Here is a 57,671-nt window from a genome sequence, read left to right as displayed (position 1 = left end):
GGATGATGTTCAGGAAAAAATCCTGCGATTTGCCAAGGCCGGATTGGCCTTGTCTCAAATGAAAGGTAAATCGTATTTGTCTATTGGTTACAGTTCCATGGGGATTGCCGGGTCAATGGTCGATTCCAATTTCTTTCAGGAGTATCTGGGCATTCGCACCGAATTTGTTGAATCAGTGGAGATACTCCGGAGAATTGATAAAGGCATTTTTGATCACGAAGAATTTGAGAAAGCACTGGCCTGGACCAAAGAGCATTGTAAAGAGGGCTTCGATTGTAATAAGCCGAAAAATAAAGCCGATGCCGCTCGTAAACAATATGAGTGGGAAATAGTGGTGAAGATGACTCTGATTTGTCGTGATATGATGATTGGAAATCCGAAGTTGGTGGACAGAGGATTTCGCGAAGAAGGCCTGGGCCGGAATGCTATTTTAGGTGGCTTTCAGGGGCAACGTCAATGGACCGACTATCAGCCTAATGCCGATTTTACCGAGGCCATGTTAAACTCTTCGTTTGATTGGAATGGCATTCGTGAAGCTTTTGTACTGGCTACCGAAAACGACAGTTTAAATGGGGTGGCCATGTTATTTGGACATTTGCTGTCAAACACCGCCCAAATTTTTTCTGACGTGAGAACTTACTGGAGCCCGGCGGCTGTTAAAAGAGTTACAGGTAAAGAACTGACCGGAAAAGCTAAAGGCGGGATTATTCACCTGATCAATTCCGGTTCTACCACTTTGGATGCAACAGCACAGCAGCGCGATGCCGATGAAAAACCGGCTATGAAACCTTTCTGGGAAATTACCGGGGAGGAAGTGAGCCGATGTCTGGAGAACACACAATGGCCTCAGGCTGATCGTGAATATTTTAGGGGTGGTGGCTTTTCTTCTCAATTTGTAACTAAAGGTGAAATGCCAGTGACCATGAGTCGTGTGAACATCGTAAAAGGTCTTGGTCCGGTTTTGCAGATCGCCGAAGGATGGACGGTTGAATTGCCCGATGATGTGCATGCCATTTTGGACCAGCGTACCAATCCTACCTGGCCTACGACCTGGTTTGTGCCCCGTATTAACGGGAAGGGGGCTTTTAAAGATGTTTACAGCGTCATGGCCAATTGGGGTGCGAATCATGGCGCCATTAGTTATGGTCATATTGGGGCCGACCTCATTACGTTGGCTTCTATGTTGAGAATCCCTGTTAACATGCATAATGTCGATGACGCAGAGATATTCAGACCAGGTGCATGGGCCTCTTTTGGTACCGATAAGGAAGGCGCTGATTTTAAGGCTTGTGCTACTTATGGCCCCCTTTATTAGTTTGTTATAAGGTTTCCTATAATATATACTTAAACGGATTGTCATTACTCCCTTATCAGGTGAATAATGACAATCTTAAAAGTAGCACTTTCTGAAAACGCCAGGGGCCGAAAAGTCAACTTCTTTTTTGAGGTTCTTATACGAAATGATTTGCTTTTTGGCAGTCGTATGGACTTTTTATGCCCCCACTTTTACTGGTGTTTATGATTTTTTACAAGTCGTTTCGTTTTTAGACTTGAAAAATGAAAGTTTACTGTCGTAAATGGCCATTTTGGAGTCGAAGTGAACGGAAAAATGGCTTTTTCTTGTAGATGTTATGTGCCTGTAATTATTTATATTGAGAAATTTACAATGATACAAAAAGATGTTGCAATTGTTTTTGATTGCGGCGCCACCAATGTTCGGGTGGTAGCAATGAGTAAAACGGGATGCATTCTTGCTGCTAAATCTTTTTCAAACGAAACCGACGACGATCCTGACTGGCCGGGAGGACGTATTTGGGAAATGGATAAGATGTGGCGTAAACTATGTCAGGCTGCACTGTCAGTAACTTCAGAAATTGACACCCTACGAATTGCCGGTGTTACAGTTTCCACGTTTGGTGTTGACGGGACTTTTGTTGACCGGGATGGGAATATGATTTATCCGGTTATTTCATGGCAATGCCCAAGGTTACAACCTGTGATGGATAAAATTGATAAATATATTTCCCGAAACGATTTATATCACATTAGCGGTGTTTATCCATATCCTTTTAACACAATCAACAAGTTGGTTTGGTTTAAGGAAAATAAACCGGACGTTATTGAAAAGGCACATCGGTTTTTATTCATTACCTCAATATTGATTAATAAATTGACCGGTGCCATTAAAAATGATAGTTCTATGGGAGGAACTTCGATGATGTTTGATTTAAATCACCGGAATTTTTCGACTACAATACACGACAAATTAGGGTTGCCAGTCAGTATCTGGGGACCTTTGGCTGATCCGGGTGATGAAGCCGGTGTAATTCACAAAAAGGCATCCCTGGAAACAGGAATACCTCAAGGTACGCCTGTCTATTTTGCCGGTCACGATACTCAGTTTGCTATTTTTGGCTCTGGTGCTGAGCTTAACCAACCGGTGCTTAGTTCTGGCACCTGGGAAATATTAATGGCGCGAACCAAGCAGTTTAGTTCCACCGAAACTGAATTAATCAACCAACTTACAACCGAAGCCGATGCCAGACCCGGATTGTTTAATATTGGTCAAAACTGGCTTGGGTCCGGCGTGTTGGAATGGTTTGCACGAAATTTTTACCCCGAATTGTCTTCCAATGAGTTATATGATACGATGATTGCCGACGCAGAAAAAATTGAACCCGGAATGCATGGCTTAAATATTGATCCACTTTTTTATAAAAAAGATGAGACGTCTGAAGCGGGTGTTATTAGTGGTCTCACAGTAAATACTTCCCGTTCTCAGATTTATAGAGCATTGCTCGAAAGTCTCTCTTTTCGTTTGTTGGATGGGTTAGATGCATTGCAAAGTGCCGGTAACTTTAAAGCCAATCAGATTATTTGCGTTGGAGGCGGTTCAAAGAATAAACTTTGGAATCAAATTCGTGCCGATGTTTGTAATCTTCCTGTTCAGCTAATCGATCACAAAGAAACAACCGTCCTGGGGGCCGCACTATTTGTATTTGCCGGATGCGGGTTGTTTAATTCACCTGAAGAAGCACGAAGTAACATTGAATATAATCCTGAAATTATCAGGCCTTCTTCAAATTCAAAAAAATACCAAAGTCTTTATCAGGCCTATAAAAACTGGTCGAAAAATAAATAATTTTTACTTATGGAATCTGAAAAAGTTGTCCCTAAAAAGTATTTATTGCCCTTTATTTTGATAACCAGTCTTTTTGCTCTTTGGGGATTTGCAAATGACATTACAAATCCAATGGTGGCTGCCTTTAAAACGGTTATGGAAATTTCTAATGCAAAAGCTTCATTAATTCAGTTTGCATTTTATGGGGGGTATGCCACGATGGCTATTCCTGCGGCTCTTTTTGTTCAGCGGTTTACTTATAAAAAAGGCATCCTGGTGGGGCTCGCTTTATACGCCGTTGGCGCGTTACTGTTTTATCCGGCTGCGAGGTATGAAGAGTTTACTTTTTTTCTCTTATCACTTTACATCCTGACTTTTGGTCTTGCCTTTTTAGAAACCACTGCCAATCCATTTATTTTGTCCCTTGGTAGCGAAAAAACGGCAACCCGAAGGTTGAATCTGGCCCAGGCTTTTAACCCCATGGGGTCGTTGTTGGGTATGTTTGTCGCTTCGCGCGTTGTTTTGGTTGCTCTTGAATCGGACAAAAGGAATGCGGCAGGTGATTTGATTTTTCCAACTCTTGATGAAGCGACTAAGGCCATCATACGAACCAATGATTTGATGATTATCCGAAATCCTTATGTCATTCTTGGGTTAGTCGTCATAGCGATGTTTATTATCATCGCAGCTGTTAAAATACCGGTCACTAATCAATCTGATAAAATTGAACCATGGCAGTCCGCCAAACGACTGTTTTCCAACAGAAATTATCGCGAAGGGGTTATTGCTCAGGTGTTTTATGTAGCTGCTCAGATTATGTGCTGGACTTTTATTATTCAGTATGCCGACAATTTGGGTATCGACAAAGCAACGGCACAGCTGTTTAATATTGTTGCGATGGGCTTGTTTTTGTTTAGCCGTTTTGTGAGTACTCTTTTGATGAAATATGTGAATGCGAGAGTTCTGCTCATCTATTTTGCATTTGGAGGCATTATATCCATCTCAGGCGCTATTTTTATTGAGGGGATGACTGGCCTTTATTGTCTGGTTGCCACGTCAGCGTTTATGTCTTTGATGTTTCCGACCATATACGGGATTGCTTTAAGAGGTGTTGGACAGGATGCCACGTTGGGTGCTGCAGGTCTGGTTATGGCAATTGTTGGCGGTGCTTTAATGCCCCCATTGCAAGGTTTTATTATCGATTTAGGCCAGATTGGTTTTTTGCCTGCTGTAAATGTCTCTTTTGTATTGCCGCTGATTTGTTTTGTTGTTATTGCTGTTTATGGTTACAGGGCTGATAGGCTGTTGAAAAAAGCCGATCTGGTTTGATATGGCTCCTGTAAATGGCGTTATATACACTTTAGAATTATTAAAATAAAAAAAATGTCTGAAAGAAATTTGAACTTGTTACACCCCCGCGATCAAATAATTATGATTATTAATCGTATTTATAAGAAGGGTTTAACGACAACGTCGGGTGGAAATATTTCCATTATGGATAGTAATGGCGATATGTGGGTGACGCCTTCGGGCGTGGATAAAGGATCTCTTAAACCTACCGATATTATGTGTGTTAAGGCCGGTGGCGAAATTGTTGGTCCGCATACCCCCTCGATGGAGTACCCGTTTCATAAAGCAATTTATGCTGCCCGTCCGGATCTTAAATCGGTGGTTCATGCTCATCCGCCAGCATTGGTTGCTTTTAGCATTGTTCGTCAAATTCCAAATACGAATGTTATTCCTCAGGTAAAGAGGGTTTGCGGACCTATTGGGTATGCTAAGTATCACATCCCCGGTAGTTCTAAACTTGGAGACTCTATTTCTGAACAGTTTAAACTTGGATTTGATTCTGTAATTATGGAGAATCATGGCGCTGTGGTAGGTGGTAGCGATGTAATAAAGGCTTATGAACGTTTTGAAACATTGGAATTCTCTTGCCGTACGCTTATCAATGCAAAAAATGTCGGAACTCCTTATTTTCTTACCGAAGAGCAACTCGACTTATTTGAAGCAAAAATTCCGGTAAATTTTTCGCAGATGGAATCTGTTTCGCATCCCTCCGATGAAAAAGAAATTAGGCTATTGATACGGGATATGGTTCGTAGAGCCTGTGATCAGGGATTAATGATGAGCACCTACGGTACGGTTTCGGTGAGATGGAAAGGGAACGATTTTTTGATTACACCTACCGATGCCATTCGATGGGATATTCAGCTGAATGATATTGTTCAGATACAAGATGGGAAATGTGAACCATCAAAAATCCCCAGTCGGTCTACATGGATGCATCAAAAAATTTATGAAATGCACCCTTCCATTAATGCCATAATAATTACACAACCTGAAAATTTAATGGCCTATGGGGTGACTCACCGAAAACTCGATGTTCGTACGATACCTGAAAGTTGGATTTTCTTGCAAGATATGGAGAATGTTGAGTTTGGATCCCAATTTGAAGGGGTTATGACAATTCCAAAAATGGTTTCAAAAGAGAACCCTGGTGTTATTATCGAAAATGATTCGGTTTTAATGACAGGGAACTCATTACTTCAGGCTTTTGATCGACTCGAAGTGGCCGAATTCAGTGCTAAATCATTGGTGATGGGCGCATCTCTGGGCGATTTTGCACCAATGAATGCTGCTGAAATTGAAGAACTGAAAAGAGTCTTTTTTTGACGGAAATGGATTCTTGATGCATACTGATGAATATATTTTTAGCCCGGGATTTATGCCTGGGCTAATTTTTTGATTGTATTTGTGCTCTTGATTCGACTTAGCTGTAATGAGTCTCTGCTTATTAGTTATAATGGGTTGTTTGGCGTACGTTTTCCGATTGAGTTGAGAAAGGGGCTCAACTTTTTTTTCGTTGAAAGGGCCTAAAAGGTGCCTGCCCATAAAGGAGGGTGTTGGGTTCACAAATTTCAAATTCAGGCCTTACGCAGCATGAAAAACATGAATTGACTGGTGTAAATGATCATTTTGAGTGTATGCGTAACAAGCCTATATATCTACAATATGATTGCGAATGGCATACACCACTAAACTTGCAGTATTTTTACAATTGGTTTTGAAAAGGACATTGGCCCTGTGTTTTTCTACCGTTCGCTTGCTGATGAATAGCTTTTCGGCAATTTCGTTATTCGAGAGTCCCTGACATATCTCAATGAGGACTTCCAATTCCCGTTCGGAAAGTTGTTCGTCGTTCAATTCTGATGTCTCAATTTCTTTACGTCCCAAAATAAGGCCTCGTAAAAGTTGTTGAGAAAAATAGTTGCCGCCTTCAGCTACAGAGGTTATGGCGGCTTTTACTTCCTGGATGTCGCTGTCTTTCAAAACAAATCCTTTTACGCCAATTTCGAGCATACGGGTGTAATATTCCTGATCGCCGTACATCGAGAGTGTGATAATTTTTAGGTCGGGGTTCATTTCAAGGGCCAGACGCGACGCTTCAACTCCACCCATCACAGGCATCGAAATGTCCATTAAAACGATATCTGGATTTAATGGTATAAAGCGGTCTAAAAATTCCTGCCCGTTACTGGCTTCTCCAACTACCTTAAACCCCTTAACGGAGTTCAGGAGCATCTTCAAACCATTAATAAAAAGATTGTGGTCGTCGACTAAAAAAATTTTTATCTCTGCTGAATTAACCATTTACCGGTAGTTTAATATATACACTTACCCCTTCATTTTTTTCTGAAGAGATATCTAATTTTCCTTTTAGTGATTTTACCCTGCTAAGCATATTAAAATAGCCAGAACCCTGATCTTTTTCGTTTACAAAGAGTTTTTTTGAGTCAAATCCGATGCCATTATCTTTATAATATATTTCGAGGAGGGTTCCGTCGCTTTGCATCTCAATATTTATTTTGGTTGCCTTGGAGTGCTTAATAGAGTTGTTCAACAGTTCACAAACTGAGCGATATACCACAATTTCGAGACCTGCTTGATAACGGACATCAATGACGTTGGTTTTAAAATTAATTTTTATTGCCTTGGTTTGGTTTATTTTGTTGATGAAATTTCGGATTGCCTTGGCTAACCCAAAGTTGGTTAGTACGTGTGGACTTAGATTGTTGGATATTTCCTGGATGCTTTTAATGGCTTCGCTGATAACCAAATTGGTATTGTGGATAACAGGAAGGCTTTCGGGGTTGGTCTCGACCGAGGCCAGTGATGATACCGACATCTTGATGGTCGAAAGTAAGGGGCCCAGTCCATCATGGATTTCGGTGGCAAATCGTCTGCGTTCTCGTTCTTCTGCTTGTATTATAGCGTTAAGAAGTGCTTTTTCCTGGTTTCGGGTCTTGCGTTCTACCTGCTTTATGTGTTTGAATATTTTTTGTATCAGAAAAACGCCTACCGCAAAAAACAGACTGGTAATGGCTCCTAACCAGGTGTAGAATAACCGAAAATCCTGAGGTTTAAAATCAGTTACAAACGGTAAAAATTCGGCCAGTCGCTGAACGGCCATAAATATAAATCCGAATGATATTAAAATCCAGGAGAGGTTATATTTGGTCACTTTTGTTAGTTTTACCGCTACCGAGGCGGCAAAGAACTGTAGAATAATTGTAATAGCCAGTGTTATAATTAGTGCCATTGATTTGTCCTTTTTATGCTGCTTAAACCAGTACTCTGTGATGGGGCTTTACCCGATTTAGGGCGCGTCGTATTTAGTTAGAGTCTGTCCATAAACTAAGTGTTTAAAATATAAAGTTCAAATTCAAGGCTTGCGAAGTCATAAAAATCAAGGAGTTTACTTTTCGTAAATGACTGTTTTTATGACAAGCGTAACGCAGAAGTTGACTTTATAGACAAACACTAGTTAGGTTTCGTCTGTTCAATGTGTTTCAGCTTATCCTTTATTTCTAATTCTCTATTTTGTTTCTCGAGAGAGAATGACCGGGTTGTAGTTTTGATGAACTGGGTTAGCTTGAGTGATTTTTTGTAACAGTCGGAGCTTGTTTCATAATCTTTGCGGGCCATTGAAAGTTCTGCCTGAACATACATCAGCTCGGCAAGCATCTCCAGATGTCCGTTGGTATAATTATGTTGCTGAAGCAGAATTTCTGTCAGATTTTCTTCGCTGAGGTCATTGAAGTAGCCTGCGTCTTGCTTTAAAAGATCATAATAAAGCCGGTCTATCTTTTGCTCTGCATTTTTAAGTTCCCCTTTTTTTATTAAGTTGAGAATGCCGGCGACCAGTTCGCCCAGCATTTCAATCATCCTCAAAATATAGTCGCGTTGGATCATTATTGATATATTATAAAAGGTAAAGCTATAAAAAATGATTAATAGAAGATAGCCTTTTGTGAATTACAAATGGAAGGATAAGGGCAGATTTGCACCTGCCCATAGAGTCAATGTTTTGGTTTATAGAGTTAAAAATCAATAATTGAGCAGCCCGGAAAACGAGTGTTTACTTGTTTCTATAATTAATTTGAGAGTAAATATAACGTAGAAGTTGGCTTGATAGTCTGATTCGATTTAATATAATTTTAGTCTCTTATTTTGAAAAGATTTAGATAGAGCCTGTTCGAAAAATTAAGAGTCAGATAAGGAAGCTTCATTTTTGAGGCTCTTGAAGCCTGGAGGATGCGTTTTTACTGGTGTAAATGACTATTTCGAAAGCGAGTATCAGCAAAAGAACAGCTTTTTTTTGCTGACGTTTGATATGCCTGATCCTGTAACTTTGTCGTTTTTGTTGCGTTAAACGATCTTATTATCAGATGTTGCTGTTTTTTGTTCTACCCGGGAAGTTGATAGGTTAATTGTTTTTTAGGAATAAAACGGTCTCATTTTTGTGATAATTACCGAATTAATATATTTTTACAAAAAAAAATGGATATGAAGAAGATAGTTCTTTTCGCGGTGGTTTTGTTTACTGTAGCATTGACTTTTTCATCCTGCAAATCAGCCCAACCCTGTCCTGCATACGGTCAGGTTGAAGCTGAAGTGTCGGTGAATGCCTGATCGCTATTGATGCATTTAAAAATTTAACAGGAAGCCTTGAGGTTTCCTTTTTTTATGCCGAAAAACCGCCCTTTCCCCGAGGGTACTGTGTTATTTCTTAAAATGAGTCAATTATAATAGAAAGGCTTTAACTTCATTTCACATTTCAAAGCTCAAATCGGAGGTGGCATTGTTTGACTGTTTGGTTATGATTTTATATTTTTGTAGCGCAAAAAATTATAACAGCCTATGAATTTTCGGGCTTTACTATGCAATAATCACTTAAAACAGAAATAAAATGTCAAAAATTAAAATTGGGATCAACGGTTTCGGCCGTATTGGCCGTTTGGTTTTTCGTGCCGCTCAAAATTTCGACAACGTTCAGGTTGTAGGTATCAATGACCTTATTGACGTTGAGTATATGGCTTATATGTTGAAATACGACTCTACTCATGGTCGGTTCAATGGTACTGTTGAAGTTAAAGATGGTAAATTAGTTGTTAACGGTAACGTTATCCGCGTGACTTCAGAAAGAAATCCTGCTGATTTGAAATGGAATGAAGTGGGTGCTGAATACGTGGTTGAATCAACTGGTTTATTCTTAACCAAAGAAAAAGCCCAAGGTCACGTTGCTGCTGGTGCCAAAAAAGTAATTATGTCTGCACCTTCTAAAGACGATACCCCAATGTTTGTTTGCGGTGTTAACCTCGACAAATATACCAAAGACATGAATTTTGTTTCTAACGCTTCATGTACCACCAACTGTCTGGCTCCTATTGCTAAAGTTTTGAATGATAAATTTGGTATTGTTGAAGGTTTGATGACCACTGTTCATGCTACTACTGCTACTCAAAAAACTGTTGATGGTCCTTCTATGAAAGACTGGAGAGGTGGTCGCGGTGCTGGTCAGAACATTATTCCTTCTTCTACTGGTGCAGCTAAAGCTGTTGGTAAAGTTATTCCTGAATTGAATGGCAAATTAACCGGTATGGCTTTCCGTGTTCCAACCCCCGATGTTTCTGTGGTTGACTTAACTTGTCGTTTGGCTAAGCCCGCTTCTTATGCTGCCGTTTGTGCTGCTATGAAGGAAGCTTCTGAAGGCGAATTAAAAGGCGTTCTTGGATATACCGAAGATGCTGTTGTTTCTAACGATTTTGTTGGCGAAACCAGAACTTCTACTTTTGACGCTGATGCTGGTATTTCCTTGAATGACAACTTTGTAAAAGTTGTTAGCTGGTATGATAACGAAATGGGTTATTCTACTAAAGTGGTTGAATTGATTCAACATATGAATAAAGTTGATCATGCTTAATCATAAGGCATATCTATAATTTAAAAAAAGCCGCTTCTGTTTCAGAAGCGGCTTTTTTAGTCTATCTGAGATTTATGACAGGGTGCCTCCCTTGCTTAATAAATGCTTTGTTATTTTGTGCCTTTGTATTTTGGGTTAGATGTATTGGCTACTTAGGCAGACAAGAGAGGCCCGCAAAGTGAGAGCCTAAGGCAGGTGAGACTTCAATTTTTTTGATTGGGTATGAAAATGATTTGTTATACCCAATTAAAACTGATTTGGTAGACTTTAACATTTTTATCGGTACGAAAAAATCAGATTTTTTATCAGAAAAATTTTAGGACGCCAACTAATTTTGATTTGACTGTCAGAAAAATTTTAAGGCGCAAACTAATTTTGATTTGGCTTCCTAAAAAATTTTAAGACGCCAAATAATTTTGATTTAGCTCTCAGAAAAATTTTAGGACGCTAATTAATTTTGATTTAGCTCTCAGAAAAATTTTAAGATGCCAAATAATTTTGATTTGGCTCTCAGAAAAATTTTAAGATGCCAAACTAATTTTGATTTGGCTTCCAGAAAAATTTTAAGGCGCCAAATTAATTTTGATTTGGATAATACTCCTTTAAATTATAAGCTGTTATTTTTGAGACTGGTAAAATTTGGGAAAGTAGAATTGTTCGGGTGAAATTATTTCTTTCAAAACGAGAGTAACAAAAAAATGTTTTTTTTTTGTTACTACTATAATAGCTATCTTTATTTTGTTGATTAAAAAGATGAAACGAGCCATGATTAAGGAATTTCCATTCCGAAGTATGATCAATTTTGGTGAGTTTCATGTGATTTAAAAATTAAAAAATGAAACTCATGAAACGAGAAGTTCTAATCCTGAAAAATAGTTGGTTTCGGAATTGCTTTTTTTTGGTCTTTTTGTTTCATTCGGTTTTTGTTTTGGCTCAGAATGAATATGAGGCGACTGGTATTGCCTCATATTATGCCGATAAGTTTGATGGCCGTCAAACAGCCAGTGGCGAAATCTATCGACATTCAAAATTAACGGCTGCGCATCGGTCATTACCGTTCGGCACTCTTTTGAAGGTTATAAATACTGCCAATGGAAAGTCAGTGGTTGTCAGGGTTAACGATAGGGGGCCTTTTGTGGATAATCGTATATTGGATTTGTCACAAAGTGCCGCGTTGGAAATTGATGCCGTAAAAGATGGCCTTGTGGAAGTGCGTATTCAACAGGTCGCCGATGAGAGCGGGGCAGACAAGGAAAGACCGACCAACGATTGCTATCGAATAGACGTCTCTTCTGTAACAATTAGTGGGTATGGCGTTCAGATTGGAAGTTTTTCTCAGATGGAAAATTTAATTCGTTTGGCTGATGAAGTTAAGGCTGTCCTTGATAATGATATTTACGTTATGGTGGCCACTGTTAATGGCATGATAGTTAATAGACTGATTGTCGGTCTCGAAAGAGTAAAGCACAAAGCTGAGGGAAACAGAGATCAACTCAGAGCTCAATTTCCCAATTGCTTCGTGGTTCAGCTATAGCATTTCTATTGTTTTTTTTGTCTTTGGCGTGACCCCTTCGGAAGTCATTACGATCCGTTTAATTGTTCCGTCTTCATTATAATATAGGTAGTCTACGCACACAGAACGTCTGAAACTGCCACCGGCGGTGGGAATCGACCCATTATGATATATGAAATAATCATTTCCTTTGAACTCAATTATCGCCTGATGGTTGGTGTTGGAGTTTCCGGCAATTTCGTTTAATATGCCTTTGTATTCCCACGGACCGGTGATGCTTTTGCTCATGGCATAAGCCGTTTTTTCCGGAAATTGGGAAGCATACGAAAGATAATACCAATCTCCTTTTTTATGAATGTAGGGTGCTTCAGTATACATCGGGAGTCCTTCAACTTGTTGAATATCTCCGTCAAGTTCAATCATATTCGCTTTTAATTTTGCATAATAGCAGGCCGTGTTTCCCCAAAATAAGTATGCCTGGCCATCATTATCAATAAACACGGTGGGGTCAATATCGTCCCAGCTAATTTGTGTTTTATTCGTTGTCATATCATTGGTAATAATTGCTGAACCCCTCGCATCTTTAAAGGGGCCGGTGGGTGAATCGCTCATTAAAACACCGATTGATTTTCCATGAATGGTTTTATGTGTGACCGTTACGTACCAATAGAATTTTCCGTTTTTTTCGATGGCTTCTGAGGCCCATGCATCTCCCTGTGCCCAATCGAAGACAGAAGTTACCGGTACTGCGGCTTCTTCTTTCCAGTTTACCATATCATCCGAAGAATATATCAGCCATTCATTCATTATATAACGGTTTTCAGGGGCCGGCGCCTCATCATGTCCTGCGTAGAGGTATACTTTGTTATTATGAACAAGGGCAGCCGGGTCGGCGGTGTATTTTTCTGTTATCACAGGGTTTTGGCCGGTGGTAGTAGCCAGCCAACCAGTCATCAACAATACGGTTAAAAGATTTCTTTTTTGTAGTTTCATAAAAGCGTTATTTGATTTGTGTTGATTTAACTTTGATGATACAATTTTATTAAATAAAATTCAATATTGGTTCAAGGTTTTAAGCCCGACGAATAAATTTCATCAATAGTCCGCAATAAATATTCATTTTTTGCCTCTTTGACGGTTGACAGCATTCATCAATAGTCTGTTTAAATAGATATGTTATTTTCTGATTGGACAAACAAAAGATGGAATATAACTGTTACTATCATGATTTGGCATTTTTTTCTGTATTTTTGAATATCTAAAATGGTGTCTGTCCATGAAGTCAGGCTTTTGGCTGAAGAGTTCAATTCGTGACTTACGAAGTTCGAAAATTGTGAGTTAATATATGTAAGAACATTTTGAGGACAAGCATAACGCTGAAGTTTTTTGTATTCACTAAATAGAAACCTGATATAAAAATTATTTATAATTTATGGCATTCGACATTGACATGATTCGCAGGGTGTATGCCCAATTTGGAGAAAAAGTGGACCAGACACGTAAGTTGCTGAACCGACCACTAACACTCACTGAAAAGATTCTTTACGCCCACCTTTCAGGGCAACTACCTGATCAGCCTTTTGGTCGGGGGAAATCGTATGTGGATTTTGCGCCCGATAGGGTAGCCATGCAAGATGCCACTGCCCAAATGGCGCTATTGCAGTTTATGCAAGCCGGGCGTGACCGGGTGGCCGTTCCTTCAACGGTGCATTGCGATCACCTTATTCAGGCTCGTGATGGTGCTTCTGTTGACTTGAAAAATGCGCTTGATACCAGCAAGGAAGTTTTTGATTTCCTTTCATCTGTATCTAATAAGTATGGCATCGGTTTTTGGAAACCGGGTGCCGGAATCATTCACCAGGTGGTGCTCGAAAATTATGCTTTCCCTGGCGGGATGATGATTGGCACCGATTCGCACACCGTTAATGCCGGAGGCCTTGGTATGATTGCCATTGGTGTTGGAGGGGCCGATGCGGTTGATGTGATGGCCGGAATGCCTTGGGAATTGAAGTTTCCTAAATTAATTGGTGTTAAACTTACTGGAAAATTAAGTGGTTGGACGTCCGCCAAAGATGTCATACTGAAAGTGGCCGGAATACTTACCGTTAAAGGTGGTACCGGAGCCGTTGTTGAATATTTTGGCGAAGGTGCCCGGAATTTGTCTGCTACCGGTAAAGGCACTATTTGTAATATGGGCGCCGAAATTGGTGCTACAACTTCAACATTTGGTTATGATGAAACGATGTCCGAATATCTCATCGGAACCAATCGTGAAGAGATAGCTCATCTGGCCGATGGTATTAAAGATCATCTTACCGGTGACGATGAAGTGTATGCCAACCCTGAAAAGTATTTTGACCAGGTTATTGAAATTAATTTGTCAGAATTGGAACCGCATATTAATGGGCCATTTACTCCCGATCGTGCTACGCCGCTTTCAAAGTTTGCTGAAGAGGTGAAGGCTAATAATTGGCCTGCTAAATTGGAGGTGGGTCTGATTGGGTCCTGTACCAATTCCTCTTATGAAGATATTTCACGCGCGGCTTCTGTGGCTCGCCAGGCGGTGGATAAAAAGCTGAAGGCTAAAGCTGAATTTACCATTACGCCCGGATCGGAACAGGTGCGTTATACTGTTGAACGTGACGGTTTTCTCAACGATTTTGATAAAATAGGAGGGGTCGTTTTGGCTAATGCTTGTGGCCCATGTATTGGTCAGTGGGCACGTCATACCAACGATCCTGCCCGACGGAATTCAATCATCACTTCGTTTAACCGTAACTTTGCCAAACGTAACGATGGAAATCCCAATACGCACGCTTTTGTGGCTTCTCCTGAAATTGTAACGGCATTTGCTATTGCCGGCGATTTGACTTTTAATCCTATGACAGATACTTTGGTGAATGAGTCGGGGCAAGCCGTGAAATTGGATGAGCCTGCCGGTCTGCAAATGCCACCCAAAGGGTTTGATGTTAAGGATGCCGGTTATCAGGCGCCTGCAGCTGATGGTAGCGCTATTGAAGTGTTGGTTGATAAGGCATCGGAGCGTTTGCAGCTACTTGAACCATTTGCGCCGTGGGATGGGAAAAATATCATTGGTCTTAAACTTCTCATCAAGGCTAAGGGCAAATGTACGACCGATCACATTTCAATGGCCGGCCCGTGGTTGCGCTTTCGAGGACATCTTGATAATATATCAAATAATATGCTTACGGGTGCGGTGAATTTCTTTAATGATGCTACCGACAAGGTTAAAAATCAATTGACGGGTGAGTATGATTCTGTCCCTAAAGTACAGCGCGCGTATAAAGCCGCCGGTATTGCTTCTGTTGTTGTGGGTGACCACAATTATGGGGAAGGATCGTCGCGGGAACATGCCGCCATGGAACCCCGTCATCTGGGCGTTAGAGTAGTATTGGTGAAAAGCTTTGCCCGAATCCATGAAACCAACCTGAAAAAGCAGGGGATGCTGGCCTTGACGTTTTTTAATGAGGCTGATTACGATAAAATTCAGGAAGACGATACCATCAATTTGGTGGATTTGGAATCATTTGCGCCTGAAAAGCCTGTGGTGGTTGAGTTGATACATGCTGATGGCAGTAAAGATCATATTAAAACTGTTCATACCTATAATGAACAACAAATTGAATGGTTTAAAGCCGGTTCGGCGTTGAATCTGATTAAGTTGCATAACGCCATGTAGCAGGTTGTTTTAATAATATGTAAATCCCCAAAGCCATTGGTTTTGGGGATTTTTATTTATTAAAATAGTCAGACACTATGAGTTATAAAAAACATCTATTTGACCAGACTGTTTGTTTGTTGTAATTTTAGGGTATGATAATTAATTAAAACAGTCAATAGTGGGTATGTTCGCTAATTTATAAATCAGGGGTTTTGTTTTAGCATACTATGACAAAACATGACTAACAAAAAACAATTAGATATGAAACGAGCCATGGGTATTGATTCACACACAGAAGTATGATTATCCTGGCGAGTTCCATGTGGCAAAAACAAATAAATTATAAAAACATGAAAAAGATAACTGAAATTTTAGGATTAAAAGAGAATGAGTCGGCTGCTGTAGCTTCTAAATTGAATGTATTATTAGCTAGCTACCAGGTGTATTATCAAAATTTGAGAGGCTTCCATTGGAATATCAAAGGAGATAGATTTTTTAGCCTCCATGCAAAATTTGAAGAGTTGTACGGTGATGCTGTTGAAAAGATTGATGAGGTCGCAGAACGTATCCTCACGCTTGGTGCTTCGCCTTTGCACTCATTTGATGATTATATGAAAGTCAGTGCGATAAAAGCAGAGGTCAATAAGAGTGATGCCGTTTCTACAATTTCGGCCACGCTTGATAATGTTTCAACTTTGATTAAAATTGAACGAGAGGTATTACCTTTGGCTGAAGCCGCAAATGACGAAGGTACTTTGGCTTTGATGAGCGACTATATTTCTCAACAGGAAAAATTGGTTTGGATGTTGACTTCTTTTATGAAGTAATTATTTTTAAACAGTTAAACAAAAAAAGAGCAAGGGTTTTAACCTTTGCTCTTTTTTTATTTAAATCAAATGTCAAAAGAACTTAGATATCGTTCGCCGGTGTCAGGTAAAAGAACAACGATTCGTTTGCCTTTATACTCAGGTCGTTTTGCCAACTCGGCGGCGCCCCATATTGCAGCACCTGACGAGTAACCTACCAATAATCCTTCGCGGCTGGCAGCTTCGTGGGATGTGTGAATGGCATCTTCATTTTCAACTTTTATCACTTCATCCACGACTTTCATATCAAGGTTATCGGGTATGAAGCCGGCTCCAATTCCTTGTATTTTATGTGGCCCGGGTTGTCCGCCCGACATGACTGGAGATGCAGATGGCTCTATGGCGATGATTTTAATAGCCGGATTTTTCTCTTTAAGGAAACGTCCCACACCGGTAATGGTGCCTCCGGTTCCTACGCCGGCTACAAAAGCATCCACTTTACCGTCGGTGTCACGCCATATTTCCGGTCCTGTGGTTTGGTAATGGATGTTTGGGTTGGCTACATTTTTAAACTGGTAGGGGACAAAGGATTTTGGATGTGTTTTAGCCAGCTCCAAAGCCTTGTCAATGGCTGATTTCATTCCGCCGGAAGCGGGAGTCAAAACCAGTTCTGCCCCATATTTTTTTAATAATTTGCGTCGTTCAATTGACATACTCTCCGGCATGGTTAAGATTAGGCGATAGCCTCGCACAGCTGCTGCTAAAGCCAATCCAACTCCCATGTTTCCACTGGTTGGTTCCACAATTACCGTGTCTTTGTCAATTTTGCCTTCTTTTTCTGCTGCAACAATCATTGCATAGGCGGGACGATCTTTCACTGATCCGGCCGGATTTTGGGATTCAAGTTTGGCAACAACTTCGGCGCCCCCTGCAGCAACCAGTTTGTTTATTTTTACCAACGGCGTTGAGCCTATTAATTCGGTTACATTTTGTGCTATTTTGCTCATTTTTTAGAAGTTTTAATTGGTGATTTATTGTTTTAGATGTGATACATTATGACATTGTTTTTCCGGTACTCATCAATTAACTGCGATAATGAAATTTGTGAGGCCGTTTCATGAATTTTGCTTTGCGCTTCCTCTAAGAAGTGATTTAATGCCTTTTCTGTTTGTGAAGCATTGCTGTCTCTTCTTTCTACGGAGCGCCATTCTGGTTCTAATGCACTTAAAACATCCAGCAAACTGATTTCCTTTATTTCAAGTGCCAGCCGATACCCACCACCGGAACCCCTTTTTACGTCCACCAATCCTGATTTGCGTAGATCTGAGGCTACGGCTTCAAGAAACTTGTGTGGTGATTGGTTACGTTCTGCTATTTCGGCTACGGTGCCATAGTCCGGCCATCGCAATCCAAGCGCCAGCAAAAAGTCGAGTCCATATTCCAGTCGTTTTGAAATCTTCATTAATCTAAAGTCTATAATTCCTATATGTTTTGTGCAAATATATAACGTTTTTATTATTAATTCAAATAAAATTGCTGTTTTTAATTCCTATAATAAATATATGCTTTATTGCTGTGCTTTGATAATTCTTTTATAGTTTAGTGCTTGCCGGGAATGTAGATGGCGGATAGGAAAGATTTATTTTTGAGGTTTTCGAAATTTGGAAATGGAAGTCTATTGCGGTGAATGATTGATTAGAAGCCAGGTGTAACGTGGCACTGTTTAGCGTTTCTTTTTGCTGCCTGGCGAATTGGTGTGTGCCCGTTTTAGGGGGCAGTTAGGTTGGGGAGTTTTTGTTGTAATTGTGTCTTTCAGACTTGTTTTGCAAAAAAAACAGAGACAACTCAAAATGTGTCTCTGTTTTTAATATTAATGATTTTTTATCATTGGTGCTAGCCCAAAACTCACGTGCCTGGAAAGGAAGTTTCATCTTTAAGGTTTCCCAGCTCAAAAAAGGTTAGTTTGTTGATGTTAAGAACCATTTTGAAAGCAAGCATAACGCAGAAGTTGGGCTTTATAGACAGACTCTAATTAGTGCCTGTCCATAAACTAAGCGTTTGAAATATAAAGTTCAAATACGAGGCTTGTGAAGTCATAAAAATCAAGGAGTTTACTTTTCGTAAATGACTGTTTTTATGACAAGCGTAACGAAGTAGTTGACTTTATAGACAAACACTAATTAAAGTTTAATCTTTGAATAAGAAAAGTGTTCTTCTTTGTGAATCAGGAATACCGATTATGTTATTGATATAATCGTTTATCGCCTTTAATTCGCCTTTTTTCACAAATCCTTGACCATATGGCATACAGGTTTTCCAGGCTCCCGATTGTCGGCATTTATCCCAATTGTCGATTCGCACAATTGTGTGCTGACCAACCGTAATTATGCCATGCTGGTACGATTTTGAATAAGTCAGTATCTGCGCTATGTTTTGGTTGGTAATAGCCAGCATGGTGTCGGCTTGCTGTGATGCAATACGGCTAAAGCTGTGGATGGGTTGGTCTTCTGTAATCTCACTGCCTTCGAAGTTGATTATGCCGGTCAATAAATCTTTTATTTGTTCTACATTGCTTTGTGACTTTGTGTTGGGTAATACTAAAATTATAAATAGTAAGATGATGAATGCTTTTTTCATAAAGTAATGTTTTTATTTTGTATGAAGATTAACTTGTTCTGTATTTTGGGTTTGCTTTAATTTATAACCCTGAGCGGTATTTTTTGTTTTAAGAGCTTTTTTTATCGCGTTTTAATTTATTGAGCACGATGATTATAGATGGCACTTGCCTGTGCCGTAGGCATAAGTTGTAAATCGTTTACATTTACATGGTCGGGACGTGTCACCATAAACCGGATGGCTTCAGCCACATCTAACGCATTTAGGGGGATCAGCCCCTGGTAAACCTTGTCGGCAGCCTTTGTGTCGCCATGATAGCGAACAATTGAGAACTCTGTTTCAACCATACCCGGAGAAACCGATGATACTTTAATGTTATGGGGTAATAAATCAATTCGCATGCCTTTGGTTAGTGCCTGAACGGCGTGTTTTGAGGCGCAATATACGTTTCCGTTGGCATAGACCTCTGAACCTGCAATAGAACTAATGTTTATGATGTGTCCTTTTTTTCGTTTAATCATTCCTGGAATGATCAGTTTGGTTATGTTTAGAAGACCTTTTACATTTGTATCGAACATACGATCCCAGTCCTCTTCGTTTCCGGTTTGAATGGGGTCGGCTCCGGCTGCCAGTCCGGCATTGTTAATCAGAATATCAATGGTTTGCAGGTTTTCAGGCAGGCTTTCCCAGGCTTTAATAGTCGCCGACCTATCCCGTATATCAAAATTCAAAGGGGTGACTTCAACGCCGGTAGGCTCCAGCTCTTTTTTCAACATCTCCAGTCGCACCAATCTGCGTCCTGTTATAATGAGATTATATTTTAAATCGGCCAGCATTTTTGCTGTTTCGCGGCCAATTCCCGAGGTAGCCCCGGTGATTAATGCAGTAGGTAACATGCTTAACTTAATTTATATTTGTAGTTTGTATAATGATCGAATTTTATTACTTTCAGCTAATAATTATAGGGTCTGGAAAAGTTTTGTAAAAGTAGGTATTTTTATCTTTGTTTCGACCCTGAATTTAAACCTGGTAATATGACTAATCCCGAAACGACTATTTATGATGCTGAATCTTTCAACCTTACATCGAAGGAGTTTGAGCAAATTCAGAATATTTTAGGACGGTTACCCAATCGTGTGGAATTGGAATTTTTTTCGATATTGTGGTCTGAACATGCCAGTTATAAGAATTCTTCACACTGGCTTGAGATTCTACCCCGATCGGGAAATGACGTTGTGGTAGAGGCCGGGAAGGAGAGTGCCGGAGCAGTCGATATTGGCGATGGTCTGGTTTGTGTTTTTAAGGTTGAATCACATAATCATCCATGTGCTATTCAGCCCAGACTTGGCGCTTCGACAGGATTGCGCGTGGTAGCCCGCGATGTGTTTACAATGGGGGCCAAACCAAAAGCCTTTCTTAATTCCCTCCGTTTTGGAAATGGACAACGAGATACCGCGCGTTGGCTGTTTGAAGAAGTCGTTAACGGAATTGCCGATTTTGAAAAGGGATTTGGAGTTCCTGTGGTTGGCGGTGAAACGTTTTTTCACGATGGATTTAATTCTGCACCGGTCGTTAACAATATGGTGGTCGGAGTGGCCAAACGGTCAAACCTGGTATCGGCGGTTGCCAGAGGCGCCGGTAATATGGTGGCTGTAATTGGTGTTCCTACAGGCGTTGAGGGGGTTGAAGGCGATGCTTTTGAGATGGATTTTTATGCCGATAAAATGACGAAAATAGCGCCAGTCGGTTATTTGCAGAATGTAGAGGTTGAGAAAACATTGTATAAAATTATTGGGACGTTAATCGAACAGAAACTTGTTATTGGAATTCAGGGGGTTGGTGCGCAGGGAATGGTTGGTGCTGTGGTTGAAATGGCTCGTCGTGGCAAAGCTGGTGTTCGGGTTAGGACCTCTGATATACCCGTTGTTGATAAGGAATTGTCTCCCCGGGATATACTGGTATCTGAAACATGGGGACGTATATTAGTTTGTCTTGAGCCCTCGGCAATCGATAAGGTAAAGACTTTGGTTGAAGAAAAGGCGCTTTCCTTTGGTATTTTGGGCGAGGTAACCAACGATCAACTGTTTACGCTAGTCGAGAATCAGGCAACAATGGCACAGATGTCCGTTGATTATTTGGGGTTTGGTGGAAAGACCCCTGTTTACGAGCCGGTTTTCGAAACAGCTAAAGGTAATTTGATCAGTTATACCAGTGATAAAATTCAGGAGCCAGATCATTATCCAGCTGTCGTTAAAACCATGATGAGCTCTCTTAATCTGGTTTCAAAAAAATGGATCAGCCGAAAATATTCTGCCTCGTTGGGATCTCAGGATTTAAGCACTAAATATCCGTCAGATGCGTCGTTGATCGAAATTGAAAGTGGTGGCAAAGCCCTGACTGCAACGTTGGATGGCAATCCCGAATATATGACAGGTAACCCGTTTATAGGGGCTCAGATTGCCGTGGCCGAAGCAGCACGCAATATTATTTGTGCCGGCGGGAAGCCTCTGGCAGTCTCCGATTGTTTAAATTTTGGTAATCCAAATGACCCAAAAGCTTTTGGCGATTTTGTGGCTGCCGTAAAAGGCGTTGCCAAGGCTTGTCAGTTTTTTGATGTGCCAGTGGTTAGCGGTAATGTGAGCTTTTATAATCAACAATCCGAAGATGGGGTTATTGTTCCGATTATTCCATCGCCAATTATCGGTATGGTTGGGCTTTTAAAAGATGCCAGACGTCATACAACGCTGCCGTTTAGACATAAAGGCGATATGATTTTTATGATCGGTCAATCGCGGGAGGATTTTAATGGTTCTGAATATATTCGTAAAGTGCATGGTGTTAAATCTTCTTTACCGCCTTTTTATGACGCCGAAGAAGAAAAAGATTTACACAGCGTGGTAGCTGGTGTTATTGATGCGCAGTTGGCCCGGTCGGTTCATGATGTCTCTAATGGGGGGGTGTTTTTTACCCTTTTTGAGTGTGCCGAACCGCTTGGGTTTGGTTTTGATATTACCACCGACGCAGAAATACGGAAAGATGCTTTTTTGTTTGGGGAATCGCAAAGCCGGGTCGTTGTTTCTGTGGCGCCTGAGAAACAAGACTTATTTGTGGATTATATGGTTGCCAGTGCGTTTCCTTTCTCAATTCTGGGTCATGTTACTAAAAGTGAAATTCGTATTGATGATGAATCCTTCGGTTTTATTGAAGACTTAAAAAAGATTTTCGATAATGGCCTTAAGCATTGGGTAGATGCCACTGTTTAAGTGTTGTGGCAAAGACAATGTTTTTTGTTTTGTGAATTATTAATTTTGTTTTTGAGGATTGGTCTAATTTTTTTACGGAAATAGATATAGAAATGAGTGTAAAACCTTACGGAAATCAAATTGGGTCAAAAAAGGAGCAGGTAACACAAATGTTTAACCGTATTGCGCCTAAATATGATTTACTTAATCATTTATTGTCTTTTCGAATCGATAAGCTTTGGCGCCGGCGGGTGGTGAAACTTATTAAACCGCTTCGTATGCCCGATGTATTGGATTTGGCTACGGGAACCGGTGATTTGGCTATTGCAATCGGTCGTAAAGTAAAACCCAATGTTATTTATGGGGTTGATATTTCTTCGGGTATGCTGGCTTTGGCTGCAAAAAAAGTATTGAAGCATCAACTTCAGCATAAAATAGTATTGAAGGAGGGCGATTCCGAAAATTTACCTTTCGAAAAACATTCGTTTGATGTGGTTACGGTTGCTTTTGGAGTTCGTAATTTTGAGAATTTACAGGCCGGACTGTCTGAGATGGCACGGGTGCTGCGTCCTGGCGGAATGGTGATCGTTCTCGAATTTTCTAAGCCTTTGTCGTTTCCCATGAAGCAGTTATATCGTCTGTATTTTACGCGTATTTTACCATGGTGGGGCGGACTCATTTCGCGCGATAAAGAAGCTTACTCTTATTTGCCGGCGTCGGTATTACAGTTTCCTGATGGTAAAGATTTTGATGATGAACTGGTAAAAGCCGGGTTAAATCCTGTGCGTCGATGGAAACAAACCTTTGGAATTGCCACCATTTATGTTGCTTTAAAGCCTGAACAATAAAAAACCGGCACATCCGTTTTCCCATTAGAAGATGTGTTATATTGATTTTTTTTATGAAGCTTCGGTTGTTAATTGTTTTTATGGTTGTTACAGGTTGTGTTTTGGCACAGCCCAATAAGCAACGCGTTCCTAATTTGCCGGGTTTCGATGCGAGTCCCATTCATTTTGGGTTTTACATTGGCTTTAATATGATGGATTTTCATGTAACGCATAAGAATCCCGCAATGCTTGGCGATGTTGAACCCCGGTATGCTGAAGTTACAGCGCTTAATCCGGGGATTAATCTTGGAATGGTCTCTTCTTTTCGCATCAATAAGTATTTGAATATTCGTTTGTTACCCGGTATTAGTTTTGGACAACGTGATCTTCTTTTTGTAGATGCTAATGGAGTTCAGGATGAAAAAGCGTTGGCTGTTAAGTCTACCTATTTGGAATGTCCCTTGTTGTTGAAATTCAGCGGGGCACGTATGACTAATGCAAAGCCTTTTTTTATTGCGGGTGTTAATCCCCGTTACGATCTGGCCAAATCGAAGAAGGATGGTATCGTTGTTCGCCCTTTTGATACCTATCTTGAGATTGGGGCCGGGTTTGATTCTTATATGACTTATTTCAGATTTTCTACAGAACTTAAGCTTTCGGTCGGGTTGAGGAACATTCTTGACCCTGATGGGACCGGCGAACCTGAAGATGTTTTGTATACAGAGGTGATGGATAAAATAACTTCGCGTATCTTTGTGCTTACTTTTTATTTCGAATAATCAATTTTGTTTTTTTATTAGTGCTTGCCCGGGAACTCTAATTATCGATAAGAAAGCTTTTTTCTGAGACTTTTTAAGTTAGGGGAAGAGTGCGTTTGCTGGTGTAAATGACTATTCTTAGGCCTGGAATAACGCAAAAGTTGGACTTTTTTTGCAAGCACTAAATAGAAGCCCTTTTTTATATTCAATGAAGACAGACATTGCTCTACGTATTTCTCCGGCCGAAGCTGCCAACGACGCAGTTTTGAAAAAATTGATGGCCGCTACAATTAAAGTTAAGCCGGCTCAAATATCAGCATTTCGAGTTGTTAAACGTTCCATTGATGCCCGACGTAATCCGGTCATGTTACAGCTCACCATAGAAGCATGGGTTGATGAAAAAATGCCGGTATTCCCGGACATTCACTTTGATTATCCTGATGTGTCAGCGGCACCCACAGTTATTGTTGTGGGAGCGGGGCCTGGTGGCTTTTTTGCAGCAATGCGTCTTATTGAGAGAGGTTTACGTCCGGTGGTCCTTGAGCGTGGCAAGTCGGTGAGTGAACGTAAAAAGGATGTTGCCTTATTAAACCGGAATCATCCGGTTAATTCTGAATCCAATTATGCTTTTGGGGAAGGTGGTGCCGGTACCTTTTCTGACGGAAAGCTTTATACCCGTAGTACTAAACGTGGCGATTTTAATCGTTTTCTTGAAATTTTATGTTTCCACGGTGCTGATAAAGATATATTGATTGATGCTCATCCGCACATTGGGACAGATAAGTTACCCGGCATTATGCGAAGCATTCGTGAAACCATTATCAGCAGTGGAGGCGAGGTTCATTTTCAAACACGGGTGGACGATTTTATTTTGGACGGGGATCGTTTAACAGGCGTTATTACTGCCAATGCAGATAAGGTTTATGGCGAGGCTGTGGTTTTAGCCACGGGTCATTCAGCCCGTGACATATATGAATTATTACATCGTAGGGAGGTTTTGATTGAAGCAAAGCCCTGGGCTTTGGGTGTGCGAGTGGAGCATCCGCAGGAGCTTGTCGATCAGATTCAGTACCATACCCCCGAAGGACGGGGGGATTATCTACCGGCAGCTTCGTATAGTTTTTCGTGTCAGGTGGAACAGCGGGGGGTTTATTCTTTTTGTATGTGCCCCGGAGGTTTTATCGTTCCGGCAATGACAGGCCCCGACGAAATGGTGGTGAACGGGATGTCGGCATCTGGACGTAACAGCCCTTTTGCTAACAGTGGAATGGTTGTAGAGGTGCATCCCGAGGATTTGAAAGGTTATGAGCAGTATGGCCCTTTGTCAGGTTTGATGTTTCAGCGCGAGGTGGAAAGGTCTTGTTATATCAATGGAGGTAAAAATAATATTGCACCGGCACAAATGTTAACCGATTTTGTGGATGGCCGTTTGTCTGCCGATTTGCCTGAAACGTCATATCTGCCTGGCGTGATAGCTTCTCCATTGCATTTTATTTTACCCGATATGGTAGCCGGACGCTTACGTCAGGGGTTTGAGCAGTTTGGGAAGTGGGCGCGTGGCTTTTTAACCGACGAAGCGATTGTGTTAGGGGTTGAGTCGCGAACATCTTCACCCGTTCGTATTCCGCGGTTACCTGACACATTAAGTCATCCACAAATTACAAACCTTTATCCTTGTGGGGAAGGGGCTGGCTATGCTGGTGGTATAGCTTCATCGGCTCTTGATGGTGAGCGTTGTGCCGATCGTATTGCGGACAGGTTGACGCGTTAATCGTGATGTGCGTGTCGTCGAAATTCAGCACAGATGATGGCTGTGGCAACACCTACATTTAGCGATTCTGAGGTGATATGTGCGGGTGGAAACGATGGAATTGTGATTTTTTCCGTGATTTGCTTTGCTGTTTCAGGCTTGATGCCATTTCCTTCGTTGCCCATTACTATAATGCCTGTGTTTTGAAGTGGTGAAGAATAAATGTTTTTCCCTTCCAAAAAAGCGCCATATACAGGTGTTTGATTGCAATTGTGGTAATCTTCCAAAAATTGAGACAATGATGAGGTGTAGTGAACATTTACTCTGGCCATTCCGCCCATTGATGCTTGCACAACTTTGGGATTAAACCAGTCTACCGTGTCATCACTACAAATGATATGTTGTATCCCGAACCAGTCGGCCAGCCGGATGATGGTCCCCAGATTTCCCGGATCTTGTATGCCATCCAACGCGAGGGTTAATTCGTCCTTGATGGCATCAATTTTGATGTCAAATGTGGGCTGCTTAAAAAGTGCCAGAACGTTTTGAGGGGTTTTTAATAAAGAAGCGCTGGTGAGCTCTTCTTTGCTGATAAGAACAGGCGTGGTTGAGGTCGTTAATGGACTCGGATATGTCCAGTCTTTAGTGCAGGCAATCAAATGAGGTTGGAAGCCAGTCTTCAATAATTCATTAACTGTTTTTTCGCCTTCGGCTAAGAACAACCCTGTGAGGTTTCGTTGTTTTTTTTGTGCCATTGAGGCAATCAGTCGCTTCTGATTCTTACTTAGCATGATACATTTTTTTACCTTTACCCGCAAAAGTAGTAATATTACCTCATTGTTGGAGTCTGAACAATCGCTTTAACAGGCTTTTGTTGATTATTAATTTTAAAAAAGCAGGAATGCGCACACAGGTTCGTTTTTTTCTTTTGGTTTCTGTCGGAATTGTTTTAATGCTGGCTTTTAATGCTTGTAATTCCACAAAGTATGTTCCTGAAGGAGAACGTTTGCTCAGGCGTGTAAGCATTAAAACTTCTTCTTCTGAAATATCGAAAGAGGATCTGAAATTGTATTTACGTCAGGATGGGAATTTGCGCATTTTGGGTATATGGCGTTTACATCTGGGGGTTTACAATCTTTCTGGCCGTGATGAGTCAAAAGGGTTTAACCGATGGCTTAGACGAATTGGAGAAGCGCCGGTTATTTTTGACTCCACATTGGTTGATCGTTCTGTGGAGCAGATGTCTTTATATATGCGCAATCAGGGCTATTATCTTTCTGAAGTGACGGATACAGTTATTTTTCCATCACGGCGAAAAGCAAGGGTTGTTTATAATATCCAGTCCGGTCCGCAGTATAAAATTAATAACCTTAGTTATCGCATTGAGGATGACAGTCTGGCAACGTTTTTTTATCGCGATACCACACGTACTCTGCTGAGGAAAGGTCGTGGCTTTACGTCTGACATACATGACCGGGAGAGGGACCGTATTACTCGTAATTTGCAAAATAAAGGGTTTTATAATTTTTCGAAAGAGTATATGTACTTTATAGCCGATAGTTCTGTCGGCAATTATCGGATAAATGATACATTGGTTTTGGTGCGTCCTCCTGAAAATGTGGCTGGCCGTAATAAAAATGGGAGTCATACCCGGTATGTAATCGGCGATGTCTATTTTCAGGTGGGAGAAGATTACCAAATGGGCGAAGATTTCTCTTCAGCCTCATCGGCTTTGCCGGATACTGTTTTTCTGTCGGGTTTTTATATCGTATTTAAGGACAAACTTGATTTTAAACCTGATGTTTTGATTAATAGTAGCTACATATATCCAGGCGATTTGTATCAGGCCGATTTGGTTGAAAAAACACAATCGTTGCTAAGTGGCTTACGGATTTTTAAATATATCAACATTCGATTTCGTGAATTACCGGGAGTGATGGATGAGAATGGTAATCACATACTGAACTGTATTGTTCAAGTGGTTCCCGGCCGTTATCAGTCGGTTGCTTTTGAGCTTGAGGGTACCAACTCATCCGGGAATCTTGGTGCAGCAGGGAATGTTAAGTATCAGCATAAAAATGTGTTTAATGGGGCTGAGATGTTTACTTTCAATACCCGGTTGTCCCGTCAAAATCAGTTTGTGACTAAGAGTGGCGCCAGTGAAGACTTTAACACCACCGAAATAGGGGGTGAGGCTTCGGTTGTTTTTCCTTCTTTTATTTTACCGTTTAAAATAGAGAAGTTTCGACAGCGTTACAATCCCAAGACAACCATATCGATGGCTTATAATTATCAGGAGCGTCCCGACTATACCCGGACGATTGCCAATATGAGGTATGGTTATACCTGGAAGGCTCACAGGTATAGCACACACTCTTTCTTTCCCATCGACTTTAATCTGGTTAATATTCCGGTGGTCGATTCTACTTTTCAGGCGGCCATTGAAAATACTTTTCTTAAATATACTTATGAGGATCACTTAATCCTGAATCTTAACTACACTTATCTGTATAATCAGCAGCAGATTGGTCGCAGATTCAATCCTTTCTGGTATTTTAGGTACACTTTTGAATCGGCAGGTAATGCGTTAGATATTTTCAGGCCTTTTTGGGAAAAGTCTTCATCGGGTGATTATAGTACTATTTTGGGCATCAGGTACGCACAATATGTTAAGACTGATTTCGACCTGCGTTATCACCAACCCATAAATAGGGTGACTTCTCTTACTTACAGGCTGTTTGTCGGGGTCGGATTGCCTTATGGTAATCTGGATGTGCTTCCTTTTGAGAAACGTTATTTTTCAGGCGGAGCAAATAGTATCAGGGCCTGGCCGGTTAGAGGACTGGGGCCGGGAACCTACAAGGAGACAACGTCTGCTTTTTATAATCAATCGGCCGATATCAAGCTGGAAATGAATGCTGAATATCGATTCCCTCTATTCTGGCTACTTGAGGGTGCTTTTTTTCTTGATGTTGGTAACATCTGGAGTATTCGTTCCAGTAGCAGTCTTGATGGTGGCTTGTTTGAATGGGATAAATTTTATAAGCAACTGGCTATAGGAACCGGTTTTGGAACTCGTTTTGATTTTAACTATTTTATTTTTCGTATTGATACAGGACTTAAGCTGCATGACCCGGCGGCTGTTGATGGTGAGCAGTGGATTCCTGTATCACGCCGGTTTACCTGGGACGATGTTGCATTTAACTTTGCCATAGGTTATCCTTTCTGATATTAAATAGCAGGGAGTATGGGGTTTTGCTTTTTTGAATTAAGTGATAACGTTTGATGATAAATTGGAATCGGAAGTTTAGCTTTTATCATAAAAAAGAGACTGTCTGAATATAGACAGTCTCTTTTTTATGATGTATATAGTAAGAAGATTAAGCTTTACCAGCTGATCCCAATACATTTTTGTTTTTGTGCATGTAAAGTTCTTTCAAACTATCGCGTGCAGGTCCTAAATATTTCCGTGGGTCAAATTCCTCTGGTTTTTCTGCCATCACTTTTCTGATAGCTGCAGTCATAGCCAAACGCCCGTCAGAGTCGATGTTAATTTTACAAACGGCTGATTTGGCAGCTCTGCGTAATTGTTCTTCAGGTATACCAACAGCTTCTTTCATTGCGCCACCATATTTGTTGATTGTTGCAACATGCTCTTGGGGCACTGACGAAGAACCGTGAAGTACAATTGGGAATCCAGGAATTCTTTTTTCAATTTCTTCCAGAATATCAAATTTCAATGGCGGTGGTACCAAAATACCGTCGGCATTACGGGTACACTGTTCGGGCGTAAATTTGTGTGCGCCATGTGATGTTCCTATTGAAATAGCCAATGAATCAACACCAGTCCGTTTTACGAAATCTTCAACTTCTTCGGGACGTGTGTAAGATGAATGTTCAGCAACAACGTCGTCTTCAACACCGGCCAATACGCCTAGTTCGCCTTCTACGGTTACGTCATGAGCATGTGCGTATTCAACGACTTTTTTAGTTAATGCGATGTTGTCTTCATATGAATGAGATGATCCATCAATCATGACTGATGAGAAACCGTTTTCAATACAGTCTTTACAAAGTTCAAATGTGTCACCATGATCAAGGTGAAGTACGATTGGAATTTCGTAACCTAATTCTTTTGCATATTCAACAGCTCCCTTGGCCATGTTGCGAAGCAAGGTTGCATTGGCATACTTGCGTGCACCAGATGATACCTGAAGAATAACAGGTGATTTGGTTTCAACACATGCCATTACAATGGCTTGCATTTGTTCCAGATTATTGAAGTTATAAGCCGGGATGGCATAACCTCCGGCAACGGCTTTAGCAAAAATTTCTTTGCTGTTCACCAGTCCTAATTCTTTGTAACTAACTGCCATTTTTTATTGTTTTATATTGGTTATATACTTAGTCAGGGACGTTATCGTCCTAAAAGCAAGACAAAAGTAATCAATGATTATTACTTATACAATTATAATTTAATGACCTGGATTAGGTTTACGTTTTATAAGTGTAATTTAACTTTTTACGAGAATTTTATATTTTTGTACTGTTCTTTTCAACATTATTATTTATAATATTGGTTTTTAGTGCTAGCCTGAAAATTTTAGCTTCAGAGTAAGAATGTGTTATTTCTGAGCTGGAAAAATGTGGGTTACTGTCGTAAATAGTCATTTGGAAAGAGTGCGTAGCGAAAAGTGGTGATTTCTTGCTGAGCTGGCACTATTAATAAATAATTGAGCGTAAGAATTAAATGTTTTTTGAGTGGTGTAGGTTATATAAATTAATATTCGTTGTTTAAATAAATTAGGTTGTTGTAAAATTTTAATAATATATGAATCAGGGAAATAGAGATGGGTTTGCCAGCCGGTTTGGCGTAATTGCTGCGGCGGCCGGGTCGGCAGTGGGATTGGGCAATGTTTGGCGGTTTCCTTATGTTGTCGGTGAAAATGGTGGCGGTGCTTTTCTTTTGGTTTATTTAGGTTTTGTTTTGGCCATTGGTGTGCCTGTTATGCTATCTGAATTATTAATTGGCCGCAAGTCACAGCGCAACATTTTTGGCGCATTTCATGTGCTGGCTCCGGGCCGGCCTTGGTTTTTGATTGGCTTAATGGGTGTTGGAGCGGCCTTCATGATACTCTCTTTTTACAGTGTTGTGGCCGGTTGGACCATGGAATATTTGTATTTGGCTTTTACAAATCAGTTAGCAACAGTGTCATCGGTCGAACTTAATCAGATTTTTAGTGAGGTTAAGTCGGGCGCCTGGCGACCGGTGTTTTTTATGGTTGTTTTTATGGCCATGACTGCTTTTATTGTAAAATCGGGTATTAATAAAGGTATTGAGAAATATTCAAAACTTTTGATGCCTGTCCTTTTTGTGATAATAGTGCTGCTGTGCATTCGCTCTGTAACATTGGAGGGTGCCTCTGCCGGACTTGAATTTTTGTTTCGCCCCGATTTCAGCAGGATCACGCCTCATGTTGTGCTGGAAGCTTTGGGACAAGCTTTTTTCTCGTTAAGTCTGGGGATGGGGGTGATGGCGACCTATGGTTCCTATATTAAAAAGGGCGAGTCGCTGGGAAAAACAGCCATATCCGTTTCTCTCACCGATACTGCGATTGCTATATTGTCTGGTATTGCCATTTTTCCTGCGGTCTTTGCTTTTGGTATAGAGCCGGGGGCTGGTCCCGGACTCGTTTTTGTGACTTTGCCCGGAATATTTAGTAAAATGATAGGTGGCTATTTTTTTGCTTTTATCTTTTTTGCGCTTTTGGTTATTGCGGCTTTAACTTCATCAATATCGCTTCTTGAAGTCGTGGTTGCTTATTTTACAGAGGAGCTTAAAATGAGACGGCGGGCGGCCACATGGTTGGCGGCAGGCCTTATGACGCTGCTTGGATTGATTTGTGCTTTTAATTCTACTGTATTTAATTTATTCGATAATACGTCTTCGAACATTTTGTTGCCTTTGGGCGGTTTCTTTATTGTTGTTTTCGTTGGTTGGTTTTTGGGCCATAATATTGTGCGCAGTGAATTAGAGGCCGATGGCCGGGTGGCTCGTTATTTCCATTTGTTTCTTGTAGTCATAAAAATAGTAGCTCCAGTTGCCATCGCTTTGGTGTTTTTAAATCAGTTGGGGTTGATTAATTTTTAGATCGCCTGATCTCTTTTTGTTGATTTTCTGAATTTTTGTTTTTAATTTTTGGACAAAAATGTGGAAAGACTTTTTGTCATTTACCCGTCGGGAACAAAGGGGGCTGATTGTTTTATTTGTAATCATAATTGTGGTAATTGGCCTTAGAATCGTGTGCCCATTGATGATACCACCGGTTGATTTTTCCCAGTATGTGTCTGATGTAACTTCAGTTGAAGAGACCTCAGTCGGGAACTCGGAGGTTGATGAAACGGTTTTATGTTTGCAGCAATCTTTTAACCCCAATACCGTTACCCGTGAAGCGCTTATTTCTTATGGTGTTGGCCGGAAAGTCGCCGATAACTGGGTGGCTTATTTACAAAAGGGCGGTTATTTCAAGAAAAAAGAGGATGTCCGGAAAATTTATGGGTTGAATGAGGACGTTTATCAGCAGCTGAAAGATTTTTTGGATATGGGTGTCGATGAACAAGTCAAACCGAAATCCGAAACTCCTTTGTTTGATAATTGGATTGATCTGAACTCGATAGATCGTTCAGAACTGAAATCGTTGGGCTGCAGAAATGAGATTATTGATAGCTTACTTTTATTAAAAGAAGAGTTTTGGTTTCCATCGCGTGTTCGTGAATCCTTATTATGTCAGTGGAATAATGATTCACTGTTGAAAGTCAAGACAACGTTAAAACCCCGATTCAAAAAATCAAATGATGATTTTTTTGTTATTGGCATGAATTTGTCTGATACAGCTGATTGGGCGGCGTTACCGGGCATTGGTCCGGTGCTGAGCCGTCGGATTGTTGCCTATCGCAATCGTCTTGGGGGTTTTGCTCAGGTTGATCAGCTAATGGAAGTTTATGGAATTTCTCCGCATTTGTTTGATCAATTAAGGCCTTACCTGCGTATTGATAGATTGTCACTGCGAACAATCAATGTTAATACAGCATCTTTAAGTCGACTTCGGAATCATCCGTATCTCGATTATTATAAAGCGAGAGCTATTGTTGAAGGTCGGCGTGCAAAAAAGAGATTTAACCAAATTGACGAATTATTAAATCTGGATGGTTTTGATACAGTCGGATGGCATAAAACGCGTTATTATTTATCTGTCACAGATTAGTTGGGACATCTTTTCGTCCGAAAGTTGTGATGTCATGGTGTTCATTAAGCATTTTAATGGCATTTTTTCAAATGGGTATGACGGATTAAATATTTGTTTTTTAAAAGTATACTGATGTAGTGGCAGCTAATTGGGATATTTCTGCTGCGGGGATAAATTGAATTAATGACAAAATAATTGATTTTTCTTTGACGTTAATGAAAAAAATCTTCAAAAATTTGTAGCTGTAAGGAAACTTCCTTTTCTTTGCAGTCGAAAAAATAAACCTGTTTAATTTTTATGTCTCTAACAGACTGAAAGCAGGATTATTATTTGTAATTTTGCAAGCCAAAAAAAATTAAAACACATAATTATGATAATTGTACCTATTAAAGAAGGCGAAAACATCGAAAGAGCTTTAAAGAAATTTAAAAGAAAATTTGAAAAGACTGGTACTATGCGTGAATTACGTTCACGTCAGGCATTTACCAAGCCTTCTGTTGTTAGCCGTGAGCAAAGAATGAAAGCTATATACGTTCAGCAATTACAGCGCGAGGAAGAATAGGCTTGTTCCGATATTTTTTTTCTTGTGTAGTGTCTTATTTATCTCTCTTTTTTTCGTATATTCGTTGAAAGAGGAGATTGATAAGACATTTTTGTTTATGCGCCATATAGAGAGCTTTTTAGGGTATCTGCAAAATGAAAAACGCAGTTCCCATCATACTCAAGTAGCTTACCAACACGATTTGGAGCAGTTTTTTGCCTTTCTTGGTGGTGACGAAACTGCGTTGTTGGCGTCCGTAAAGCCCAAAACCGTCCGTAACTGGATCGTAGAATTGCATAAAGCAGATATGTCACCGCGTACCATTCATCGTAAGATATCTTCGGTTAGGACTTTTTTTAAATACCTCCAACGATTAGGTATTATAGATGGAAATCCCGCAGCATCAGTTAATCTTCCAAAAACTCCCAAGCGTTTGCCTTTGTTTGTGAAGGAGCAAGAAATGGAGTTATTGCTGGATCACACCGATTTTGGAGACGATTATGAAGGCGTAAGAAATAAGCTGATACTGGAGCTTTTTTATGATACAGGAATGCGACTGTCCGAACTGGTTGAACTGCGCCATAGAGATGTTGATTTGACGGAGAAGATGGTTAAAGTATTAGGTAAAGGTAACAAAGAGCGCATTATTCCGCTGACAAATGAATCAGTTCTGCTGTTCAAAAGGTATAATGATGTTAAAAACGATACTTTTGGAACAACAGTTGAGCCTTGGTTGTTTCTTACTTCAAAGGGTGCAAAGATATACCATAAGTTAGTTTACCGGGTTGTTCATTCTTCTCTTCAGATGGTGACAACCATGCAAAAGAAAAGCCCTCATATTCTGAGGCATACTTTTGCGACCGTTCTGTTGAATCGTGGGGCCGATCTTAATGCGATTAAAGAATTGCTGGGTCACGCCAATTTAAATGCCACGCAAGTATACGCACACAACACTTTTGAGAAATTAAATGCTATTTATAAACAAGCTCATCCACGAGCTGAAAAATAAGGAGGCGAGATTATGAATATTACCATTCAATCTGTTCACTTCGATGCTGCTGAGCGGCTGGAGCAATTTATTCAACAAAAAGTTGGAAAATTGGATCAATTTTTTGAAGGCATCATCAAAGCGGAGGTTATTCTGCGGCTTGACAAGTCCGAGAGTCTTGAGAACAAAGTCACAGAAATAAGCCTTGATATTCCTGGCCAAAAATTGTTTGCTAAGAAACAAAGTAAAACGTTTGAGGAGGCTGTTGATTTATCGTGTGATGCTCTTCGCAAGCAGTTGGAAAAGCGAAAGGAAAAGATTAAAACCAAATAATTTAAAAAAGGATTTATTATTTTGCGTTGTTTGCAAAATTGTTTTACATTTGCACACCAATTTCAGTGTTTAAGCTGGATTTAAAGCTAATTAATAGGCTGGTTATCAATCATGATCAGCCTATTGAACTGAAATAAAGGAGGTATTTTATCCGACGTTTTTGCGGGTGAAAAACAGCCTTTTAGTTCAACGTTGGTAAGAGGAAATGCATCTGAAATTGATGTTTTTCTGATTTTTAATCACTAACTTTGTTAGCTTTAATGATTTGCGGGAGTAGCTCAGTTGATAGAGCATTAGCCTTCCAAGCTAAGGGTCGCGGGTTTGAGTCCCGTTTCCCGCTCTGAGGTTGCCGATGTAGCTCAGGGGTAGAGCGCTTCCTTGGTAAGGAAGAGGTCATGGGTTCAATTCCCATCATTGGCTCAAGTAAGTAAAAATTACGGTTTCAATATTGTTCTAATTGTCTTAAATTATCTAGTACTATGGCTAAAGAAACATTTCAAAGGACGAAGCCTCACGTTAATATCGGTACTATTGGTCACGTCGACCACGGTAAAACTACCCTTACTGCTGCTATCACTACCGTTTTAGCAAAAAAAGGGTTGTCCGAAGTTAAGAGTTTCGATTCTATTGACAACGCTCCAGAAGAAAAAGAGCGTGGTATTACTATTAACACCGCTCACGTTGAGTATTCTACTGAAAAACGTCACTATGCTCACGTAGACTGTCCAGGTCACGCTGACTATGTAAAGAACATGGTTACCGGTGCTGCCCAGATGGACGGAGCTATTCTTGTTTGTGCTGCTACTGATGGTCCTATGCCTCAGACTCGTGAGCACATCCTTTTGGCTCGTCAGGTAAACGTTCCCCGTATTGTCGTATTCCTTAACAAAGTGGATATGGTTGACGATGAGGAATTGTTGGAACTGGTTGAGATGGAAGTTCGTGACCTATTGAATTTTTATTCTTTTGATGGTGACAATACCCCTGTAATTCTTGGTTCAGCTCTTGGTGCTTTGAATGGTGAAGAAAAATGGGAAGATAAAATCATGGAATTGATGAATGCTGTTGATGAATGGATTCCTCTGCCTCCCCGTGATGTTGAAAAACCTTTCTTGATGCCTGTTGAAGACGTATTCTCTATCACTGGTCGTGGTACTGTTGCTACCGGTCGTATTGAAACCGGTATCATTAAAACTGGTGAAGAAATGGAAATCATCGGTTTGGGTTCTGAAGGCAAAAAGACCGTTTGTACAGGTGTTGAGATGTTCCGTAAAATTCTTGATGAAGGTCAGGCTGGTGACAACGTTGGTTTGTTGCTTCGCGGTATCGACAAAAAAGAAATTAAACGTGGTATGGTTTTGGCTAAACCAGGATCAATCACACCTCATACCAAATTTAAAGCTGAGGTTTATGTGTTGAAAAAAGAAGAAGGTGGTCGTCATACCCCTTTCCACAACAAATATCGTCCTCAGTTCTATCTTCGTACCTTGGATATCACTGGTGAAATCACTCTTCCTGAAGGAACTGAAATGGTTATGCCTGGTGATAATGTAACAATGACTGTTGAGTTGATCTACCCTGTAGCTCTCAACGTTGGTTTACGTTTTGCCATCCGCGAAGGCGGCCGTACCGTTGGTGCTGGTCAGGTAACTGAAATTCTTCAATAATTCAATATTAAGAATTAATCATATAAGGTTGAAATCGGTTTCCTGATTTCAACCTTTTATACGGGTGTAGCTCAGTTGGTAGAGCACTGGTCTCCAAAACCAGGTGTCGGGAGTTCGAGTCTCTCCTCCCGTGCTTTGTTTACTAATCCGGTTTAACCGCGCGTTGACATGAAAAAAATTAAAGTTTATTTTCAGGAAGTTTATAACGAGTTAGTTAATAAAACTTCCTGGCCTACATGGGCCGAATTACAAAATAGTGCCATTGTTGTTATGGTTGCTTCTGTAATTATAGCCATGGTTATATTTGTAATGGATTTTTCTTTTGATAATCTGCTTGAGTGGGTATACACTAAGCTGTATTAATAATACGTAGAACAGAATGGCTGATATTGATAAAAAATGGTATGTACTTCGTGCTATCGGAGGAAAGGAAAAGAAAGTAAAGGAGTACATAGAAAGTGAAATCGCCAGCCTGAACCTGCAGGATTATGTAACCCAGGTTTTGATCCCTACCGAAAGAGTGTATCAGATTCGAAATGGGAAAAAAATCAGTAAGGACCGTAATTTTTTCCCGGGCTATGTTATGATTGAAGCAGCTTTGGTTGGTGAGGTTCCTCATGTTTTGAAGAATATCCCTAACGTGATAGGTTTTTTAACGGATCGTAACGATATTCCAACCCCCATGCGCGAAGCTGAGGTGAATCGTATGTTGGGTAAAGTTGATGAACTTTCAGAAACAACCGAAGAACTCAATAATCCTTTCTTTGAAGGTGAAAGTGTTAAGGTTACTGATGGTCCGTTTAATGGTTTTACGGGTGTTATCGAAGAAGTTAACAGTGACAAACGTAAGCTGAAAGTAATGGTCAAAATTTTTGGCCGTAAAACACCGTTAGAATTAAGTTTTTTACAGGTCGTTAAAGAGTAGTTTCTTATTTAGTAGCGGGGCTTCCAGGATGAGTTAAACGACTTATCTCTACAAATGAAGATCTTTCTTACCAACGAACTGATATTTTAATAACCAATATGAATTGCTACAATGGCTAAAGAAGTAGAAACTTTTATTAAGCTTCAAATTAAAGGTGGCGCAGCTAATCCATCACCACCGGTGGGCCCTGCTTTGGGTGCAAAGGGTGTGAACATTATGGAATTTTGTAAGCAGTTCAATGGCCGTACACAGGATAAAGGCGGAAAAGTCTTGCCTGTGGTTATTACCGTTTACAAAGACAAATCATTTGATTTTGTAATTAAAACCCCGCCGGCAGCTGTTCAGCTGTTGGATGTGGCCAAGGTAAAATCAGGCTCAGCTGAACCTAACCGTGTAAAGGTTAGTTCTGTTACCTGGGAACAGGTAAAAGCTATTGCCGAAGATAAAATGGCCGATTTGAATTGTTTTACTGTGGATTCTGCAATGAGGATGATTGCCGGTACCGCCAGAAGTATGGGAATTACCGTTGATGGTGATTTTCCGGGTAACAATTAAAACTTGTTTGCAAAAATGACAAAACTAACAAAGAATAAAAAGTTAGCTTTAGCGAAGGTTGATGCCGATAAGGTTTATACCATTGAGGAGGCTGCCGACCTGGTAAAGGAAATGACTTTTACTAAGTTTGATGCTTCTATTGATATAGATATTCGTTTAGGTGTAGACCCGCGTAAAGCTAATCAAATGGTACGTGGTGTGGTTACTCTGCCTAACGGAACCGGTAAAGAAACCAAAGTTTTGGTTCTTTGTACGCCCGAAAAGGAAGAGGAAGCTAAGGCTGCAGGTGCAGACTTCGTTGGTTTGGACGATTATATCGAAAAAATCAAAGGTGGTTGGACCGACGTTGATGTTATCATTACCATGCCCAGTGTAATGGGTAAAGTAGGTGCCCTTGGACGCGTATTGGGACCACGGGGTTTGATGCCAAACCCTAAAAGTGGTACAGTTACCATGGAAATTGGAAAGGCTGTGAAAGAAGTTAAAGCCGGTAAAATTGACTTTAAAGTCGATCGTTATGGTATTATTCACACCTCTGTGGGTAAAGTATCTTTCAGTCCCGAACAAATTGTGGAAAACGTTAAGGAATTTATCAGTATGGTTAATAAGTTGAAACCCTCTTCTGCTAAAGGAACGTACGTAAAAAGCATATTCCTGTCGAGTACCATGAGTCCTGGAATTCGAATTGAACCCAAGTTTCTTGAGGTTTAATGTTTAATTTAAAGCGAAATTTGGAATCATGAAAAAGACTGAAAAAGCTACTATAATTAATGGTCTGGTCGACATTCTTACCGAGTACAGCCACTTTTATCTGACTGACACAAATGGTTTGAATGCAGGCGCAACCAGTGCACTTCGTCGTCTCTGCTACCAAAAAGACGTGAAAATGTTGGTGGTTAAAAACACCTTGTTTAAAAAAGCGATCGAGCAGAGTGAGAAAAGTATCGAGGGTTTAGATGTTGCTCTCAAAGGAACATCAGCCGTTCTTTTTTGTAATACAGGTAATATGCCTGCTAAGTTGATCAAAGATTTTCGCAAAAAAGAAGCGCTACCTGTTTTTAAAGGTGCTTATGTTGAAGAATCAGTTTATATTGGCGAGAGCCAGTTAGACGCTCTTTCAAACATCAAATCAAAAGAAGAGTTACTGGGCGATGTTATCGCATTGTTGCAATCACCTATCAAGAATGTTGTTTCTGCACTTCAATCAGGTGGAAATACAATTCATGGTGTGCTACAGACTTTAGAGAAGAGAAATTAAAATTTTACTAACAGAAATTTATTAACACTTACAAAAATGGCAGATATTAAAAAACTTGCAGAAGAATTAGTTAATTTAACTGTAAAAGAAGTTAGTGAACTGGCTAACGTATTGAAAGAAGAATATGGTATTGAGCCTGCTGCTGCAGCTGTTGCTGTTGCTGGTGCTGCTGCTGGTGCTGGCGAGGAAGCTGCTGCACAAACTGAGTTCGACCTCATTCTTAAATCTGCAGGTGGCTCTAAATTAGCCATCGTTAAGCTTGTAAAAGAAATGACAGGTGTCGGTTTGAAAGAAGCTAAAGAATTAGTAGACAAAGCACCAGCTGCTATTAAAGAAAAAGTTTCTAAAGAAGAAGCTGAGTCATTAAAAACGCAATTAGAAGAAGCTGGAGCAGAAGTTGAACTTAAGTAATCAGATAACCCTTGTATAAAGGGAGACGGTTTAGGAATCCGCATTGCGGAATCCTAAACCTTTTTATGCTTGTATGTTATTAAGTTCAATTAATTAGTTGATAGATGACTCCAAATACTGCCGAAAGAATTAGCTTTGCTACTATCAAGAATCAATTGTCATATCCTGATTTTCTTGAGATTCAATTAAAGTCTTTCCGTGAATTCTTTCAGTTGGGTTCTACACCCGAAGAGCGGAAGAGTGAAGGGTTGAATCAAGTATTTTTGGAAAATTTTCCGATTACTGATACCCGAAACAATTTTGTACTCGAATTTATCGATTACAATATTGATCCACCGCGGTACACTATTGATGAGTGTATTGAACGTGGGTTATCTTATAGTGTACCTCTTAAAGCTAAACTGAAGCTTTATTGTACCGATCCTGAACATGAAGATTTTGATACCGTGGTTCAGGATGTTTATCTCGGCACGGTACCTTATATGACCGACAAAGGTAGCTTCATTATTAATGGGGCGGAGCGTGTTATCGTTTCTCAGCTGCACCGGTCGCCAGGCGTTTTCTTTGGCCAAAGTATTCATGCCAATGGCACGAAACTTTATTCGGCTCGTATCATCCCCTTAAAAGGATCCTGGATTGAGTTTGCAACAGACATCAATAATGTGATGTATGCCTACATCGATCGTAAGAAGAAATTGCCTGTTACAACACTTTTACGTGCGATTGGTTATGAAGGGGATAAGGATATTCTTGGAATTTTTGACCTGGCCGATGAACTAAAGGTGTCTAAAGCTACGTTGAAAAAAGTCGTGGGACGTCGTCTTGCTGCCCGTGTGCTTAAATCATGGATAGAAGATTTCGTGGACGAAGATACGGGTGAAGTGGTATCTATTGAGCGTAACGAAGTTATTATTGACCGTGAAACGGTATTGGAAAATGAACATATTGACGAAATCGTTGATTCTGGTGTGAAAACCATCCTTTTGCACAAGGAACTTATAAATAGTAACGATTTTGCTCTCATTTATAATACCCTTCAAAAGGATCCTTGTAACTCCGAAAAGGAAGCTGTTGTCCATATTTATCGTCAGTTACGGAATGCCGAGCCACCAGATGAGGCTACGGCTCGTGATGTGATTGATAAACTTTTCTTTTCTGATAAACGATATGATTTAGGCGACGTTGGTCGTTACCGAATCAATAAGAAACTGAATCTGGATGTTGAGCTTGGCACCAAAGTGTTGACTAAAGCCGATATCATTGCTATTATAAAATATCTGATCGAGCTGGTTAATTCTAAAACTGATGTTGATGATATTGACCACTTGAGCAACCGTAGGGTAAGAACTGTGGGTGAACAGTTGTCCAATCAGTTTGGAGTCGGATTGGCGCGTATGGCTCGTACTATTCGTGAGCGTATGAACGTTCGCGATAATGAGGTTTTTACACCTATTGATCTGATTAACAGTAAGACACTTTCTTCTGTCATTAACAGCTTTTTCGGAACCAATGCTTTATCGCAGTTTATGGATCAGACCAACCCGTTGGCCGAGGTTACCCATAAAAGGCGTATGTCTGCTTTGGGTCCTGGTGGTTTGTCGCGTGAGCGTGCCGGCTTTGAAGTTCGTGACGTTCACTATACTCACTATGGCCGTTTGTGTCCGATTGAAACGCCTGAAGGACCTAACATTGGTTTGATATCTTCTCTTTGCGTATTTGCCAAAATTAATGATTTGGGTTTCATCGAAACTCCTTATCGTAAGGTAGATGATAAAAAAGTTGACTTGACCAATGAAGGAGTTGTCTATTTAAGTGCCGAAGAAGAAGAGGCTAAAACAATTGCGCAGGCGAATGCGCCGCTTGATGAAAATGGCGTTTTTGTTAACCAGCGTGTGAAAGCTCGTTTGGAAGGTGACTTCCCGGTTGTTGAACCGGAGGAAGTGGCCTTGATGGACGTTGCACCTAACCAAATTGCTTCGGTGGCTGCATCGCTTATTCCTTTCCTGGAACATGATGATGCAAACCGTGCTTTGATGGGATCTAACATGATGCGGCAGGCTGTTCCGTTGCTTCGTTCTGAATCTCCTATTGTTGGAACAGGCCTGGAAGCACCGCTGGCTCGCGATTCACGTACGCAGGTTGTTGCTGAAGGTGATGGTGTTGTTGAGTATGTCGATGCCGAAGAAATCGTTATTCGTTATGATTTGACTGACGAACAACGTTTTGTTAGTTTCGACCCGGATACAAAACGTTATCCTTTGACGAAATTCCTCAAAACGAACCAAAGCACCAGTATTAATTTACGTCCTATTGTTGAAAAGGAACAACGGGTGGTTAAAGGTCAGATTCTGACGGAAGGTTATGCGACTGAAAAGGGTGAATTGGCACTTGGACGTAATCTTAAGGTGGCTTTCATGCCCTGGAAAGGTTACAACTTTGAGGATGCCATCGTTTTAAATGAACGCATGGTGCGGGAAGACATTTTCACGTCTATCCATATTGATGAATATTCGCTGGAGGTAAGGGATACCAAACGTGGTTTGGAAGAACTTACAGCTGATATTCCCAATGTGAGTGAAGAAGCTACCAAGGATTTGGATGAAAATGGTTTGATTCGCGTTGGTGCTCATGTTAAGCCTGGAGACATATTAATCGGAAAAATTACGCCTAAAGGCGAAAGTGATCCTACACCTGAAGAAAAATTGCTTCGCGCCATTTTTGGCGAAAAAGCAGGTGATGTTAAAGATGCTTCATTAAAAGCATCACCATCTTTAAAGGGTGTTGTTATTCAGAAAAAGCTCTTCTCAAGAATTATTAAGGATAAGAAGTCCCGTTCGTCGGAAAAGCCTGTTTTGGCTAAGATTGATGATGAGTTTAATCGTTCTGTTAATGAGCTAAATAATCGATTGGTTGAGAAGTTATTTTCTTTGATCAATGGAAAAACCAGCCAGGGTGTCAAGGATTATTTGGGTGTGGATGTTATTTCCAAAGGGACTAAGTTCACGCTAAAGGTTCTTCAGGATATTGATTATTTGAGTATTAACCCGAATAAATGGACCACTGACAAAGATAAAAACGAATTAGTTCAACGGGTCATTCATAATTATCGCTTGCGTTATAAAGAATTTGAAGCCCGTGAAAAGCGTCAGAAATACAATGTGACCATTGGTGATGAGTTACCCGCAGGTATTGTTCAGTTGGCAAAAGTTTATATTGCCAAAAAACGTAAGATTACCGTAGGTGATAAAATGGCTGGTCGACATGGAAATAAGGGGATTGTATCACGTATTGTTCGTCAGGAAGATATGCCATTTCTAGCTGATGGAACACCTGTTGATATTGTTTTGAACCCATTGGGTGTGCCTTCGCGTATGAACCTGGGCCAGATTTACGAAACTGTATTGGGCTGGGCCGGAAAAGTTCTGGGGGTTAAGTTTGCAACGCCTATTTTTGATGGTGCTTCCGAAGAAGATCTGGTTAATTACACCAATAAAGCAGGCGTCCCTAATTTCGGTAAGGCTTATCTGTACGATGGTGGAACCGGTGATCGTTTCCACCAACCTGCTACAGTCGGCGTTATTTATATGTTGAAACTGGGTCACATGATTGAGGATAAGATGCATGCCCGTTCTATTGGTCCATACTCATTAATTACTCAGCAACCATTGGGTGGTAAAGCTCAATTTGGTGGTCAGCGTTTTGGTGAGATGGAAGTGTGGGCGCTTGAAGCGTTTGGTGCAGCCAATATTCTTCAGGAGATTCTTACCGTGAAATCTGATGACGTTATAGGTCGTGCTAAAGCTTATGAGGCCATCGTTAAGGGTGACCCCATGCCTGCACCAGGTATTCCTGAATCGCTCAACGTATTGCTACACGAAATGCGTGGCCTTGGTTTGAGTGTGAATCTTGAATAGTCTTCATCCGCGGGTTTCTGTGTGGAAACCCGCTGGATTTTTAATTTAATTATTTAATACTCTACGATATATGGCATTCAGGAGAGAACAGAAAGTCAAGAGTAATTTTACCCAAATCTCTATTGGTTTGGCATCGCCCGAGGAGATTCTGGAAAGATCGAGTGGTGAGGTGTTAAAACCTGAGACGATTAACTACCGTACTTATAAGCCTGAAAGAGACGGATTATTCTGCGAAAGAATTTTTGGTCCCGTGAAGGATTATGAGTGTCATTGTGGAAAATATAAGCGCATACGTTATCGGGGTATTGTATGTGACCGTTGCGGTGTCGAGGTGACCGAGAAAAAGGTCCGTCGTGAGCGCATGGGACACATCTCCTTGGTGGTACCGGTGGCGCATATCTGGTATTTCCGTTCATTGCCAAATAAAATTGGTTATTTGCTCGGATTACCAACGAAAAAGTTGGATGCCATCATTTATTATGAGCGGTATGTGGTTATTAATCCCGGAGTGAAGGAAGTTGACGGGGTTAAAAAAATGGATTTCCTTACCGAAGAAGAGTATCTGGATATGCTGGATAGCCTTCCCAAAGGGAACCAGCAATTGGACGATGCAGATCCCAATAAGTTTATTGCCAAGATGGGAGCTGAGGCTTTGCACATGATTTTATCGCGATTGGATTTGGACGAATTGTCCTACGACTTACGTCACAAAGCCAATACTGAAACGTCACAGCAAAGGAAAAATGAAGCGCTTAAGCGACTTCAGGTCGTGGAGGCTTTTCGTGCTTCCAAAGGGGTGAATCGTCCTGAATGGATGATTGTGAAGGTGGTGCCGGTAACTCCTCCTGAGTTGCGTCCTTTGGTTCCATTGGATGGTGGCCGTTTCGCCACTTCCGACTTGAACGATTTGTATCGTCGTGTGATTATTCGTAATAATCGCTTGAAACGTTTAATTGAAATAAAGGCACCTGAAGTTATTTTACGTAATGAAAAACGTATGCTTCAGGAATCTGTCGACTCATTATTTGATAACTCACGTAAGTCTAACGCTGTTAAGACGGATGCCAATCGACCTTTGAAATCATTGAGCGATAGCTTGAAAGGTAAACAAGGTCGTTTTCGTCAAAACTTGTTAGGTAAACGTGTTGACTATTCCGCTCGTTCGGTTATTGTTATTGGCCCGGAGATGGGATTGCATGAGTGCGGTTTGCCAAAAGATATGGCCGCTGAACTTTACAAACCATTCATCATTCGTAAATTGATTGAACGTGGTATTGTAAAAACGGTTAAATCGGCCAAGAAAATTGTGGATCGTAAAGATCCTGTGGTTTGGGATATTCTGGAGAATGTGCTACGTGGCCATCCTGTATTACTAAACCGTGCACCTACGTTGCACCGTTTGGGTATTCAAGCGTTTCAGCCGCGTTTAATTGAAGGTAAGGCGATTCAGCTTCACCCTTTGGCTTGTGCGGCTTTTAATGCTGACTTCGATGGTGACCAAATGGCTGTTCACCTGCCATTGGGGAATGCCGCTATTTTGGAAGCTCAAATGTTGATGTTGGGTTCTCAGAATATTTTGAATCCTGCAAATGGTGCTCCTATTACTGTTCCTTCTCAGGATATGGTTCTGGGGTTGTATTACATGACTAAGATGCGTCCGGGAGCTCCCGGCGAAGGTTTAGTTTTTTACTCGCCCGAAGAGACCAAGATTGCTTTCAACGAGAAGAAAGTTGAATTGCATACCAAAGTAAAGGTTAAAAGTTATGACCTCAACGAAAAGGGTGAGCGCGAATTAATGTTCATTGAAACCACGGTTGGACGTATCCTTTTTAACGAGGTTGTTCCACCTGAAGTGGGTTATATTAATGAGATTCTGACCAAGAAAGCGTTGCGTGATATCATTGGGAAAATTCATAAAGTTTGTGGCACGCCCGCAACTGCCGACTTCCTTGATGCCATTAAGAATCTTGGATACCGTATGGCTTTCGAAGGTGGGTTATCGTTTAATCTGGAGGATGTAATTATTCCACCGGAGAAAGAAGAGTTGGTTGCGCATGGTTATCAGGAAGTTGAAGAGGTGTTGAATAACTACAATATGGGTTTCATCACCAACAACGAACGATATAATGCCATCATTGATATCTGGACACACGTAAATGCTAAGTTGACAGGCATTTTGATGGATCGTTTAAGTTCTGACCGTCAGGGGTTCAATTCTGTTTATATGATGTTGGATTCAGGAGCCCGGGGTTCTAAAGAACAGATTCGTCAGTTGTCCGGTATGCGTGGTTTGATGGCGAAACCGCAGAAATCAGGCGCCGAAGGGGGACAGATTATTGAGAACCCGATTCTTTCGAATTTTAAAGAAGGTCTTTCTGTTCTTGAGTACTTTATCTCAACGCACGGTGCCCGTAAAGGTTTGGCTGATACGGCCCTTAAAACGGCCGATGCTGGTTATTTAACACGTCGTTTGGTTGATGTTTCTCAGGATGTTATTATTACTGAAGAAGACTGCGGAACGTTGCGTGGTTTAACGGCTACAGCCATCAAAAATAATGAAGAAATTGTTGCTTCTTTATATGAGCGTATTTTAGGTCGTGTATCTGTTCACGATGTTTATAATCCTACTACCGGCGAAATTATTGTTAAGGCGGGAGAAGAGATTACCGAAGAAGAAGCCGAAATAATTAATTCATCTCCTATCGAAAGAGTGGAAATTCGTTCGGTGTTGACTTGTGAGAGTAAAAAGGGTGTTTGTTCCAAGTGTTACGGACGTAACCTGGCTACAGGCCGTATGGTTGAAAGAGGCGAGGCGGTTGGAGTTATAGCTGCTCAGTCAATTGGAGAGCCGGGTACTCAGTTAACTTTGCGTACTTTCCACGTGGGGGGTACTGCCGGTAACGTAACCACTGAGAGTACCATGTTGGCCCGTTACGATGGTATCGTTGAAATTGACGAGCTTCGTACTGTACCTCATACCACCGAAGACGGACGTCATGTTGATGTGGTTATTGGTCGTTTGGCTGAGATGCGTATTGTCGATAAAAACACCAATATTTCATTGACAACGCAGCCTATTCCTTATGGTGCTAAGCTGTTTATCAAAAATGGTACTGAGGTTAAGAAAGGTGATACTATTTGTGAATGGGATCCATGGAATGCTTTGATTATTAGTGAAAAAACCGGTAAGGTTGGTTTTAGCAATCTTATTGATGGTATTACTTATAAGGAAGAATCTGATGAGCAGACCGGTTTCCGCGAAAAGGTTATCATCGAAACCCGTGACAAGACGAAGAACCCTGAATTGGTGATTCTTTCGGGCGACAACGAGGTGCTTAGAACATACAACTTACCGGTGGGAGCTCACATCTCTGTTGATGAGAATGATCAGGTGGTTCAGGGTCAGATTCTGGTTAAAATTCCTCGCGCTATGGGGCGTGCCGGTGATATCACTGGTGGTTTGCCTCGTATTACTGAGTTATTTGAAGCCCGTAATCCATCTAACCCTGCTGTGGTTTCCGAAATTGATGGTGAGGTGGCCTTTGGTAAGATTAAGCGTGGTAATCGTGAGGTAATTATTACCTCCAAAACGGGCGAAGTTAAAAAGTATCTGGTTCCATTGTCTAAACAGATTTTGGTTCAGGAGAATGACTACGTTCGTGCCGGTATTCCGCTTTCTGATGGGGCTACAACGCCTGCTGATATTTTGGCAATTAAAGGGCCAACAGCCGTTCAGGAATATATTGTGAATGAAGTGCAGGATGTGTATCGTTTACAGGGTGTGAAGATTAACGATAAGCATTTTGAGATTATTGTTCGCCAGATGATGCGTAAAGTAGAGATTGTTGATCCGGGTGATACCCGTTTCCTCGAAAAGCAGATGGTGGATAAGATTGACTTCATGGAAGAGAATGATGAAATCTGGGCTAAGATGGTGGTCGAAGACGCCGGCGATTCGCAGGGTCTGAAACCTGGTATGATTATTACAGCCCGCCGTTTGAGAGATGAGAATTCGCAACTTAAACGACGTGACCTCAAGCCGGTAACGGCCAGAGCTGCTGTTCCTGCCACATCTAGTCAGGTTTTACAAGGGATTACACGTGCATCGTTGCAGACCAAGAGTTTTATGTCGGCTGCATCCTTTCAGGAAACAACCAAAGTACTTAATGAAGCTGCTATTCGTGGTAAAATTGATGTTTTGGATGGTCTTAAGGAAAACGTTATTTGTGGTCATCTTATTCCTGCAGGTACCGGCTTACGTTTATACAATAAGCTTGTGGTTGGTTCCAAGGACGAATATGAAAAACTCGTGGGCGGAAAACATACTTCCGAACAGGTTTATCAATAACCAACGGTTTTTATTTACAAAAAAAAGGAAGTCAATTTGGCTTCCTTTTTTTTTGTACGATTTTTGTTGCTTATCCTTTAACTTTTAACACTTTAAATTGATGTGTTATGAAACGAATTCTGTTTGTTTTTTTGTGTCTTATTATGGCTCTGCCGGTTGTTTATGCGCAGAATGGTCGCAGTGAACGAAGATCTCAAAGGCAGGAACGAAGAATGGAAATAGCCACAAAGGTCGATTCTTTGGTTACCGGCCGGATGTTTACTTTTATTGCACGTGAAGCGATTCCCGCTTCTATGCCGATGGTTCATCTGACTTCTGAGTATGATTTAAAGGTTCATGGTGATTCAGTTTCGGTTTTTCTACCTTATTATGGTCGTGCTTATACGGCCGAATATATGTCACGCGAAGGCGGTATTAAAGTGAAAGGTTTGGTGGAGGATTATTATTTGGCTACTGAACCAGGTCAATATCGCATCGATTTTGATATTAAAACGGAGAGCGATACCTATCAGTTTAGACTGTCCGTCTGGAAGTCCGGGTATGCCTCGCTTTATGTTAATTCTTATAATCGACAGTTTATTTCGTTTTCTGGCATTCTGGATGGGGTTGGATTATAATGTTCTTTCGCTTAAGTGACTTCCAAAGTTCTACTAAATCTATATCTTTGTTGTGACACCAAAAAAAACAGATATGGAAGAGAATAAGAATAAACAGCAGATTAAAATTGAGCTTAACGAAGAAATTGGTCAGGGGATTTATTCCAATCTGGCGATTATTAGTCATTCGCCGTCCGAATTCGTATTAGATTTTGTACGTATTATGCCAGGTGTACCTAAGGCTCAGGTGAAATCTCGTATTGTGCTCACGCCTGAACATGCCAAACGGCTGCTAAATGCGTTGAAGGATAATATTGTTCGTTATGAAAAGCAATTCGGGCCCGTCAAGAATATTGAAGAAGGTCAGGGTGGAATCCCCATGACTTTTAGCGGACCGGCAGGAGAGGCTTAATTTATTGTCGTATTATGAATCGAGCATGAGCGTAAACTCTTACAATGGAGGATGATTATTCCAGTGAGTTTCATGTGACCTTAACAAACAAATTATAAACACATGAAACGACCATGATAAAGGAATTAGCTTCGCTGATCTTTGATTCTTACATTGGGGGATGATTATTTTCATGGGAGTTCCATCTGACAACCAAAACAAATTATAATCATATGAAACGAGCCATGAGAAATCGGTTCACACACAGGTGGATGATTAAGCTAGGCGAGTTCCATATGACCACTGAAAGATAAATTGTAATCATATGAAATTGTTGGTTGCATTAATTGCCTTTTCCTTATTGGTTCTGGGTGCCTGTCGGCCGGTTGTTACAAACGGATCGGTACGGGAAAAGCCTGTTACCGTTGATAGCATCCTTGAAACAGGAACGGCATGGGCCGACTCGGTGATGTCGGTGATGTCATGGAAGGAACAAATTGCCCAGTTGTTTTGGCTAACGGTGGAAGAGCCCGATAATGCATCGCATTACAATCGCTTAAAAGAGCTTGTTATAACCAATCAGCCGGGCGGCCTTCTTCTGATGAAGATGTCGTTGCAAAAGGCTGGTGAAGTGATTGATCAGATGCAGGCTGTTTGTAAAGTTCCGTTGATGGTATCCATTGATGGCGAAACAGGCTTGTCTATGCGCATGCCCGAAGTGTTGGCATTTCCCAAATCGATGACGCTGGGTGCCATTCAGGACGATAGCCTTATTTTCAGGATGGGGTTGGAAATTGCGCATCAATTGCGTTCGGCAGGTATTCAGGTTAATATGGCGCCAGTGGCTGATGTGAATAGTAATCCACATAATCCGGTCATTGGAATGCGTTCTTTTGGTGAAGATCCCGACAATGTTGCTCGTAAGGCGGTGGCTTATATGAAAGGATTGCAGGATGGAGGTGTTATGGCTGTGGGGAAGCATTTCCCGGGGCATGGTGATACCAATGCCGATTCTCATTATTCGTTGCCGGTGGTTAATCATTCGTTGGAGACGCTTAATCAGGTCGACTTAAAACCTTTTCGGGCAATGATTAATGCCGGCCTGTGGGCTGTTATGACGGCGCATCTCGAAGTGCCGGCCATTGAACCAAAGAAAGGCGTCCCCACCAGTTTTTCGAAGGCTTCAATAAACGATTTATTGCGGCTTGACATGGGATTTAAAGGTTTGGTAATTACCGATGCCATGAACATGCAGGGCGCTAAGGTGATGGGGCACCCGGGGCGCGTGGATGCGTTGGCTTTGATGGCTGGTAACGATATTGTTGAATTTACAGAGGATTTACCGGGCGCTATTGATGCGGTTATGACGGCTGTTGCTGACAGTATGATGACTGCATCCTATATTCGTGAAAAGGTGCGTCGGGCATTGGCTTTTAAGTATTGGCTAACGCAGGTGCATCGTGATAGCATTGTATCATCCGAAAATATTTTGGCGACAGTTAACCGTTCGGAGGTGGCGCTTTTAAACCGACAGCTTTATGACGCGGCGTTAACAGTCCTGAAGTTTGACACAACCCATCTTTTTGTTGACGATAAGAATACAGCTTATGCGCTGATAGGTGGTGATGACGTCTTTTCTGGTCAATTGAACCAGGCCTTTAAAGGAACTATTATAAATATTCCTCTTAACAATGCCGACAGTTTTGATGCCGCAGTGAAACGGCTGTCTGAATTTAAAAAGCGGGTGTTGATCGTGGCCGATGGTTCATGGGGACGGAAGACTGCGCATTTTGCGCAGAAAGAGCGGCTTAATAAACTGTTAAATCAGGATGCGCTTGTTTTATTTATGAGTAATCCATACTATTTGTCCGACTGGATGGAACTTAATACTGCTGGTGGCGTAATTTTGAGTTATCAAAGTAATAGCCACGCGTTGGAAAGTTTTATCCGATTTGTTTCAGGCGATATTGGCGCAACCGGGAAGCTTCCTGTGAGTGTGAAAGGTTGGGGTGAAGTGGGTGCCGGAATTAATATTCGCTAGGAATTTGAACCATGTCGTTTATTTTTCAGACTGTGGGGGATGCTTACATGCACCAGCCCGGTTGGCTTGCCTTTTGGTCCCTCTAATGGCTTTTTCTGTCCACGGATCATCGGGCCATACATGTTTGGGATAGCGGTTTTTAAGCTCTTTACGTACCTCAAAGTATGCGTCGTTCCAAAAGCTTTTAAGATCGGCAGTTATCTGCACCGGTTTGTAGCCCGGCGATAGTAAGTGTAGTAACACAGGAATGGTGCCTTCATTTACACGCGGGGTGTCGGCCAGTCCGAACATTTCCTGTAGTCTTACAGCCAGTAACGGCGTTGAACCATCGGGTTGGTATTGCAGTCTTATTTGTGAGCCGCTTGGTACGGTTATTTTTTCAGGAGCCAGTGCTTTTAGCTGAGATTGTTTTTTTGCATCGAGATGAAAGTGCAAAACGTCTTTGATGTTAATCTGTTTTAAATCTTCATTTTTTTTGACGTTGTTAAGATAAGGTGGCAGCCATTCATGGTTTGTTGCCAGCAATGTATCCGTCGACACGTCGGGCCAGTTTTCATCGGGGCGCCATTTTCTGAGGCTGAGAACGCGGTTTTGCCATTGCTGTACCTCCTCGTTGAAGTCCAACAGGAGCGAGCCATTTTTTCTTATGAGCTTGCAGATGGCGTCGACAACCTTTTCGTGATCCGGATTTTCAAGTGGTTTGGATTGTAAAACAATGCTTCCAATGCGAAGGTCGGTGCTGGCTGAGAGCCCGCCTTTGCGGGTGTCCCATTCTATATTTTCAACGGTTTTAACCATGGGCAACAGGTCTTTTGGGTTGAGGGGGGCTGCCAGAAAAATTTTGCCATTCCCGTCACGGGCATCCAAATGAGCGATTGCCAGCCACGATTCGTGTGCCAGATCGTCGGTGTGAGCGGCCATGGCATAACTGCCGTTGGAGAGTTGAAAACGCGCATTATTGCCGGGGCGCGCCGAAGCTATTCGTTCGGGATAGGCATGCACTAGCAGCAAACCGGTATCGTAGGCATCAAAAGTGCCGTTATCTTCTTTTGCGTTAAACAGATGGCGGTATGAGTCAGCCACTTTAATGATGCGGTTCCAGCCTTTTCCATTGCGTTTTTCCCGTCGTTGACGCCGAAGTTCTTCAATGCGCAGGTTAATGTCAATTCCTGTTTCGCGGGGCATTGGATCACGTTCTTCGAGTATGGCAGCCAAATCGGTCGCCAAAGCCAGCTGACCCGATTCTTTGGCCATGAGAAGCATGTGGGCCAGACGTGGATGACAAGGCAGGGCAGCAATGGCTTTGCCGTGAGGTGTGATTTTGTTGTTGTTAAGCGCATCAATCTGATGCAGTGCGTCCAGTGCCTGGGCAATGTGCGCTGTTGGTGGAGGGGTGGGCCAGCAGAGACTGTAAACATCGGAGATCCCCCATTGTGCCATATCAAGCATCATAGAGCTCAGATCTGATTCCATGATTTCAGGCAGGCGATGCGAAGACATACGGCTTTCGTCGGCCATGCTCCACATACGGTAGCATTTACCGGGGGCCAATCGGCCGGCCCGTCCTGCTCTTTGATCGGCAGCATCAAGCGTTATTTCTATGGTTACCAGACGCGATAAGCCCGTTGAAGGATCAAAACGCTGGGTGCGGCTATAACCGCTATCTACCACTATTGAAACCCCTTCGATGGTGAGACTTGTCTCGGCGATGGACGTAGCCAGAACGATTTTACGGCGGCCGTCTTTACCGGGTAATATTGCAGCTGTTTGCGCCGCAGGGGGCAGTTGTCCGTAAAGTGGGTGAATGGCAAAAGACGTTAATGTTTTTTTTAGAATGGCTTCGCAGCGTCTTATTTCCGCCTCGCCGGGCAGAAAGGCCAGAATGTCGCCCTGATCATTATTGGCGGCTTTGGCAATGACCTGAGCCATCATTTCCGGAATCAGCATTGGATCGTGCTGACCCGTATGTATTATGTCGACGGGGAACATCTTGCCTTTGCTTTCAATGACGGGCGCGTTCAGCGTTTGTGTCAATGGTGTCATATCGAGAGTGGCCGACATGATCACCATGCGTAAATCCGGACGTAGCACCTGTTGCGTTTCCCGGCACAATACCAGGGCTACATCGGCAAAGATGCTGCGTTCGTGAAATTCATCAAAAAGAACCAATCCCACGTTTTCAAGTGCGTTGTCTGATTGCAGCATGCGGGTCAGGATACCTTCGGTAACCACTTCAATGCGGGTGGCTGAGCTGATTTTAGTGTCGAAACGGATTCGGTAGCCAATGGTTTGTCCTACTTTTTCACCCATCAATGATGCCATGCGGCTGGCGATGGTGCGGGCTGCCAGACGACGGGGCTCTAGCATGATTATTTTTTTGTGTTTCAACCATGACTCATTCAGCAGGGCGAGCGGTAGTAATGTGCTTTTTCCTGCGCCTGGAGGGGCACTTATGATAAGCGTGTTTTCTGACTGAAGCGTTGTTTGTATCTGTGGGATGATCTCTTTTATTGGAAGAGGAATGGTGCTATAGTCAAACATTTTTTGTTGCTTTCTTTTTTAGTTTGTAAAGACATTGCTTTTCGCTTAGTTGCATTGTAATGACATCAATAACGATCAGGTTGACCACGATTTTTTCGGCCAGCCAGCGGTTGATGCCGGCCAGTTTTTGAAATTTACTCATGGTAATGGTTTCGTGTTCTGATAAATAAGACAATAGCTTGTTCTCGGCTTGCGTAAGCTTGAGCAGGGTGCCTTCCTTTTTTTTCTGGCGGGCCCACACTTTCAATAATACACCATTGGCCAGAAGGTTTTGGTCGTTAACTCTGACATAAACTTTGTAGGCGCCTTCTTTGGTGGGCGCTTTATGAGGTTTGTCGGGACTTTTGGGAACGATGACTTCAAGCACTGTTTTCCCTTCTTCGTTCCAGGTATTTGTTTTGAACGAGACAGGGGGTTTGCAGTACATATTTGCTGCGGCCTCAATCATGTAATACTCCTCATCGGAGGACACTCCCGATACCCGTCCGTTGTCTTTTACCCCAACTAAAAGGCGTCCACCGTCGGTATTGGCAAATGCGGCCAACGACCGGGCTATCTTTTTGGAATCGTTAATGGCGTATTTAAAATCCTGAGTCTGGTGTTCGCCTTCGGCAATAAGGTCTCTAAGCGTCTTTTCCACATCTTTAAGATTTGTTGCAAAGTTGGGAAAATTTGAATTAATTCCATTATTACTGTCAGTCTTTAGCTACAGGATAATAACCTGGACGGAACTGTCATTATACCATTTTTCGGGATTATTGATGATCTATTTTGAAATGATTGGCTATTGCGTATGATGATGTTGTAAAAACGTGTTTGCCATTGAAATGAAATGTAGCAATGGAGGTGAATTAAAATTTTATGTTTAACCTTAGGAGAATAAAATCTATGCCTACGAAATTTAAATTTCATGCTTACGAAAAAAAATTCTATGCCTACGAAATTTATATTTTATGCTTAGGAAAAAATCTATGCCTACGAGCCCTTAAATGGAGTATTTGTTTTTTAGCGGACGATATTGATTTTTAATGTGTTATGGCTGGATTGTACAAGTCGATTGTTTCATTGTCTTTAACGCCAATTTGCATTGGGTATATGAGGATGAAACTGTTGGATTGAAATAGTTTGTCGAGGTATTCGGGTATTTTTGTCATATTTTCATTGTATGAAGGTTTGTTGATGCGGCTCAAAACAATTATTAAGTTATCATCCATTTTTGCATCATTTGAAATAATGCTGAAATCGTTCCAGTCATCAAAGATTTTGAAATCCGCCTCAATTAAATGTTTCGCCAGAATATTCTTTATTAATCTGATAGTTGGTTCTGCCGCATAAAAAATCAGTTTTGAACCTGTGTTTTTAGAAATGTTCAAAATTTTTGAAAGCCAGAATGGGAACCCAATAACTTGTTCTGCATCAGGCGGCACGATGATAATATGTCTTTTGATGGTAGAAATTGGCTGTACAGGTTTATACACAAAAGTTGTAGTGTTACATTTTGATAATATGCCATCAATCAGATTGCCCATAAATGATTCTGATATTCCCGTTTTTATGTGAAGACCTAAAATTAAATCTGTTATGTAATGTTCTTTTATAACCCCTGAAATTCCATTTGAAATATTGATATCATATCTCAATAGTTTATTTAATTTTAGATCAATTGATGCTGCGGTAAATTCAGCTTTGTCAAGCAGTTTATTGGCTTTTTCATTTGCATCCGGGTCAGATGTGTCATTGTTTATAATATTAAGGGCATATAACTTTTTCTTATTATTTTTTGATATGATGATTGTACTTAAATTAATTAACTCTTCAATTGTATCAGGATTACTAATCGGTATTAAGATTTTTTCAGGATTTTCACTGTTACTATTTTTAATAATTGACGCTTCTTTTAATGAGATATTTTTTCCACCCCTTTGAGCTGAAAAAGTAGCAATAGTGCATGTAACAAGTATCATTATAATTGTTCCATTTAAAATACTTTCACTTAATAAACGAATGGGGTCCCCGTTTGCTTGTTCACCTATAATAACATTATAGCCAATCGTTACAGCAGCAAGTGTTGCAGCGGCTTGTGCATTACTCAGACCAAATATTAACCTACGCTCATCCAACGAAAATTTAAATGATTTTTGTGTAATCCAGGCCGCAATGTATTTTGCAGATGTTGCAATAATAGTCATTACAGCAGCAACTTTTATGGTTTCAGCATCTTTGAAGAATACCCGGTAGTCAACAAGCATTCCAACCCCTATAAGGAAAAACGGAATGAAAATGGCATTTCCTACAAATTCTATCCTATTCATCAATGGAGAAGTAGAAGGGATTAATCGATTCAAGGCTAATCCAGATAAAAAAGCCCCGATAATAGGTTCGATTCCTGCAGCTTCGGCAAGTTCTGCACCAAGAAAAACCATGACAAGAATAAAAATGTATTGGGAAGTATTGTCTTCGTAACGTTTAAGAAACCATCTGCCTATTATCGGAAAAAGGAACATGATAATTAACCCAAAGCCCAAAATTGAGACCGATAACTTAGTCCAAAACATTGAGTTTACTTCACCGGTTGTCATACCAACAATAATTGCAAGAACTAAGAGAGCAAGTGTATCGGTAATCATTGTGCCGCCGACGGTAATCGTTACTGCACGATTTTTATTAACTCCCAACTTGTTTAATATCGGATAGGCAATTAATGTATGAGATGCGTACATGCTGGCAACCAAAACAGATGATAGTATGGATAGTTTTAAAATGTAGAAACTTGATAAAAAGCCTAATATCATAGGAATCAGAAAGGTGTACAGTCCAAATAACAAGCTTTTTGAACTGTTTTTTTTGAATTCGGTAATATTAATATCCAATCCGGCAAGGAACATTATATAAAGCAATCCTGCTGTGCCTGATAAAATAATACCACTATCACGTAAAAGTAAATTAAAACCATTAGGGCCTATTATCGCTCCTGCAATAATGAGTCCAAGAAGCGGAGGAATTTTGAGTCTGTTTAAAAGAATAGGGGCTGAGAGAATTATTATCAGTATTACCAGAAATTTTAATGTAGGATTTGTTAATGGTAATGTCGTTTCAAAGATATTTAGCAAAATCATAATTGTTCGATTTTTAATTTTGATAAAAGTATCCTAAAGAATTTCTTTTAAAAGGTTATCGGCACAGCACGTATAGGTCTTTGCGTGGGTTGATACAAAAAATGGGCACCTGTTGTTCGTTTTTGATAAGATGAAGTTCTTTGGGGCCCATGAAATAGTCGGTTATACTGTAATATTTTGTGGTTGTTATAGCAACCAGGCTATTTCCTTCTTGTGCAGCTGATTCAATCGCTTCTTCGGCTATCCGGGCGGAAGATGCGGTTCCTTTTTTTATTTCAAACGTCAGCTTTAGACTCTCAAATAGTTTTTTGATGAAGAGGATATTTCGTGCCACATTGGTTTCCGCCTCATGGTATTTCTCCGTGGCGGCTAAAAGCGTAATGCGGCTGTTGTTAAAACGCCCCCAGTACGACACCCAAATGGCAGCTTCTTTATCGTTTTTGTCGTAGCTTACGGGCATGATTACATGTTGCGGTTTCCATTCTTTTGGTGATGATTGTGGTAAAACAATGAATGGCAGCTTTAGCCTTCGGCTGCGGTTGATCCATTTTATTTGCGATTGAAACCGGTGTGGAAATTCAGGGTACATCACCATTATCACCTCCTCGTTATTGTGATTTTTTTCCATGACTGACTGCGTCGGGGAGAGGCTGTCAGACTGAATAAACCGAAATGTTTGGTCAGAAATGAACGGCGAAATTTGTTCGTGAAGCTTTTGCTTCAGTTCTGCCAATAAATTGTCGTCATCGGGAATCAGAAAGGTGATGGTGGCATCAAAAGCTTTGGCGATAAATAGTCCATACTGTTTGATTGCATCTGTGGTTGATGCGTTACAGCACGGAATAATAATCGTTGTTTCAGCAGAAAGAGGCATAGCATTGTTCAGCCGTAAAATGTTGTTTGTATATATCGTGTTTGTCTATAAAGTCAACTTTTTCGTTACGCTCGTCATAAAAACAGTCATTTACGAAAAGTAAACGCCTTGATTTTTATGGCTTTGCAAGTCTTGAATTTGAACTTTATATTTCAAACCCCTAACCCTTAGTTTATGTACAGGACCGAGATAGGGTGAAACGAATTTAAGAACAGAGACGTTTCAGCAATTTTTAAAGATAGCAGTATTTTTTTTGAAGAAGAAGGGTTAAGGAGTTTCATTTTTTTGTCAATAGGTTAGGGTCATTTGTTTAACCATTCTTTGAAGTTACGGGCTCTTTCGC

The 57,671-nt window shown here is 41.0% G+C and carries 46 protein-coding genes and 3 tRNA genes (2 of these 49 running past the window's edge); 34 read left to right on the top strand and 15 right to left on the bottom strand.

All coding sequences use genetic code 11. The features are described from left to right. The 4 genes from ACT3CD_RS06900 to ACT3CD_RS06885 all read left to right on the top strand — a co-directional run. A protein-coding gene (locus ACT3CD_RS06900) for an L-fucose isomerase (protein WP_444644210.1) crosses the window boundary here: on the top strand, nucleotides 1-1,315 show its 3' portion. 464 nt of this gene lie to the left of the window's left edge; only the last 1,315 of its 1,779 coding nucleotides appear in the window; its start codon lies beyond the left edge, outside the window; it ends in the stop codon at nucleotides 1,313-1,315. Nucleotides 1,316-1,666: 351 nt separating this feature from the next. Then, nucleotides 1,667-3,142, top strand: coding sequence for an L-fuculokinase (fucK, locus tag ACT3CD_RS06895; protein WP_444644208.1), 1,476 nt, complete (start codon nucleotides 1,667-1,669; stop codon nucleotides 3,140-3,142). Between the two features lie 9 nt (nucleotides 3,143-3,151). Continuing rightward, nucleotides 3,152-4,450 carry an L-fucose:H+ symporter permease gene (gene fucP / locus ACT3CD_RS06890; protein WP_444644207.1) on the top strand — a complete coding sequence of 433 codons (1,299 nt, stop codon included), beginning with the start codon at nucleotides 3,152-3,154 and terminating at the stop codon, nucleotides 4,448-4,450. Nucleotides 4,451-4,504: 54 nt separating this feature from the next. Next, on the top strand, nucleotides 4,505-5,797 hold the full coding sequence (locus ACT3CD_RS06885) for a class II aldolase/adducin family protein (protein WP_444644205.1): 1,293 nt from the start codon (nucleotides 4,505-4,507) through the stop codon (nucleotides 5,795-5,797). A 324-nt stretch (nucleotides 5,798-6,121) separates the two neighbouring features. On the opposite strand, the gene ACT3CD_RS06880 is transcribed toward ACT3CD_RS06885, so the two are convergent. The 3 genes from ACT3CD_RS06880 to ACT3CD_RS06870 all read right to left on the bottom strand — a co-directional run bounded on the left by ACT3CD_RS06880 (nucleotide 6,122) and on the right by ACT3CD_RS06870 (nucleotide 8,377). Then, nucleotides 6,122-6,775 carry a response regulator gene (locus tag ACT3CD_RS06880; RefSeq protein ID WP_444644203.1) on the bottom strand — a complete coding sequence of 218 codons (654 nt, stop codon included), beginning with the start codon at nucleotides 6,773-6,775 and terminating at the stop codon, nucleotides 6,122-6,124. Beyond that, nucleotides 6,768-7,724 (bottom strand): sensor histidine kinase, encoded by a 957-nt coding sequence (locus ACT3CD_RS06875; protein ID WP_444644201.1) that lies wholly within the window; start codon nucleotides 7,722-7,724, stop codon nucleotides 6,768-6,770. The genes ACT3CD_RS06880 and ACT3CD_RS06875 overlap by 8 nt, the downstream gene beginning before the upstream one ends. A 221-nt stretch (nucleotides 7,725-7,945) precedes the next feature. Beyond that, a complete protein-coding gene (locus ACT3CD_RS06870; RefSeq protein WP_444644200.1) occupies nucleotides 7,946-8,377 on the bottom strand; it encodes a hypothetical protein in 432 nt (143 codons plus the stop codon). Nucleotides 8,378-8,971: 594 nt separating this feature from the next. On the opposite strand from ACT3CD_RS06870, the gene ACT3CD_RS06865 reads away from it, so the two are divergent. The 3 genes from ACT3CD_RS06865 (at nucleotide 8,972) to ACT3CD_RS06855 (ending at nucleotide 11,922) form a co-directional block, all read left to right on the top strand. Then, a complete protein-coding gene (locus tag ACT3CD_RS06865; RefSeq protein WP_444644198.1) occupies nucleotides 8,972-9,097 on the top strand; it encodes a hypothetical protein in 126 nt (41 codons plus the stop codon). A gap of 277 nt (nucleotides 9,098-9,374) precedes the next feature. Beyond that, nucleotides 9,375-10,388, top strand: coding sequence for a type I glyceraldehyde-3-phosphate dehydrogenase (gap, locus tag ACT3CD_RS06860; RefSeq protein WP_444644196.1), 1,014 nt, complete (start codon nucleotides 9,375-9,377; stop codon nucleotides 10,386-10,388). An 844-nt stretch (nucleotides 10,389-11,232) separates the two neighbouring features. After that, nucleotides 11,233-11,922 carry a septal ring lytic transglycosylase RlpA family protein gene (locus ACT3CD_RS06855; RefSeq protein ID WP_444644194.1) on the top strand — a complete coding sequence of 230 codons (690 nt, stop codon included), beginning with the start codon at nucleotides 11,233-11,235 and terminating at the stop codon, nucleotides 11,920-11,922. Here the strand turns inward: ACT3CD_RS06855 and ACT3CD_RS06850 are convergent. Then, nucleotides 11,917-12,894, bottom strand: coding sequence for a glycoside hydrolase family 43 protein (locus ACT3CD_RS06850; RefSeq protein WP_444644192.1), 978 nt, complete (start codon nucleotides 12,892-12,894; stop codon nucleotides 11,917-11,919). The two genes, ACT3CD_RS06855 and ACT3CD_RS06850, sit on opposite strands and share 6 nt — an antisense overlap. A gap of 439 nt (nucleotides 12,895-13,333) precedes the next feature. Between ACT3CD_RS06850 and ACT3CD_RS06845 the strand changes: the two genes are divergently transcribed. Both ACT3CD_RS06845 and ACT3CD_RS06840 read left to right on the top strand, forming a co-directional pair. After that, entirely contained in the window at nucleotides 13,334-15,601 is a 2,268-nt protein-coding gene (locus tag ACT3CD_RS06845) for an aconitate hydratase (protein WP_444644190.1), read from the top strand. A gap of 332 nt (nucleotides 15,602-15,933) precedes the next feature. Then, entirely contained in the window at nucleotides 15,934-16,410 is a 477-nt protein-coding gene (locus tag ACT3CD_RS06840) for a Dps family protein (protein WP_444644188.1), read from the top strand. A gap of 65 nt (nucleotides 16,411-16,475) precedes the next feature. On the opposite strand, the gene cysK is transcribed toward ACT3CD_RS06840, so the two are convergent. From cysK to ACT3CD_RS06820, 4 genes are all read right to left on the bottom strand, one after another. Beyond that, nucleotides 16,476-17,396 (bottom strand): cysteine synthase A, encoded by a 921-nt coding sequence (gene cysK / locus ACT3CD_RS06835; RefSeq protein ID WP_444644186.1) that lies wholly within the window; start codon nucleotides 17,394-17,396, stop codon nucleotides 16,476-16,478. 32 nt (nucleotides 17,397-17,428) lie between these two features. Then, nucleotides 17,429-17,851, bottom strand: a complete 423-nt coding sequence (locus ACT3CD_RS06830) for an RrF2 family transcriptional regulator (RefSeq protein ID WP_444644184.1) — start codon at nucleotides 17,849-17,851, stop codon at nucleotides 17,429-17,431. Nucleotides 17,852-18,576: 725 nt separating this feature from the next. Next, on the bottom strand, nucleotides 18,577-19,026 hold the full coding sequence (locus ACT3CD_RS06825) for a hypothetical protein (protein ID WP_444644183.1): 450 nt from the start codon (nucleotides 19,024-19,026) through the stop codon (nucleotides 18,577-18,579). A 116-nt stretch (nucleotides 19,027-19,142) separates the two neighbouring features. Next, a complete protein-coding gene (locus tag ACT3CD_RS06820) occupies nucleotides 19,143-19,901 on the bottom strand; it encodes an SDR family NAD(P)-dependent oxidoreductase (RefSeq protein ID WP_444644181.1) in 759 nt (252 codons plus the stop codon). Nucleotides 19,902-20,039: 138 nt separating this feature from the next. On the opposite strand from ACT3CD_RS06820, the gene purL reads away from it, so the two are divergent. The 4 genes from purL (at nucleotide 20,040) to ACT3CD_RS06800 (ending at nucleotide 25,603) form a co-directional block, all read left to right on the top strand. Continuing rightward, nucleotides 20,040-22,268 (top strand): phosphoribosylformylglycinamidine synthase subunit PurL, encoded by a 2,229-nt coding sequence (purL, locus tag ACT3CD_RS06815; protein WP_444644179.1) that lies wholly within the window; start codon nucleotides 20,040-20,042, stop codon nucleotides 22,266-22,268. A 92-nt stretch (nucleotides 22,269-22,360) separates the two neighbouring features. Further along, nucleotides 22,361-23,095 (top strand): bifunctional demethylmenaquinone methyltransferase/2-methoxy-6-polyprenyl-1,4-benzoquinol methylase UbiE, encoded by a 735-nt coding sequence (ubiE, locus tag ACT3CD_RS06810; RefSeq protein ID WP_444644177.1) that lies wholly within the window; start codon nucleotides 22,361-22,363, stop codon nucleotides 23,093-23,095. A 53-nt stretch (nucleotides 23,096-23,148) separates the two neighbouring features. Beyond that, the gene (gene porT, locus ACT3CD_RS06805) at nucleotides 23,149-23,853 is read left to right on the top strand and encodes a type IX secretion/gliding motility protein PorT/SprT (protein ID WP_444644175.1); all 705 of its coding nucleotides are present in this window, start codon (nucleotides 23,149-23,151) and stop codon (nucleotides 23,851-23,853) included. Nucleotides 23,854-24,040: 187 nt separating this feature from the next. Further along, a complete protein-coding gene (locus ACT3CD_RS06800) occupies nucleotides 24,041-25,603 on the top strand; it encodes an NAD(P)/FAD-dependent oxidoreductase (RefSeq protein ID WP_444644173.1) in 1,563 nt (520 codons plus the stop codon). On the opposite strand, the gene ACT3CD_RS06795 is transcribed toward ACT3CD_RS06800, so the two are convergent. Continuing rightward, a complete protein-coding gene (locus ACT3CD_RS06795) occupies nucleotides 25,600-26,373 on the bottom strand; it encodes a TrmH family RNA methyltransferase (protein WP_444644171.1) in 774 nt (257 codons plus the stop codon). The genes ACT3CD_RS06800 and ACT3CD_RS06795 overlap by 4 nt on opposite strands. Nucleotides 26,374-26,483: 110 nt before the next feature. On the opposite strand from ACT3CD_RS06795, the gene tamL reads away from it, so the two are divergent. After that, a complete protein-coding gene (tamL, locus tag ACT3CD_RS06790) occupies nucleotides 26,484-28,811 on the top strand; it encodes a translocation and assembly module lipoprotein TamL (RefSeq protein WP_444644169.1) in 2,328 nt (775 codons plus the stop codon). 151 nt (nucleotides 28,812-28,962) lie between these two features. Here tamL and ACT3CD_RS06785 read toward each other — a convergent pair whose 3' ends face one another. After that, entirely contained in the window at nucleotides 28,963-29,958 is a 996-nt protein-coding gene (locus tag ACT3CD_RS06785; RefSeq protein ID WP_444644167.1) for a class II fructose-bisphosphate aldolase, read from the bottom strand. 455 nt (nucleotides 29,959-30,413) lie between these two features. Here ACT3CD_RS06785 and ACT3CD_RS06780 point away from each other — a divergent pair, with 455 nt between their 5' ends. The 20 genes from ACT3CD_RS06780 (at nucleotide 30,414) to ACT3CD_RS06685 (ending at nucleotide 50,797) form a co-directional block, all read left to right on the top strand. Continuing rightward, a complete protein-coding gene (locus tag ACT3CD_RS06780) occupies nucleotides 30,414-31,733 on the top strand; it encodes a sodium-dependent transporter (protein WP_444644165.1) in 1,320 nt (439 codons plus the stop codon). Between the two features lie 58 nt (nucleotides 31,734-31,791). Beyond that, nucleotides 31,792-32,847 (top strand): helix-hairpin-helix domain-containing protein, encoded by a 1,056-nt coding sequence (locus tag ACT3CD_RS06775; protein ID WP_444644164.1) that lies wholly within the window; start codon nucleotides 31,792-31,794, stop codon nucleotides 32,845-32,847. A gap of 352 nt (nucleotides 32,848-33,199) precedes the next feature. Then, nucleotides 33,200-33,391: a 30S ribosomal protein S21 gene (gene rpsU, locus ACT3CD_RS06770; protein WP_444644162.1), complete on the top strand. Its 192-nt coding sequence runs from the start codon at nucleotides 33,200-33,202 to the stop codon at nucleotides 33,389-33,391. Nucleotides 33,392-33,488: 97 nt separating this feature from the next. Next, the gene (locus ACT3CD_RS06765; RefSeq protein WP_444644160.1) at nucleotides 33,489-34,379 is read left to right on the top strand and encodes a tyrosine-type recombinase/integrase; all 891 of its coding nucleotides are present in this window, start codon (nucleotides 33,489-33,491) and stop codon (nucleotides 34,377-34,379) included. Nucleotides 34,380-34,391: 12 nt separating this feature from the next. Continuing rightward, entirely contained in the window at nucleotides 34,392-34,691 is a 300-nt protein-coding gene (gene hpf, locus ACT3CD_RS06760) for a ribosome hibernation-promoting factor, HPF/YfiA family (protein ID WP_444644158.1), read from the top strand. Between the two features lie 267 nt (nucleotides 34,692-34,958). Beyond that, nucleotides 34,959-35,031, top strand: a tRNA-Gly gene (locus tag ACT3CD_RS06755). Nucleotides 35,032-35,039: 8 nt separating this feature from the next. Further along, nucleotides 35,040-35,111: transfer RNA gene (locus tag ACT3CD_RS06750), tRNA-Thr, on the top strand. Between the two features lie 59 nt (nucleotides 35,112-35,170). Continuing rightward, nucleotides 35,171-36,358 (top strand): elongation factor Tu, encoded by a 1,188-nt coding sequence (tuf, locus tag ACT3CD_RS06745; protein ID WP_444644157.1) that lies wholly within the window; start codon nucleotides 35,171-35,173, stop codon nucleotides 36,356-36,358. Nucleotides 36,359-36,418: 60 nt separating this feature from the next. Continuing rightward, nucleotides 36,419-36,491: transfer RNA gene (locus ACT3CD_RS06740), tRNA-Trp, on the top strand. A 35-nt stretch (nucleotides 36,492-36,526) separates the two neighbouring features. Beyond that, complete coding sequence (gene secE, locus ACT3CD_RS06735; RefSeq protein ID WP_444644155.1) at nucleotides 36,527-36,721, top strand: preprotein translocase subunit SecE; 195 nt, start codon at nucleotides 36,527-36,529, stop codon at nucleotides 36,719-36,721. 16 nt (nucleotides 36,722-36,737) lie between these two features. Then, the gene (gene nusG / locus ACT3CD_RS06730; protein ID WP_444644153.1) at nucleotides 36,738-37,283 is read left to right on the top strand and encodes a transcription termination/antitermination protein NusG; all 546 of its coding nucleotides are present in this window, start codon (nucleotides 36,738-36,740) and stop codon (nucleotides 37,281-37,283) included. Between the two features lie 111 nt (nucleotides 37,284-37,394). Then, nucleotides 37,395-37,838, top strand: a complete 444-nt coding sequence (gene rplK / locus ACT3CD_RS06725; protein WP_444644151.1) for a 50S ribosomal protein L11 — start codon at nucleotides 37,395-37,397, stop codon at nucleotides 37,836-37,838. A gap of 15 nt (nucleotides 37,839-37,853) precedes the next feature. Then, complete coding sequence (gene rplA, locus ACT3CD_RS06720; RefSeq protein ID WP_444644149.1) at nucleotides 37,854-38,549, top strand: 50S ribosomal protein L1; 696 nt, start codon at nucleotides 37,854-37,856, stop codon at nucleotides 38,547-38,549. A 28-nt stretch (nucleotides 38,550-38,577) separates the two neighbouring features. Next, nucleotides 38,578-39,096, top strand: a complete 519-nt coding sequence (rplJ, locus tag ACT3CD_RS06715) for a 50S ribosomal protein L10 (RefSeq protein WP_444644147.1) — start codon at nucleotides 38,578-38,580, stop codon at nucleotides 39,094-39,096. 36 nt (nucleotides 39,097-39,132) lie between these two features. Continuing rightward, nucleotides 39,133-39,507 carry a 50S ribosomal protein L7/L12 gene (gene rplL, locus ACT3CD_RS06710; protein WP_444644146.1) on the top strand — a complete coding sequence of 125 codons (375 nt, stop codon included), beginning with the start codon at nucleotides 39,133-39,135 and terminating at the stop codon, nucleotides 39,505-39,507. A 104-nt stretch (nucleotides 39,508-39,611) separates the two neighbouring features. Further along, nucleotides 39,612-43,421 (top strand): DNA-directed RNA polymerase subunit beta, encoded by a 3,810-nt coding sequence (gene rpoB / locus ACT3CD_RS06705; RefSeq protein ID WP_444644144.1) that lies wholly within the window; start codon nucleotides 39,612-39,614, stop codon nucleotides 43,419-43,421. A gap of 70 nt (nucleotides 43,422-43,491) precedes the next feature. Further along, a complete protein-coding gene (gene rpoC, locus ACT3CD_RS06700; RefSeq protein ID WP_444644142.1) occupies nucleotides 43,492-47,769 on the top strand; it encodes a DNA-directed RNA polymerase subunit beta' in 4,278 nt (1,425 codons plus the stop codon). A gap of 107 nt (nucleotides 47,770-47,876) precedes the next feature. Continuing rightward, complete coding sequence (locus ACT3CD_RS06695; protein ID WP_444644140.1) at nucleotides 47,877-48,386, top strand: DUF4251 domain-containing protein; 510 nt, start codon at nucleotides 47,877-47,879, stop codon at nucleotides 48,384-48,386. Nucleotides 48,387-48,459: 73 nt separating this feature from the next. Next, nucleotides 48,460-48,777, top strand: a complete 318-nt coding sequence (locus ACT3CD_RS06690; protein WP_444644138.1) for a DUF3467 domain-containing protein — start codon at nucleotides 48,460-48,462, stop codon at nucleotides 48,775-48,777. Nucleotides 48,778-49,081: 304 nt separating this feature from the next. Beyond that, complete coding sequence (locus ACT3CD_RS06685; protein WP_444644136.1) at nucleotides 49,082-50,797, top strand: glycoside hydrolase family 3 protein; 1,716 nt, start codon at nucleotides 49,082-49,084, stop codon at nucleotides 50,795-50,797. Between the two features lie 18 nt (nucleotides 50,798-50,815). Here the strand turns inward: ACT3CD_RS06685 and hrpB are convergent, their stop codons facing one another. The 5 genes from hrpB to ACT3CD_RS06660 form a co-directional block, all read right to left on the bottom strand. Continuing rightward, nucleotides 50,816-53,338, bottom strand: a complete 2,523-nt coding sequence (hrpB, locus tag ACT3CD_RS06680) for an ATP-dependent helicase HrpB (protein ID WP_444644134.1) — start codon at nucleotides 53,336-53,338, stop codon at nucleotides 50,816-50,818. Beyond that, on the bottom strand, nucleotides 53,331-53,978 hold the full coding sequence (locus ACT3CD_RS06675) for an AlbA family DNA-binding domain-containing protein (RefSeq protein ID WP_444644132.1): 648 nt from the start codon (nucleotides 53,976-53,978) through the stop codon (nucleotides 53,331-53,333). Before ACT3CD_RS06675 ends, hrpB begins: the two co-directional genes overlap by 8 nt. Before the next feature lie 385 nt (nucleotides 53,979-54,363). Next, the gene (locus ACT3CD_RS06670) at nucleotides 54,364-56,454 is read right to left on the bottom strand and encodes a cation:proton antiporter domain-containing protein (RefSeq protein WP_444644130.1); all 2,091 of its coding nucleotides are present in this window, start codon (nucleotides 56,452-56,454) and stop codon (nucleotides 54,364-54,366) included. Nucleotides 56,455-56,509: 55 nt separating this feature from the next. Then, nucleotides 56,510-57,328, bottom strand: a complete 819-nt coding sequence (locus tag ACT3CD_RS06665; protein ID WP_444644128.1) for a hypothetical protein — start codon at nucleotides 57,326-57,328, stop codon at nucleotides 56,510-56,512. Between the two features lie 302 nt (nucleotides 57,329-57,630). Then, nucleotides 57,631-57,671 carry the 3' end of a LytR/AlgR family response regulator transcription factor gene (locus ACT3CD_RS06660; protein WP_444644127.1) on the bottom strand. 733 nt of this gene lie beyond the right edge of the window, so the window shows 41 of its 774 coding nt (coding positions 734-774); its start codon lies off the right edge, out of view; the stop codon is at nucleotides 57,631-57,633.

Origin of the sequence: Geofilum sp. OHC36d9, from assembly GCF_052400685.1 — a bacterium.
GTDB lineage: Bacteria > Bacteroidota > Bacteroidia > Bacteroidales > Marinilabiliaceae > CAZHHH01.
This window is presented reverse-complemented; position numbering and strand designations above follow the sequence as displayed.

Excerpts from the sequence above, each read along its gene's own strand:
- fucK (WP_444644208.1), top strand. The coding sequence starts at position 1,667 with ATGATACAAAAAGATGTTGCAATTGTTTTTGATTGCGGCGCCACCAAT.
- fucP (WP_444644207.1), top strand. The coding sequence starts at position 3,152 with ATGGAATCTGAAAAAGTTGTCCCTAAAAAGTATTTATTGCCCTTTATT.
- ACT3CD_RS06885 (WP_444644205.1), top strand. The coding sequence starts at position 4,505 with ATGTCTGAAAGAAATTTGAACTTGTTACACCCCCGCGATCAAATAATT.
- ACT3CD_RS06880 (WP_444644203.1), bottom strand. The coding sequence starts at position 6,775 with ATGGTTAATTCAGCAGAGATAAAAATTTTTTTAGTCGACGACCACAAT.
- ACT3CD_RS06875 (WP_444644201.1), bottom strand. The coding sequence starts at position 7,724 with ATGGCACTAATTATAACACTGGCTATTACAATTATTCTACAGTTCTTT.
- ACT3CD_RS06870 (WP_444644200.1), bottom strand. The coding sequence starts at position 8,377 with ATGATCCAACGCGACTATATTTTGAGGATGATTGAAATGCTGGGCGAA.
- ACT3CD_RS06865 (WP_444644198.1), top strand. The coding sequence starts at position 8,972 with ATGAAGAAGATAGTTCTTTTCGCGGTGGTTTTGTTTACTGTAGCATTG.
- gap (WP_444644196.1), top strand. The coding sequence starts at position 9,375 with ATGTCAAAAATTAAAATTGGGATCAACGGTTTCGGCCGTATTGGCCGT.
- ACT3CD_RS06855 (WP_444644194.1), top strand. The coding sequence starts at position 11,233 with ATGAAACGAGAAGTTCTAATCCTGAAAAATAGTTGGTTTCGGAATTGC.
- ACT3CD_RS06850 (WP_444644192.1), bottom strand. The coding sequence starts at position 12,894 with ATGAAACTACAAAAAAGAAATCTTTTAACCGTATTGTTGATGACTGGT.
- ACT3CD_RS06845 (WP_444644190.1), top strand. The coding sequence starts at position 13,334 with ATGGCATTCGACATTGACATGATTCGCAGGGTGTATGCCCAATTTGGA.
- ACT3CD_RS06840 (WP_444644188.1), top strand. The coding sequence starts at position 15,934 with ATGAAAAAGATAACTGAAATTTTAGGATTAAAAGAGAATGAGTCGGCT.
- cysK (WP_444644186.1), bottom strand. The coding sequence starts at position 17,396 with ATGAGCAAAATAGCACAAAATGTAACCGAATTAATAGGCTCAACGCCG.
- ACT3CD_RS06830 (WP_444644184.1), bottom strand. The coding sequence starts at position 17,851 with ATGAAGATTTCAAAACGACTGGAATATGGACTCGACTTTTTGCTGGCG.
- ACT3CD_RS06825 (WP_444644183.1), bottom strand. The coding sequence starts at position 19,026 with ATGAAAAAAGCATTCATCATCTTACTATTTATAATTTTAGTATTACCC.
- ACT3CD_RS06820 (WP_444644181.1), bottom strand. The coding sequence starts at position 19,901 with ATGTTACCTACTGCATTAATCACCGGGGCTACCTCGGGAATTGGCCGC.
- purL (WP_444644179.1), top strand. The coding sequence starts at position 20,040 with ATGACTAATCCCGAAACGACTATTTATGATGCTGAATCTTTCAACCTT.
- ubiE (WP_444644177.1), top strand. The coding sequence starts at position 22,361 with ATGAGTGTAAAACCTTACGGAAATCAAATTGGGTCAAAAAAGGAGCAG.
- porT (WP_444644175.1), top strand. The coding sequence starts at position 23,149 with ATGAAGCTTCGGTTGTTAATTGTTTTTATGGTTGTTACAGGTTGTGTT.
- ACT3CD_RS06800 (WP_444644173.1), top strand. The coding sequence starts at position 24,041 with ATGAAGACAGACATTGCTCTACGTATTTCTCCGGCCGAAGCTGCCAAC.
- ACT3CD_RS06795 (WP_444644171.1), bottom strand. The coding sequence starts at position 26,373 with ATGCTAAGTAAGAATCAGAAGCGACTGATTGCCTCAATGGCACAAAAA.
- tamL (WP_444644169.1), top strand. The coding sequence starts at position 26,484 with ATGCGCACACAGGTTCGTTTTTTTCTTTTGGTTTCTGTCGGAATTGTT.
- ACT3CD_RS06785 (WP_444644167.1), bottom strand. The coding sequence starts at position 29,958 with ATGGCAGTTAGTTACAAAGAATTAGGACTGGTGAACAGCAAAGAAATT.
- ACT3CD_RS06780 (WP_444644165.1), top strand. The coding sequence starts at position 30,414 with ATGAATCAGGGAAATAGAGATGGGTTTGCCAGCCGGTTTGGCGTAATT.
- ACT3CD_RS06775 (WP_444644164.1), top strand. The coding sequence starts at position 31,792 with ATGTGGAAAGACTTTTTGTCATTTACCCGTCGGGAACAAAGGGGGCTG.
- rpsU (WP_444644162.1), top strand. The coding sequence starts at position 33,200 with ATGATAATTGTACCTATTAAAGAAGGCGAAAACATCGAAAGAGCTTTA.
- ACT3CD_RS06765 (WP_444644160.1), top strand. The coding sequence starts at position 33,489 with ATGCGCCATATAGAGAGCTTTTTAGGGTATCTGCAAAATGAAAAACGC.
- hpf (WP_444644158.1), top strand. The coding sequence starts at position 34,392 with ATGAATATTACCATTCAATCTGTTCACTTCGATGCTGCTGAGCGGCTG.
- tuf (WP_444644157.1), top strand. The coding sequence starts at position 35,171 with ATGGCTAAAGAAACATTTCAAAGGACGAAGCCTCACGTTAATATCGGT.
- secE (WP_444644155.1), top strand. The coding sequence starts at position 36,527 with ATGAAAAAAATTAAAGTTTATTTTCAGGAAGTTTATAACGAGTTAGTT.
- nusG (WP_444644153.1), top strand. The coding sequence starts at position 36,738 with ATGGCTGATATTGATAAAAAATGGTATGTACTTCGTGCTATCGGAGGA.
- rplK (WP_444644151.1), top strand. The coding sequence starts at position 37,395 with ATGGCTAAAGAAGTAGAAACTTTTATTAAGCTTCAAATTAAAGGTGGC.
- rplA (WP_444644149.1), top strand. The coding sequence starts at position 37,854 with ATGACAAAACTAACAAAGAATAAAAAGTTAGCTTTAGCGAAGGTTGAT.
- rplJ (WP_444644147.1), top strand. The coding sequence starts at position 38,578 with ATGAAAAAGACTGAAAAAGCTACTATAATTAATGGTCTGGTCGACATT.
- rplL (WP_444644146.1), top strand. The coding sequence starts at position 39,133 with ATGGCAGATATTAAAAAACTTGCAGAAGAATTAGTTAATTTAACTGTA.
- rpoB (WP_444644144.1), top strand. The coding sequence starts at position 39,612 with ATGACTCCAAATACTGCCGAAAGAATTAGCTTTGCTACTATCAAGAAT.
- rpoC (WP_444644142.1), top strand. The coding sequence starts at position 43,492 with ATGGCATTCAGGAGAGAACAGAAAGTCAAGAGTAATTTTACCCAAATC.
- ACT3CD_RS06695 (WP_444644140.1), top strand. The coding sequence starts at position 47,877 with ATGAAACGAATTCTGTTTGTTTTTTTGTGTCTTATTATGGCTCTGCCG.
- ACT3CD_RS06690 (WP_444644138.1), top strand. The coding sequence starts at position 48,460 with ATGGAAGAGAATAAGAATAAACAGCAGATTAAAATTGAGCTTAACGAA.
- ACT3CD_RS06685 (WP_444644136.1), top strand. The coding sequence starts at position 49,082 with ATGAAATTGTTGGTTGCATTAATTGCCTTTTCCTTATTGGTTCTGGGT.
- hrpB (WP_444644134.1), bottom strand. The coding sequence starts at position 53,338 with ATGTTTGACTATAGCACCATTCCTCTTCCAATAAAAGAGATCATCCCA.
- ACT3CD_RS06670 (WP_444644130.1), bottom strand. The coding sequence starts at position 56,454 with ATGATTTTGCTAAATATCTTTGAAACGACATTACCATTAACAAATCCT.
- ACT3CD_RS06665 (WP_444644128.1), bottom strand. The coding sequence starts at position 57,328 with ATGCCTCTTTCTGCTGAAACAACGATTATTATTCCGTGCTGTAACGCA.